General features: G+C 67.9%; 55 protein-coding genes and 2 pseudogenes (2 of these 57 running past the window's edge). 33 read left to right on the forward strand and 24 right to left on the reverse strand.

Annotated features, from left to right (window positions below; all coding sequences use genetic code 11):
• The 4 genes in view from BA899_RS02095 to metH are tightly spaced (at most 59 nt apart) and all read right to left on the reverse strand, a layout consistent with a single transcriptional unit that may run on beyond the window.
• Positions 1-226: the start of a sulfotransferase gene (locus BA899_RS02095; protein ID WP_159299579.1), read on the reverse strand. The gene continues 2,030 nt to the left of window position 1, outside the view; the window shows 226 of its 2,256 coding nt (coding positions 1-226); its start codon is at positions 224-226; its stop codon lies beyond the left edge, outside the window.
• Positions 227-550, reverse strand: coding sequence for an HPF/RaiA family ribosome-associated protein (locus tag BA899_RS02100; RefSeq protein WP_110882544.1), 324 nt, complete (start codon positions 548-550; stop codon positions 227-229).
• A gap of 40 nt (positions 551-590) precedes the next feature.
• Positions 591-1,175, reverse strand: coding sequence for an invasion associated locus B family protein (locus BA899_RS02105; protein ID WP_159299580.1), 585 nt, complete (start codon positions 1,173-1,175; stop codon positions 591-593).
• A 59-nt stretch (positions 1,176-1,234) separates the two neighbouring features.
• Positions 1,235-4,936 (reverse strand): methionine synthase, encoded by a 3,702-nt coding sequence (gene metH, locus BA899_RS02110; protein WP_159299581.1) that lies wholly within the window; start codon positions 4,934-4,936, stop codon positions 1,235-1,237.
• A gap of 86 nt (positions 4,937-5,022) precedes the next feature.
• Between metH and BA899_RS02115 the strand changes: the two genes are divergently transcribed.
• Both BA899_RS02115 and BA899_RS02120 read left to right on the forward strand, forming a co-directional pair.
• On the forward strand, positions 5,023-5,370 hold the full coding sequence (locus BA899_RS02115; protein ID WP_144347817.1) for a hypothetical protein: 348 nt from the start codon (positions 5,023-5,025) through the stop codon (positions 5,368-5,370).
• On the forward strand, positions 5,360-6,163 hold the full coding sequence (locus BA899_RS02120) for a M48 family metallopeptidase (protein ID WP_159299582.1): 804 nt from the start codon (positions 5,360-5,362) through the stop codon (positions 6,161-6,163). The genes BA899_RS02115 and BA899_RS02120 overlap by 11 nt, the downstream gene beginning before the upstream one ends.
• Here BA899_RS02120 and purU read toward each other — a convergent pair.
• Together purU and ettA are read right to left on the reverse strand one after the other, a co-directional pair.
• Positions 6,156-7,025, reverse strand: coding sequence for a formyltetrahydrofolate deformylase (gene purU, locus BA899_RS02125; RefSeq protein WP_159299583.1), 870 nt, complete (start codon positions 7,023-7,025; stop codon positions 6,156-6,158). The two genes, BA899_RS02120 and purU, sit on opposite strands and share 8 nt — an antisense overlap.
• Entirely contained in the window at positions 7,025-8,692 is a 1,668-nt protein-coding gene (gene ettA, locus BA899_RS02130) for an energy-dependent translational throttle protein EttA (RefSeq protein WP_159299584.1), read from the reverse strand. Before ettA ends, purU begins: the two co-directional genes overlap by 1 nt.
• Before the next feature lie 116 nt (positions 8,693-8,808).
• Here ettA and glyA point away from each other — a divergent pair, with 116 nt between their 5' ends.
• From glyA to fnr, 9 genes are read left to right on the forward strand one after another with little or no spacing between them, the layout of a single operon-like run.
• Entirely contained in the window at positions 8,809-10,074 is a 1,266-nt protein-coding gene (gene glyA / locus BA899_RS02135; RefSeq protein ID WP_159299585.1) for a serine hydroxymethyltransferase, read from the forward strand.
• A 9-nt stretch (positions 10,075-10,083) separates the two neighbouring features.
• A complete protein-coding gene (gene nrdR / locus BA899_RS02140) occupies positions 10,084-10,569 on the forward strand; it encodes a transcriptional regulator NrdR (protein ID WP_110883236.1) in 486 nt (161 codons plus the stop codon).
• On the forward strand, positions 10,566-11,684 hold the full coding sequence (gene ribD / locus BA899_RS02145) for a bifunctional diaminohydroxyphosphoribosylaminopyrimidine deaminase/5-amino-6-(5-phosphoribosylamino)uracil reductase RibD (RefSeq protein ID WP_370456297.1): 1,119 nt from the start codon (positions 10,566-10,568) through the stop codon (positions 11,682-11,684). Before nrdR ends, ribD begins: the two co-directional genes overlap by 4 nt.
• Entirely contained in the window at positions 11,685-12,341 is a 657-nt protein-coding gene (locus BA899_RS02150; RefSeq protein WP_148121704.1) for a riboflavin synthase, read from the forward strand. It abuts the gene before it with no gap.
• A gap of 2 nt (positions 12,342-12,343) precedes the next feature.
• On the forward strand, positions 12,344-13,498 hold the full coding sequence (gene ribB, locus BA899_RS02155; RefSeq protein WP_144347812.1) for a 3,4-dihydroxy-2-butanone-4-phosphate synthase: 1,155 nt from the start codon (positions 12,344-12,346) through the stop codon (positions 13,496-13,498).
• A 47-nt stretch (positions 13,499-13,545) separates the two neighbouring features.
• Entirely contained in the window at positions 13,546-14,031 is a 486-nt protein-coding gene (gene ribE / locus BA899_RS02160) for a 6,7-dimethyl-8-ribityllumazine synthase (protein WP_159299586.1), read from the forward strand.
• Entirely contained in the window at positions 14,028-14,480 is a 453-nt protein-coding gene (gene nusB / locus BA899_RS02165) for a transcription antitermination factor NusB (RefSeq protein ID WP_110883232.1), read from the forward strand. Before ribE ends, nusB begins: the two co-directional genes overlap by 4 nt.
• Positions 14,481-14,491: 11 nt before the next feature.
• Complete coding sequence (thiL, locus tag BA899_RS02170) at positions 14,492-15,451, forward strand: thiamine-phosphate kinase (protein ID WP_159299587.1); 960 nt, start codon at positions 14,492-14,494, stop codon at positions 15,449-15,451.
• A 42-nt stretch (positions 15,452-15,493) separates the two neighbouring features.
• Positions 15,494-16,222, forward strand: coding sequence for a fumarate/nitrate reduction transcriptional regulator Fnr (fnr, locus tag BA899_RS02175; protein ID WP_304625079.1), 729 nt, complete (start codon positions 15,494-15,496; stop codon positions 16,220-16,222).
• 40 nt (positions 16,223-16,262) lie between these two features.
• On the opposite strand, the gene sufT is transcribed toward fnr, so the two are convergent.
• The gene (gene sufT, locus BA899_RS02180; protein ID WP_200833043.1) at positions 16,263-16,808 is read right to left on the reverse strand and encodes a putative Fe-S cluster assembly protein SufT; all 546 of its coding nucleotides are present in this window, start codon (positions 16,806-16,808) and stop codon (positions 16,263-16,265) included.
• Positions 16,809-16,942: 134 nt separating this feature from the next.
• Between sufT and BA899_RS02185 the strand changes: the two genes are divergently transcribed.
• Both BA899_RS02185 and BA899_RS02190 read left to right on the forward strand, forming a co-directional pair.
• Positions 16,943-18,244, forward strand: a complete 1,302-nt coding sequence (locus BA899_RS02185; protein ID WP_110883228.1) for an aspartate aminotransferase family protein — start codon at positions 16,943-16,945, stop codon at positions 18,242-18,244.
• Positions 18,245-18,319: 75 nt separating this feature from the next.
• On the forward strand, positions 18,320-19,588 hold the full coding sequence (locus BA899_RS02190) for an MFS transporter (protein WP_159299589.1): 1,269 nt from the start codon (positions 18,320-18,322) through the stop codon (positions 19,586-19,588).
• Here BA899_RS02190 and BA899_RS02195 read toward each other — a convergent pair.
• Positions 19,557-20,996: an NAD-dependent succinate-semialdehyde dehydrogenase gene (locus BA899_RS02195; protein WP_159299590.1), complete on the reverse strand. Its 1,440-nt coding sequence runs from the start codon at positions 20,994-20,996 to the stop codon at positions 19,557-19,559. The genes BA899_RS02190 and BA899_RS02195 overlap by 32 nt on opposite strands.
• A 33-nt stretch (positions 20,997-21,029) precedes the next feature.
• The gene (locus BA899_RS02200; protein ID WP_159299591.1) at positions 21,030-22,010 is read right to left on the reverse strand and encodes a D-2-hydroxyacid dehydrogenase; all 981 of its coding nucleotides are present in this window, start codon (positions 22,008-22,010) and stop codon (positions 21,030-21,032) included.
• A 170-nt stretch (positions 22,011-22,180) separates the two neighbouring features.
• Between BA899_RS02200 and BA899_RS02205 the strand changes: the two genes are divergently transcribed.
• The gene (locus tag BA899_RS02205; RefSeq protein ID WP_144347806.1) at positions 22,181-23,386 is read left to right on the forward strand and encodes a pyridoxal phosphate-dependent aminotransferase; all 1,206 of its coding nucleotides are present in this window, start codon (positions 22,181-22,183) and stop codon (positions 23,384-23,386) included.
• Here the strand turns inward: BA899_RS02205 and BA899_RS02210 are convergent, their stop codons facing one another.
• Positions 23,387-24,931: a bifunctional GNAT family N-acetyltransferase/carbon-nitrogen hydrolase family protein gene (locus BA899_RS02210; protein ID WP_110883223.1), complete on the reverse strand. Its 1,545-nt coding sequence runs from the start codon at positions 24,929-24,931 to the stop codon at positions 23,387-23,389.
• A 43-nt stretch (positions 24,932-24,974) separates the two neighbouring features.
• Between BA899_RS02210 and BA899_RS02215 the strand changes: the two genes are divergently transcribed.
• Genes BA899_RS02215 through BA899_RS02225 form a run of 3 tightly spaced genes read left to right on the forward strand, consistent with a single transcriptional unit; the run spans position 24,975 to position 30,105 of the window.
• Positions 24,975-25,370, forward strand: coding sequence for a TraR/DksA family transcriptional regulator (locus BA899_RS02215; protein WP_110883222.1), 396 nt, complete (start codon positions 24,975-24,977; stop codon positions 25,368-25,370).
• A 20-nt stretch (positions 25,371-25,390) separates the two neighbouring features.
• A complete protein-coding gene (locus tag BA899_RS02220; protein WP_159299592.1) occupies positions 25,391-27,091 on the forward strand; it encodes an autotransporter assembly complex family protein in 1,701 nt (566 codons plus the stop codon).
• A 32-nt stretch (positions 27,092-27,123) separates the two neighbouring features.
• A complete protein-coding gene (locus BA899_RS02225; RefSeq protein ID WP_159299593.1) occupies positions 27,124-30,105 on the forward strand; it encodes a translocation/assembly module TamB domain-containing protein in 2,982 nt (993 codons plus the stop codon).
• On the opposite strand, the gene BA899_RS02230 is transcribed toward BA899_RS02225, so the two are convergent.
• Positions 30,096-31,373, reverse strand: coding sequence for a DEAD/DEAH box helicase (locus tag BA899_RS02230; protein WP_148121715.1), 1,278 nt, complete (start codon positions 31,371-31,373; stop codon positions 30,096-30,098). The genes BA899_RS02225 and BA899_RS02230 overlap by 10 nt on opposite strands.
• Positions 31,374-31,468: 95 nt before the next feature.
• On the opposite strand from BA899_RS02230, the gene grxD reads away from it, so the two are divergent.
• Positions 31,469-31,792: a Grx4 family monothiol glutaredoxin gene (grxD, locus tag BA899_RS02235; protein ID WP_110883218.1), complete on the forward strand. Its 324-nt coding sequence runs from the start codon at positions 31,469-31,471 to the stop codon at positions 31,790-31,792.
• Here the strand turns inward: grxD and rnt are convergent.
• The gene (gene rnt / locus BA899_RS02240) at positions 31,789-32,421 is read right to left on the reverse strand and encodes a ribonuclease T (RefSeq protein ID WP_148121716.1); all 633 of its coding nucleotides are present in this window, start codon (positions 32,419-32,421) and stop codon (positions 31,789-31,791) included. The genes grxD and rnt overlap by 4 nt on opposite strands.
• Positions 32,418-33,473 (reverse strand): dihydroorotase, encoded by a 1,056-nt coding sequence (pyrC, locus tag BA899_RS02245; RefSeq protein WP_159299594.1) that lies wholly within the window; start codon positions 33,471-33,473, stop codon positions 32,418-32,420. The genes rnt and pyrC overlap by 4 nt, the downstream gene beginning before the upstream one ends.
• Positions 33,474-33,581: 108 nt before the next feature.
• Between pyrC and BA899_RS02250 the strand changes: the two genes are divergently transcribed.
• From BA899_RS02250 to BA899_RS02270, 5 genes are all read left to right on the forward strand, one after another.
• Positions 33,582-34,796 carry an argininosuccinate synthase gene (locus BA899_RS02250; protein ID WP_159299595.1) on the forward strand — a complete coding sequence of 405 codons (1,215 nt, stop codon included), beginning with the start codon at positions 33,582-33,584 and terminating at the stop codon, positions 34,794-34,796.
• Between the two features lie 74 nt (positions 34,797-34,870).
• Entirely contained in the window at positions 34,871-35,863 is a 993-nt protein-coding gene (locus BA899_RS02255) for a metal ABC transporter solute-binding protein, Zn/Mn family (protein WP_200833030.1), read from the forward strand.
• Complete coding sequence (locus BA899_RS02260; protein ID WP_235012034.1) at positions 35,863-36,675, forward strand: metal ABC transporter ATP-binding protein; 813 nt, start codon at positions 35,863-35,865, stop codon at positions 36,673-36,675. Before BA899_RS02255 ends, BA899_RS02260 begins: the two co-directional genes overlap by 1 nt.
• The gene (locus tag BA899_RS02265; protein ID WP_110883213.1) at positions 36,656-37,795 is read left to right on the forward strand and encodes a metal ABC transporter permease; all 1,140 of its coding nucleotides are present in this window, start codon (positions 36,656-36,658) and stop codon (positions 37,793-37,795) included. Before BA899_RS02260 ends, BA899_RS02265 begins: the two co-directional genes overlap by 20 nt.
• The gene (locus BA899_RS02270) at positions 37,792-38,691 is read left to right on the forward strand and encodes a metal ABC transporter permease (RefSeq protein WP_144347796.1); all 900 of its coding nucleotides are present in this window, start codon (positions 37,792-37,794) and stop codon (positions 38,689-38,691) included. Before BA899_RS02265 ends, BA899_RS02270 begins: the two co-directional genes overlap by 4 nt.
• Here the strand turns inward: BA899_RS02270 and nth are convergent.
• The 4 genes and pseudogenes from nth to BA899_RS02290 form a co-directional block, all read right to left on the reverse strand.
• Positions 38,667-39,320, reverse strand: coding sequence for an endonuclease III (gene nth / locus BA899_RS02275; protein ID WP_159299596.1), 654 nt, complete (start codon positions 39,318-39,320; stop codon positions 38,667-38,669). The two genes, BA899_RS02270 and nth, sit on opposite strands and share 25 nt — an antisense overlap.
• Positions 39,321-39,538: 218 nt before the next feature.
• A pseudogene (rsxB, locus tag BA899_RS09995) lies at positions 39,539-39,970 on the reverse strand (electron transport complex subunit RsxB); the annotation flags it as partial.
• Positions 39,971-39,996: 26 nt separating this feature from the next.
• A pseudogene (gene metG, locus BA899_RS02285) lies at positions 39,997-41,637 on the reverse strand (methionine--tRNA ligase); the annotation flags it as partial.
• 33 nt (positions 41,638-41,670) lie between these two features.
• Positions 41,671-42,213 carry a shikimate kinase gene (locus BA899_RS02290; RefSeq protein ID WP_159299599.1) on the reverse strand — a complete coding sequence of 181 codons (543 nt, stop codon included), beginning with the start codon at positions 42,211-42,213 and terminating at the stop codon, positions 41,671-41,673.
• Between the two features lie 131 nt (positions 42,214-42,344).
• Here BA899_RS02290 and apbC point away from each other — a divergent pair, with 131 nt between their 5' ends.
• Positions 42,345-43,439, forward strand: coding sequence for an iron-sulfur cluster carrier protein ApbC (apbC, locus tag BA899_RS02295; RefSeq protein ID WP_159299600.1), 1,095 nt, complete (start codon positions 42,345-42,347; stop codon positions 43,437-43,439).
• A gap of 19 nt (positions 43,440-43,458) precedes the next feature.
• Entirely contained in the window at positions 43,459-44,025 is a 567-nt protein-coding gene (gene dcd, locus BA899_RS02300) for a dCTP deaminase (protein ID WP_144347790.1), read from the forward strand.
• On the opposite strand, the gene BA899_RS02305 is transcribed toward dcd, so the two are convergent.
• From BA899_RS02305 to purM, 3 genes are read right to left on the reverse strand one after another with little or no spacing between them, the layout of a single operon-like run.
• Complete coding sequence (locus BA899_RS02305) at positions 44,022-44,771, reverse strand: DUF3108 domain-containing protein (protein WP_159299601.1); 750 nt, start codon at positions 44,769-44,771, stop codon at positions 44,022-44,024. The genes dcd and BA899_RS02305 overlap by 4 nt on opposite strands.
• Positions 44,771-45,442, reverse strand: a complete 672-nt coding sequence (gene purN, locus BA899_RS02310; RefSeq protein WP_159299602.1) for a phosphoribosylglycinamide formyltransferase — start codon at positions 45,440-45,442, stop codon at positions 44,771-44,773. Before purN ends, BA899_RS02305 begins: the two co-directional genes overlap by 1 nt.
• On the reverse strand, positions 45,439-46,500 hold the full coding sequence (purM, locus tag BA899_RS02315; protein ID WP_159299747.1) for a phosphoribosylformylglycinamidine cyclo-ligase: 1,062 nt from the start codon (positions 46,498-46,500) through the stop codon (positions 45,439-45,441). Before purM ends, purN begins: the two co-directional genes overlap by 4 nt.
• Positions 46,501-46,588: 88 nt before the next feature.
• Between purM and BA899_RS02320 the strand changes: the two genes are divergently transcribed.
• A complete protein-coding gene (locus BA899_RS02320) occupies positions 46,589-47,641 on the forward strand; it encodes a DUF2066 domain-containing protein (RefSeq protein WP_159299603.1) in 1,053 nt (350 codons plus the stop codon).
• Positions 47,638-48,354, forward strand: a complete 717-nt coding sequence (gene hda / locus BA899_RS02325) for a DnaA regulatory inactivator Hda (protein ID WP_148121728.1) — start codon at positions 47,638-47,640, stop codon at positions 48,352-48,354. Before BA899_RS02320 ends, hda begins: the two co-directional genes overlap by 4 nt.
• Here hda and BA899_RS02330 read toward each other — a convergent pair.
• Both BA899_RS02330 and wrbA read right to left on the reverse strand, forming a co-directional pair.
• Positions 48,339-48,761 (reverse strand): DUF2069 domain-containing protein, encoded by a 423-nt coding sequence (locus BA899_RS02330; protein WP_144347784.1) that lies wholly within the window; start codon positions 48,759-48,761, stop codon positions 48,339-48,341. The genes hda and BA899_RS02330 overlap by 16 nt on opposite strands.
• Positions 48,758-49,375 carry an NAD(P)H:quinone oxidoreductase gene (wrbA, locus tag BA899_RS02335; protein ID WP_110883199.1) on the reverse strand — a complete coding sequence of 206 codons (618 nt, stop codon included), beginning with the start codon at positions 49,373-49,375 and terminating at the stop codon, positions 48,758-48,760. The genes BA899_RS02330 and wrbA overlap by 4 nt, the downstream gene beginning before the upstream one ends.
• A 52-nt stretch (positions 49,376-49,427) precedes the next feature.
• On the opposite strand from wrbA, the gene BA899_RS02340 reads away from it, so the two are divergent.
• The 3 genes from BA899_RS02340 (at position 49,428) to BA899_RS02350 (ending at position 50,489) form a co-directional block, all read left to right on the forward strand.
• Complete coding sequence (locus tag BA899_RS02340) at positions 49,428-49,709, forward strand: acylphosphatase (RefSeq protein WP_144347783.1); 282 nt, start codon at positions 49,428-49,430, stop codon at positions 49,707-49,709.
• Between the two features lie 70 nt (positions 49,710-49,779).
• The gene (locus tag BA899_RS02345) at positions 49,780-50,133 is read left to right on the forward strand and encodes a cytochrome c (RefSeq protein WP_159299604.1); all 354 of its coding nucleotides are present in this window, start codon (positions 49,780-49,782) and stop codon (positions 50,131-50,133) included.
• Positions 50,133-50,489: a cytochrome c gene (locus tag BA899_RS02350; protein ID WP_148121731.1), complete on the forward strand. Its 357-nt coding sequence runs from the start codon at positions 50,133-50,135 to the stop codon at positions 50,487-50,489. The genes BA899_RS02345 and BA899_RS02350 overlap by 1 nt, the downstream gene beginning before the upstream one ends.
• On the opposite strand, the gene BA899_RS02355 is transcribed toward BA899_RS02350, so the two are convergent.
• Both BA899_RS02355 and BA899_RS02360 read right to left on the reverse strand, forming a co-directional pair.
• Entirely contained in the window at positions 50,450-51,316 is an 867-nt protein-coding gene (locus BA899_RS02355) for an SDR family oxidoreductase (protein WP_159299605.1), read from the reverse strand. The genes BA899_RS02350 and BA899_RS02355 overlap by 40 nt on opposite strands.
• A 3-nt stretch (positions 51,317-51,319) precedes the next feature.
• A complete protein-coding gene (locus BA899_RS02360) occupies positions 51,320-53,035 on the reverse strand; it encodes a proline--tRNA ligase (RefSeq protein WP_159299606.1) in 1,716 nt (571 codons plus the stop codon).
• Between the two features lie 152 nt (positions 53,036-53,187).
• Here BA899_RS02360 and ilvN point away from each other — a divergent pair, with 152 nt between their 5' ends.
• The 3 genes in view from ilvN to pssA are tightly spaced (at most 29 nt apart) and all read left to right on the forward strand, a layout consistent with a single transcriptional unit that may run on beyond the window.
• Positions 53,188-53,682, forward strand: a complete 495-nt coding sequence (ilvN, locus tag BA899_RS02365) for an acetolactate synthase small subunit (RefSeq protein WP_110883194.1) — start codon at positions 53,188-53,190, stop codon at positions 53,680-53,682.
• Between the two features lie 20 nt (positions 53,683-53,702).
• Positions 53,703-54,719, forward strand: coding sequence for a ketol-acid reductoisomerase (ilvC, locus tag BA899_RS02370; RefSeq protein WP_159299607.1), 1,017 nt, complete (start codon positions 53,703-53,705; stop codon positions 54,717-54,719).
• A gap of 29 nt (positions 54,720-54,748) precedes the next feature.
• On the forward strand, positions 54,749-55,021 hold the beginning of the coding sequence (pssA, locus tag BA899_RS02375; RefSeq protein WP_144347779.1) for a CDP-diacylglycerol--serine O-phosphatidyltransferase. It continues 498 nt past the right edge of the window; the window shows 273 of its 771 coding nt (coding positions 1-273); it begins with the start codon at positions 54,749-54,751; the stop codon falls past the right edge of the window.

Below are 55,021 nucleotides of genomic sequence, written 5' to 3' on the forward strand. Positions count from 1 at the left end.
CCCCCAGAATGAAAACCGGACGCCGGACGGGCTGGCGCCGGTAGCGTCGGAAGAGCACTTCGTCGAGGCCCAAGCCCAGGGCGTAGTAGGCGAGGGCGAAGGGCAGGCCTCCTCCCAGCAACAGGGTGACCGCCCAGCGCCGCGGCCCGTTGCGCAACACGCCGTCGCGAACGGGGATCAGGCCCGAGCCGATCAGCCCGAGCCAGTCGGTGATGACGCGGATCACTCAGTGCCGCCGGACGCGATCATCCTTGCCGAAGTGGTGCGCCAGACTGCGGTCCAGCTTGCCGGCGGCCTGGTGGGCGGCGGTGTAGGCATCCTCGGCGACGGCTTCGGCCACCAGCGGGTCGCGGCCGCGCGGGTGGGCTTCGAGCAGGCAGTGCACATCATCGGCGCCGCCCTTGCCGGCGTTGTCGTCCTTGAAGTGCACCTCGATGCGCGTCAGGCGCTCGCCGTGCTTGCGCTCAACCGGCTCGAGCTTGTGCTGGACGTGGTCGCGGAGGGCATCCGAGAGATGCACCCCGTCGCCCGGGTTGATGATCAGTTCCATTGGAATCAGACCCTCCTCGTGCGTGAATGACAGGCCGGCTTCAGGGCCGGTTCTCGCGCAGCGTGTCGAGTGACGCACTGAAGCCAAGCAGCGACAGCGGGATCTCGACCTCGCGGTTCTGCGGATCAGCGATGGTCAGGGTGGCGCGCTCGCCGGCGCGCATGCGGCTGAGCAGGTCATCGCCGAGTTCGATGCTCGTGCGGCAGCCGGCCTGCAGGCAGATCTGCACCGCAAACCGCTCGGCCTCGCCGCCGTCAATACTCAGCGCGACGCCCGGCGGCAGCAGCATGCCCAGGGGCAGGTTGAACAGGGCCACCGGCCGGTCGGAATCCGGCGGGAAGCCGATCACCGCCTCGAGGACGGTCTGGTCGTTTTCCTGCTCGCTCACCTGCTGGTACATCTCGCAGAACTCGCCGGCGCCGAAGGCATCTTCGGGGGCCGGCTGGCAGCGCACGATCCAGTCCTGATTGCGCTCGCGGACTTCGGCCTGGGGCCGCTCCGCCTGTGGCTCGAGGGCGGAATCGGTCCCCTCGCTCTGGGCCCCTGTGGTGCCGGCGGTAAGCACCAGCAGCATCAGGCCGGACAGGGTGGCAAACAGGGCCGCGCGGGCAGTCACTCGGTTCATGATGTCTCTCGATTACCTTTTAGTGCCCCCAGTCTGCCGGACTGGTGCGTGCATGCAAATCAGCCTTCGTCCGGCTCGTAGCCGAGGTTGGGGGCGAGCCAGCGCTCGACCTCGGTGACCGGCATGGCCTTGCGCCGGGCATAGTCCTCGACCTGGTCGCGATAGATGCGCCCGACGCCGAAGTAGCGGCTGTCCGGATGGCCGAAATACCAGCCCGATACCGCGGCGGTGGGGAACATGGCGCGGCTTTCGGTCAGGCGCAGGCCGATCCGGTTCTCAACATCCAGCAGTGACCAGAGCCGGTCCTTTTCGGTGTGGTCGGGGCAGGCGGGATACCCCGGCGCGGGCCGGATGCCGCGATACTTCTCGGCGATGAGCGCGGCGTTGTCGAGGCTTTCGTCGGGCTGATAGCCCCAGAACTCGCGGCGTACCCGCTGGTGCAGCATCTCGGTGAAGGCCTCGGCCAGCCGGTCGGCGAGGGCCTTGACCATGATCGAGTTGTAATCGTCGTGGTCGGCCTCGAACCGGGCCACCGGTGCGTCGATGCCCAGTCCCGTGGTCACTGCAAAGGCCCCCATCCAGTCGGCGTGACCGGTCTCGCGCGGGGCGACGTAATCGGCCAGTGACTGGTTGGGTCGGCCGTCGGGCTTTTCATTCTGCTGGCGCAGATGATGCAACGTGGTCAGCACCTCGGTGCGGTCCTCGCCGGTGTAGAGCTCGGTGTCATCGCCGACGGCGTTGGCGGGGAACAGACCGAACACGCCCCGGGCGGTGAGCCACTTTTCGGCCACCAGCTGCTCGAGCATGGCGACGGCGTCGGCATGCAGCTTGCGCGCCTCCTCGCCGACGATCTCGTCGTCGAGGATCTTCGGGTACGAGCCGGCCAGTTCCCAGGCATGGAAAAACGGCGTCCAGTCGATGTAGTCGACCAGTTCATCGAGGGCGGGCTCGATTTCGTGGATGCCGGGCGCGACGGGCTGCACCGGGGTATAGGCCTGCCAGTCGATGGGCGTGCGATTGGCGCGGGCGGTCTCGATGTCCAGCCACTTATGGCGCCGCTGCCGGCCCTCGTGCTGTTTGCGCACGCGTTCGTATTCCTCGCGCAGGTCGGCGGCAAAGGCCTCGTAGCGGGTCTCGCTGACCAGGTTGCTGGCGACTCCGACGGCACGCGAGGCGTCCTTGACGTAGATGACGTCCTGGTCATACCGCGGGTCGATCTTGACCGCGGTGTGCACCCGCGAGGTGGTGGCCCCGCCGATCAGCAGGGGGGTGGACATGCCCCGGCGCTGCATCTCCTTGGCGACGTTGACCATCTCATCCAGCGACGGCGTGATCAGCCCGGACAGGCCGATGACATCGGCGTTGTGCTCGACGGCGGCATCCAGGATCCGCTCGGCGGGCACCATCACGCCCAGGTCGGTGACCTCGAAGTTGTTGCACTGCAGGACCACGCCGACGATGTTCTTGCCGATGTCGTGGACATCGCCCTTCACCGTGGCCAGCAGGATGCGCCCGGCGGGCTCGTCGTCGCCGCCACCATTCGCGGCCTTTTCCTCTTCGATGTAGGGCAGCAGATAGGCGACGGCCTTTTTCATGACCCGCGCCGACTTCACCACCTGGGGCAGGAACATCTTGCCCTCGCCAAAAAGGTCGCCGACCACGTTCATGCCGTCCATCAGCGGACCTTCGATGACCTCGATGGGGCGGTTGAACTGCTGGCGCGCCTCCTCGACGTCGTCATCGGTGTAATCGGCGATGCCCTTGACCAGCGCGTGCTCCAGACGCTTGGCCACGGGCTGCTCGCGCCAGGCCAGGTCCTCTTCCTTTTTCCGGCCGCCCTGGCCCTTGTAGCGCTCGGCCAGATCCAGCAGCCGCTCGGTGGCATCGTCACGCCGCGCCAGCACGACGTCTTCGACATGGTCGCGCAGCTCGGGATCGATGTCGTCGTAGACTTCGAGCTGGCCGGCGTTGACGATCGCCATGTCCAGCCCGGCGCGGATCGAGTGGTAGAGGAACACCGAGTGCATGGCCTCGCGCACGGCGTTGTTGCCGCGGAACGAGAACGACAGGTTCGACAGCCCGCCGCTGACCTTGGCGTGGGGCAGGTTGTTCTTGATCCAGCGCGTCGCCTCGATGAAGTCCACGGCGTAGCGGTCGTGCTCGGCGATGCCCGTGGCCACCGGGAAGATATTCGGATCAAAGATGATGTCTTCGGCCGGAAAACCGATCCGCCCGGTGAGCAGTTCATAGGCGCGCTGGCAGATCTGGATGCGCCGCTCGTAGGTGTCGGCCTGGCCCTGCTCGTCGAAGGCCATCACCACCACGGCGGCGCCATGGCGTTTGAGATCGGTGGCCTGGGCGAGGAACGGGGCCTCGCCTTCCTTGAGCGAGATCGAGTTGACCACGGACTTGCCCTGGATCCACTTGAGCCCGGCGATCATGGCGTCCCATTTGGAGGAGTCGACCATGATCGGCACCCGGGCGATCTCGGGCTCGGTGGCGATCAGCTTAAGGTAGCTCTCCATCGCCTCGGTGGCGTCGAGCATGCCCTCGTCCATGTTGACGTCGATGATCTGGGCGCCGCCGTCGACCTGGTCGCGTGCCACCTCGAGCGCGGTGTCGTAATCGCCTTCCATGATCAGGCGCTTGAAGCGTGCCGAGCCGGTCACGTTGGTGCGCTCGCCGATGTTCACGAACAGCGCGTCGTCGCCGATGTTGCAGGGTTCGAGCCCGGACAGGCGCATGGCCGGTTCGGGCGAGGGCACGGGCCGTGGCGGGATGCCGTCGACGGCCCGCGCCAGGGCGCGGATGTGCTCGGGCGTGGTCCCGCAGCAGCCGCCGATGATGTTGACGAAGCCGCTCTCGGCGAACTCCTTCATGATCCCGGCCATGAACTCCGCGGAGTGGTCGTACTCGCCGAATTCGTTGGGCAGCCCGGCGTTCGGGTAGATGGTCACGAACGTGTCGGCGACGCGGCTGATTTCCTGGACGAACGGGCGCATCAGATCGGCGCCCAGCGCGCAGTTGAGCCCTACCGTGAAGGGCTGGGCGTGGCGCACCGAGTTCCAGAATGCCTCGGTGGTCTGGCCCGACAGGGTGCGCCCGGAGGCGTCGGTGATGGTGCCCGAGATCATCACCGGCCAGCGCTCGCCCCGCTCGGCGAACAGCGCCTCGAGGGCGTAGATCACGGCCTTGGCGTTGAGGGTGTCGAAGATCGTCTCGATGAGCAGCAGATCGGCGCCGCCCTCGATCAGGCCCTCCGCGGCCTCGCGGTAGGCGACGGTGAGCTCGTCGAAGGTGACGTTGCGCTTGCCCGGGTCGTTGACGTCGGGCGAGATCGAGGCGGTGCGGTTGGTCGGGCCGATGGCGCCGGCCACCAGGCGCGGTCGATCCGGGGTTCGGGCCTCGGCTTCATCGCAGGCGCGGCGGGCGATCCGCGCCGCCTCGACATTGATCTCGCGGGCGAGGTGCTCGAGCCCGTAGTCGGCCTGGGCGATGGTGGTGGCCGAGAATGTGTTGGTCTCGACGATATCCGAACCGGCCGCCAGATTGTCGCGGTGGATCTGCTCGATGATATCCGGGCGGGTCAGCACGAGCAGATCGTTATTGCCGTTCAGGTCCCGGGGATGGTCGGCGAACCGTTCGCCCCTGAAGTCGGGTTCGGCCAGTTCGCAGGCCTGGATCATGGTGCCCATGGCACAGTCGAGCAGGTGGATGCGCTGGTTGAGCGCTTCCCGCAGTCGCTGGACGCGATCCGCCATCAAGTCGTCTCCGCATAGAAGGGTTGACCGGGCAGTATACGCCATCCGGCGCTTTACCCCAGCCAGTGGCGATGCATAATGCGGTCATGAACCACTGGATCGCACGCCTGCTGGCCTTCTGGTCGCTGACCTGGCATCTGCGCCGGCCGCCGCTGGCCCATGCGGATGCCGATGAGCGGGCGCGCTGGTGCCGGGATCATGCGGGGACGTTCGCCGGGCGCTGGCTGGGCCTGGGGGCAGTGCTGTGGCTGCTGTTCATGACGCCGTTCGTGGCGTTCGTGCCGCTCGGCATTGCCGGGGTGCTGGCGCTGGCGGTGGGCATGGCCACGCTGACCCGCCAGATCCTCGCCCAGCGCCGCGCGGGCCCGCCCCCCATCGAGCCGCCGGCGGACTTCCCGCGCCGCGACCACCACGACGACGCCGATGATCGCTAGCGGTTCACGGGCGCTGGCGGCCCTGGTGCTGGTGGCGTTGCTGAGCGCCTGCGCGACATCGCCCACCGGCCGGCCGCAGCTGCAGTTCATGCCCGATGCGCAGATCCGCAGCATGGGGGTCGAGGCCTACCGCGAGATGCAGGACGCCGAGCCCGTCCTCGAGGCGGGGCCGCGCGTGGCCCGGGTCGAGTGCGTGGCCGAGGCCATCATCCCCCAGGTGCCCGATGAGTACGCCGGCAATGGCTGGGAAGTCACGGTGTTCGAGAGCGATCAGGTCAACGCCTTTGCCCTGCCCGGCGGCAAGATCGGCGTCTACACCGGTCTGCTGGAGGTCACCGAAAACCCCGATCAGCTGGCCGCGGTGATCGCCCACGAAATCGCGCACGTCATGGCGGAACATGCCAATGAGCGGATGTCCACCGAGATGGCCACCGCGCTGGGGCTGGGAGCGCTGCAGGTGGCGGCTGGCGACGATCCGCAGCGCCGGCGCCTGATGGCGGTGCTGGGCGTGGGCGCGCAGGTGGGGATCATCCTGCCGTTCAGCCGCACCCATGAGTCGGAGGCGGACGAAATCGGCCTGGGGCTGATGGCGGATGCCGGGTTCGATCCGCGCGCCAGTGTCGCACTGTGGCGGAACATGGCCGATGCCGGGGATGAGGCGCCACCGGAGTTCCTCTCCACCCATCCCTCGGGCGAGACGCGCATCGCTGACCTGCGCGCCGAACTGCCCACCGCCATCTACCGCTACGAGCAGGCCCGTGCGGCGGGCCGCCGGCCGGATTGCGCTAGCTGAACACGATGGTGCGGTTGCGGTAGACCAGGGTCTGGCGTTGCAGGTGCGCCCAGACGCCGCGCGCCAGCACCAGCTTTTCAAGATCCTGACCCTTGCGCACCAGCGCCTTGATGGAATCGCGATGGGTGATGCGGGTGACGTCCTGGTCGATGATCGGCCCGGCGTCCAGGTCTTCGGTCACGTAGTGACTGGTGGCGCCGATGATCTTCACACCCCGGGCGTGCGCGGCGTGGTAGGGCCGGGCGCCGGCGAAGGCGGGCAGGAACGAGTGATGGATGTTGATGATCCGCTGCGGGAAGGCGTTGATCAGCGCCGGGCCGACGATCTGCATGTAGCGCGCCAGCACCACCAGGTCGATGCCGTGCCGCTCGAGCAGCTCGATTTCAGCGGCCTCCTGCTCGGCCTTGTTTTCGGGGCTGATCGCAAAGCAGTGAAACGGGATCCCGAACTGCTGCGCGACGGGGCGCAGGGTTTCGTGATTGCTGATGATCAGCGGGATCTCGACCCGCCACTCCCCGGACTGCCAGCGCGACAGCAGGTCATAGAGGCAGTGCGACATCTTTGAGACGAACAGCGCCAGGCGCAGCGGCCGATCCTGGTGATGGAGCTGCCAGACGGCGTCAAAGTGATCGGCGATGCCGCTGCGGAACGCCGCCTCAAACGCCTCGGCGTCCAGGGCGAATCCCTCGAGCTCCCAGCGCACGCGCATGAAAAACACGCCCTCGGCGCGGTCGACATGCTGGTCCAGGTCGACGATGTTGGCGCCGTGGGTGGCCAGAAACCGCGTGACCGCCGCGACGACCCCGGGGCGGTCGGGGCAGTGCATCAGCAGGGTGGCGGTACGCGCCCGGCGTTCGGCCATCAGCCGGCGAGCCTGCGGTACTTGATGCGGTGCGGATTCATGGCCTCGTCGCCGAGGCGCCGGCGCCGGTCCGCCTCGTATTCCTGGTAGTTGCCCTTGAAGAAGTTGACCTGGCTGTCGCCCTCGAAGGCGAGGATGTGGGTGGCGATGCGGTCGAGGAACCAGCGGTCATGGGAGATCACCATAGCCGAGCCGGGGAACACCAGCAGCGCCTCTTCCAAGGCACGCAGTGTCTCGACGTCGAGGTCGTTGGTCGGCTCGTCGAGCAGCAGCAGGTTGCCGCCACGCTGCAGCAGCTTGGCCAGATGCACGCGGTTGCGCTCGCCGCCGGAGAGTTCGCCGATGCGCTTCTGCTGATCCTGGCCCTTGAAGTTGAAACGCCCGACGTAGGCGCGCGAGTTGACCTCGTAGTGGCCCACCTGAAGCAGATCGTGGCCGTCGGAGATTTCCTCCCAGACGGTGCGCGTGTCGTCGAGGTGGTCGCGGCTCTGATCGACATAGGCCAGATCGACGGTGTCGCCCAGGCGCAGCTGGCCGGCATCGGGTGCTTCCTGGCCGACGATCATGCGGAACATCGTGGTCTTGCCCGCACCGTTGGGGCCGATGATCCCGCAGATCCCGCCCGCGGGCAGGGTGAACGAGAGGTCGTCGACCAGCAGCTGATCGCCGAACGCCTTGCGCACGCCATCGGCCTCGACCACGACGTTGCCCAGACGCGGCCCCGGCGGGATGTAGATCTCGTTGGTCTCGTTGCGGGCCTGGAATTCCTTTGACTGGAGCTCGTCGAACTGCTTGAGACGCGCCTTGTTCTTGGACTGCCGACCCTTGGGGTTGGAGCGGACCCACTCGAGCTCGGCCTGCATGGCCTTGCGGTGCGCGGCCTGTTCGCGGGCCTCCTGGGCAAGGCGCTTTTCCTTCTGCTCGAGCCAAGATGAGTAGTTGCCCTGCCAGGGGATGCCGTGACCGCGGTCCAGCTCCAGGATCCAGCCGGCGACATTGTCGAGGAAGTAGCGGTCATGGGTGACCGCCACCACGGTGCCCTCGAATTCGGCCAGAAAGCGCTCAAGCCAGGCCACCGACTCGGCGTCGAGGTGGTTGGTGGGCTCGTCGAGCAGCAGCATGTCGGGGTTGGACAGCAGCAGCCGGCACAGCGCCACGCGGCGGCGCTCGCCGCCCGACAGGGTGTCGACCGCGGCTTCCCACGGCGGCAGGCGCAGGGCCTCGGCGGCCTGGTCGAGCTTGCGCTCGAGATCCCAGGCATCGGCGGCGTCGATTTGGTCCTGGAGCTTGCCCTGTTCCGCCATCAGCGCCTCGAAATCGGCATCTGGGTCGGCGAACTGGGCGGAGACGGCGTTGAACCGGTCGATCAGGGCCTTGGTGTCGGCGACGCCGTCTTCAACGTTGCCGCGCACGTCTTTGGCCGGGTCCAGCTCAGGCTCCTGGGGCAGGTAGCCGATGCGGGTGCCGGCCTGGGCGCGGGCCTCGCCCTCGATCTCGGTATCCAGTCCGGCCATGATCCGCAGCAGCGTCGATTTGCCCGAGCCGTTCAGGCCGAGCACGCCGATCTTGGCGCCGGGGAAAAACGACAGCGAGATGTCGCGCAGGATGGGCTTTTTCGGCGGGACGACCTTGCCCACCTGATTCATCGTATAGATATATTGTGCCATCCCCTTAGTCTACGAACTCTCGGCCGCCGAGAGAAGCACCCAGTCAATGCACGCGAAAGGGAATTTCGCTAGACTGGCGGACTCACACCGGTTACCCCCACACGACGAGGACAGGCATGTATTCCACCGACATGAGTGTTGCCGGATTCGACCCGGAGCTGGCCGCCGCGATCGATCAGGAGCGCGACCGTCAGGAGACGCACATCGAGCTGATCGCCTCGGAAAACTACGCCAGCCCGCGGGTGCTCGAGATGCAGGGCAGCGTGCTGACCAACAAGTACGCCGAGGGCTATCCGGGCAAGCGCTATTACGGCGGCTGCCAGTACGTGGACATTGCCGAAAATCTGGCCATCGAGCGCGCCAAGACGCTGTTCGGGGCGGCCTACGCCAACGTCCAGCCGCACTCGGGCTCGAGCGCCAACCTGGCGGTGTTCATGGCGCTGGCCAAGCCCGGCGACACCCTGCTGGGGCTGAGCCTCGACCATGGCGGGCACCTGACCCACGGCGCCAAGCCGAATTTCTCGGGCAAGATCTACAACCCGGTGCAGTACGGCGTGACCTCGGACACCGGCGAGATCGACTACGAGCAGGTCGAGCGGCTGGCCCGGGAGCACCGCCCGACGATCATCGTGGCGGGCTTTTCGGCCTACTCGCGGGTTATTGACTGGGCGCGCTTCCGGGCGATCGCCGACGCGGTGGGCGCCTGGCTGGTGGCCGATATGGCGCATATCGCGGGGCTGGTGGCCACCGGAGTCTATCCCAGCCCGGTGCCCCATGCCGACGTCGTCACCACCACCACGCACAAGAGCCTGCGCGGGCCGCGCGGCGGGCTGATCCTGGCGCGGGAGAACCCCGACGTCACCAAAAAGCTGCAGTCGCTGATCTTCCCGGGCACCCAGGGCGGGCCGCTGATGCACGCCATTGCCGGTAAGGCCGTGGCCTTTCTCGAGGCGCAGGATCCGGGCTTCCGCGATTATCAGGAGCAGGTGGTCGCCAACGCCCGGGCCATGGCCGAGACGGTGATGGCCCGTGGCTACGATGTGGTCTCCGGCGGTACCGACAACCACCTGCTGCTGATGGACCTGGTCAACAAGGGGCTGACCGGCAAGGAAGCGGATGCGGCGCTGGAAGACGCGCACATCACCGTCAACAAGAACACGGTGCCCAACGACCCGCAGTCGCCGTTCGTGACCTCGGGCCTGCGCATCGGCACGCCGGCGATCACCACCCGGGGCTTCCGCGAGGCGGAGAGCCGCGAGCTGGCCGGCTGGATCTGCGATGTCCTCGATCACATCAATGACGAGTCGGTGCGCCGGCGCGTCCGCGAACAGGTGACCGACATCTGCAACCGCTTTCCGGTCTACGAAGCCCTGCAGGGCTGATCGGGCCCCATGCGCTGTCCCTTCTGCCACACGCAGGACACCCGGGTCATCGACTCGCGGCTCGCCAGCGAGGGTGATCAGGTCCGGCGCCGGCGCGAGTGCGCCGGCTGCAACGAGCGGTTCACCACCTATGAGTCGGCCGAACTGCTGATGCCCCGGGTGGTCAAGCGCGATGGCACACGGGTGCAGTTCGATGACCAGCGGCTGCGCAACGGCATGCTGCGGGCCCTCGAGAAGCGCCCGGTGGCCACCGAGGCGGTGGAGGCCGCACTCAGCCGCATCCGCCAGCGGGTGCAGGCGCTGGGTGACGGCGAGGTGAATGCCAGCACGCTGGGCGACTGGGTGATGGAGGAGCTGCGTGAGCTTGATCAGGTGGCCTATGTGCGGTTTGCCTCGGTGTATCGCAGCTTTCAGGACGTGAGTGCGTTCCGCGAAGTCATCGAGGGCCTGGAGGAGCACGATCGGCAGCCGACGGATGACGGACCCCGCTCTTGAGTGATTTCAGTACCGCCGACCATGCCTGGATGGCCCGCGCCCTGCAGCTCGCCGAGCGCGGCCGCTGGACGGCGGATCCCAACCCGCGGGTGGGCTGCGTGCTGGTGCGCGATGAGGTCTGCATCGGCGAGGCATGGCACGAACGGGCCGGCGAGCCGCATGCCGAGGTGCTCGCGCTGCGGGCCGCCGGCGGCGATGCCGCGGGCGCGACGGCCTACCTGACCCTCGAGCCCTGCAGTCACTACGGCCGTACGCCGCCCTGCGCCGATGCGCTGATCGAAGCCGGCGTAGCGCGGGTGGTGGCCGCGGCCAGCGACCCCAATCCGCGGGTGGCGGGGCAGGGGCTCGAGCGCCTGCGGGACGCCGGTGTCGCGGTGGCGGCAGGCCTGATGGCCGCGCAGAGCGAGGCCCTCAATCCGGGGTTTTTCCGGCGCATGCGCGACGGCCGGCCCTATGTGCGCGCCAAGCTCGCGGCGAGCGTGGATGGGCGTACCGCCATGGCCGCCGGCGAGAGCCGCTGGATCACCAGCGCCGCGGCCCGCCGCGATGTGCACCGCTGGCGGGCGGCGAGCAGCGCCATCGTCACCGGGGTGGATACCGTCATCGCCGATGATCCGGCGCTGACCGTGCGCGATGTGGACGGCGACTGGCTGGCGCCGCGGCGGGTGGTGATTGACACCGACCTGCGCACCCCGCCGGACGCCGGGCTGCTGGCGGACGAGCGCGGGGTGGTGCTGATCCACGGCGGCACCATGCCCGCCCGCGAGGCCGAGCGGGTGCACGCCGGCGCCGAGCTCTGGCAGGTGGCGCCGGGCGAGGATGGCCATGTCTCACCACTGGCGGCCCTCGACGCCCTGGGCGCGGCGGACATCAACGAGGTGTGGCTGGAAGCCGGCTCGCGGCTGACCGGGGCATGGCTGCAGGCGGGCTGGGTCGATGAGCTGATCGTCTATCTGGCGCCGCATCTGATGGGGCATGACGGTCAGCCCCTGCTGACCCTGCCGGGTCTCGAGGCGATGAGCGATCGGATTGCCCTGCGCTGGCGGGACGTTCGCCGCGTGGGCGACGATCTTCGGCTGACGATGACAATGCGGGATGACGCGGAGGACGGTTGAATGTTCACGGGCATTATTCAGGCAATGGGCGTGCTGCAGGAAAGCCGCGAGACCGGCTCGGACCGGCGGATGCGCTTTACGGTGGATGGGCTGGACACGGAGCGGCTGCAGATCGGTGACAGCATGGCGGTCAATGGCTGCTGTCTGACCGCCGTCGAAATCGATGCCGACGGGTTCGCCGCCGATGTGTCGCTGGAATCCCTCGAGCGCACGACGCTGGGTCGGCTCACGCCCGGTGACGGCGTCAACCTCGAGCCGGCCCTGACCCTGTCGACGCCGCTTGGCGGGCATTTGGTCAGTGGCCACATCGACGGCGTCGGCGAGGTGGTCGCTCGGACGCCGGCGGGCCGCTCCGAGCGCTGGCGGTTCCGCGCCCCGCAGGCGCTGGCGCATTACATCGCCGAGAAGGGGTCGATCGCCATCGAGGGCATCAGCCTCACGGTCAATCGCGTCGAGGGCAGTGAATTCGAGGTCAACATCGTGCCGCATACCTCGGCGGTGACCACCCTGGGTCGCTATCAGGCCGGCCATCCGGTCAATCTGGAAGTGGATCTGGTCGCGCGCTATCTCGAGCGCCTCCTGCAGGGTGACACGGCGGGCTCCAAGGGCGGGGTGAGCGAGGCCCTGCTGCGGCGCAACGGCTTTCTGAAGGACTGATCATGGCGTTCAACAGCATCGACGAGATCGTCGACGACATCAGCGCCGGGCGCATGGTGCTGATGCTCGACGACGAGGACCGGGAAAACGAGGGCGATCTGCTCATGGCAGCCTCCATGGTGCGGCCGGACGACGTCAATTTCATGGCCCGCTATGGCCGCGGTCTGATCTGCCTGACCTTGAGCCGCGAGCGCTGCGAGCAGCTGCGCCTGCCGTTGATGGTCTCCGGCTCGAGTGATCACCAGGGCACCCAGTTCACCCTGAGCATCGAGGCGGCGCAGGGCGTGACCACGGGGATCTCCGCGGCCGACCGCGCCCGCACCATCCAGGCCGCCGTCGCCCCGCAGGCCCGTCCCGAGGACATCATCCAGCCCGGGCATGTGTTTCCGCTGATGGCGCAGCCGGGCGGCGTGCTGACCCGGGCCGGCCACACCGAGGCCGGTTGCGACCTGGCCCGTTTGGCCGGCTTTGAACCGGCGGCGGTGATCGTCGAGGTGCTCAACGAGGATGGCACCATGGCCCGGCGGGATGATCTGCTGGCGTTCGCCCGGGCGCACGACATCAAGATCGGCACGGTGGCGGATCTGATCGCCTATCGGGTCCGCAACGAGCGCACCGTCGAGCGGATCGCCGACTGCGAGCTGCCCACCGAGCATGGCCCCTTCCACCTGTATGCCTATCAGGACGTGGTGGACGGCGCTCTGCATTTCGCCCTGCTGCGCGGCCGGCCCGAGCCGGAGCAGCCGGCGCTGGTGCGCGTGCAGGTCGAAAACACCCTGTCGGATCTGTTCGGTGCCATCGCCCCCGATCAGACCTGGTCGCTGCGACAGTCACTGGACGAGATTGCCGGTAGCAATGCCGGCGCGGCCTGTCTGCTGATGCTGCGCACCGCCGATGACCGCTCCGAGGTGCTGACGCGCATGCGCGAGTTCCAGGCCCTGGCCCAGAGCGGTGAGATTCAGCCCGAGCCGCGCCCGGTCACCGATCAGAGCGAGTCGCTGCGCACCTATGGCGTGGGGGCGCAGATCCTCACCGATCTGGGCATTCGGCGCATGCGCGTCCTCTCGTCGCCGAAGATCATGTACGGCCTGTCGGGATTCGGCATGGAAGTCGTCGATTACGTCCAGACCGGTGACGACCGGGGCGTTGGCGGCTAGACAGGCGGTTTGCAGGCAGCCCGCGGCGATATACGCTTGCGGCCCACATGGATAACAACAACGGTAGCAGCATGAAGACCCTTGAAGGTGATTTTATGGCCGCCAATGCGCGGATCGCGCTGGTGGCCACCCGATTCAATGATTTTATCGTCGACTCACTCATCGGCGGGGCCCGCGACACGCTGGTCCGCCACGGGGTAGAGGACGCCTCGCTGACGCTGGTGCGGGTGCCCGGCTCATGGGAGCTGCCGCTAGTCGCCGACCGGCTGGCGCGATCGGGCGACTACGACGGCATTCTCGCCCTCGGCTGTGTCATCCGCGGTGGAACGCCGCACTTCGAGTATGTCGCCGGCGAATGTGCCAAGGGCCTGGGGCAGGTCAGTCAGCAGCGCGACGTACCGGTGTCGTTTGGCGTGCTCACCACCGATACCATCGAGCAGGCCATCGAGCGGGCCGGGACCAAGGCCGGCAACAAGGGCGCCGAATCCGCCATGGCACTGCTCGAGATGATCAGCCTGCTGCGTCGACTGTGAGTGCGGCGGGCGCCAATCGTTCGCGGGCCCGGGCCCGTCGGCGCATCCTCCAGGCCCTCTATCAGTGGCAGATGACCGGCGGCGACGTCGGCGACATCCAGCGTCAGTTCTTCAGCGACCATCGTCTGGGGCACATGGATCTGGATTACTTCAGCGAGGTGTTCCGCGGCGTGACCGAACGCGTCGAGTCACTGGATGCCGCCTATGACCGCTATCTGGACCGGCCCGCCGTCAACCTCGATCCGGTGGAACGCGCCCTGCTGCGGCTCGGCAGCTACGAGCTCGAAGAACGCCTCGAGGTGCCCTACCGGGTGTGCATCGATCAGGCGGTGGAGCTGGCGAAGGCGTTCGGCGCCGAGCAGAGTCACAAGTACATCAATGGCGTGCTGGATCGCGTGGCCCGCGACCAGCCACTGCGGGCCGAGGAGCGGAAGCGCCGCCGGCGCTGAGCGGCAAGACGATGGCCGGGGCCTCGGAGTTTGATCTGATCGGCCGCTATCTGGCGGACCGCGGCGCCCGGCGCAGCGATGTGGTTCTGGGTGTCGGGGACGACGCCGCGATATTGGCCGGCGACGACCGGCCGCTGCTGATGGCCCTGGACACCCTGGTCGAGGGGGTGCATTTCCCCGCGGATCTGCCAGCCGGATGGGTCGGTCACCGGGCCCTGGCGGTCAACCTGAGTGACATCGCCGCCATGGGGGGCGAGCCCTGCTGGGCGCTGCTGGGGCTGACCCTGCCCGAGGCCGACGAGGCCTGGGTCAGGGCTTTTGCTGATGGCCTTGATGCGCTGGCCCGACGCCACGCGGTGGCCCTGGTGGGGGGTGATGTGACCCGCGGGCCGCTCAGTATCAGTGTACAGGTCGCCGGCCACGCCAACGGGCCGGTGCTGCGTCGGGCGGGCGCCGCTGTAGGCGACCGGGTCTGGGTATCGGGTCGGCCCGGCGATGCCATGGGCGGTCTGGCGGTCTGGCAGGATCAGACGCAGCGTGATCGGCGCCAGTGGCGGGGGCTGCAGCAGGCGTTCATCGCCCCGCGGCCGCGCGTCGCACTGGGTCAGGCGCTGGCCGGCATCGCCAGCGCCGCGATTGATATATCCGACGGGCTGGTGGCGGATGCCGGGCACATCGCCCGCGGCAGCGGCGTGGCCATCGCGCTGCAGGCGGCGGCCTGCCGGCCTTCGGCACGGCTGCGTCACTGGCTGGGCGATACCGCCGCGCGTCAGACCCTGCTTGCCGGTGGTGACGACTACGAGCTGTGTTTTACCGCCCCGGCGGCCGCCGATGCGGCCGTCCTGCAGGCGGCACGGGCCAGTCGCACGCCGGTCCGCTGCATTGGCGCGGTGAGCGCGGGTGCCGGCGTGTGGCTTGATGGCGAGGCGTTGACCGCCGACACCGCCGGCTACCGCCATTTCAGTGACTGATCCCGGTGGCGGGGCCCCGGGCCGCGGTGTAATATTTCGCTTATGCAAATGCGTGATCGGGTGGATCCTTCCGGATCCTGTCAGACAAAGACCTGCAGCCGCTGCAGCCTGAGCCGGATCTGTCTGCCGGTGTCGCTGGACGAGGCGGATATCGGCACGCTGGGGCGGCTGATCGAGCATCAGCCGACGCTGCGCCGGGGCGAGGCGCTGTTCGACGAGGGCGACGGGTTTCGGGCGCTGTATGCCGTGCGGGCCGGGTCGCTTAAATCCTTCACCACCACGGCGAGCGGCGAGCAGCAGGTGACCGGTTTCCATCTGCCGGGCGAGCTGGTGGCGTTGAATGCCATCAACCGCTGGGAGCATCCGGGATCGGCGGTGGCGCTGGAGACCACCAGCGTCTGCGAGCTGCCCTTTGAAAAGCTCGAGGATCTCGCCGCCGACATCCCCGATCTGCAGCGCCAGCTGCTGCGGCTGATGTCGCAGGAGATCGCCGACGATCAGGACATGCTCTTCACCATGGCCCGGCGCAACGCCGACGAGCGGCTGGCCATCCTGTTGCTGAGCTTCTCCGAGCGCTTCCGGCAACGCGGCCTGTCCGGCACGCGCTTTCGCCTGTCCATGGCGCGCAGCGATCTGGGCAATTATCTGGGACTGGCACCGGAGACCATGAGCCGGGTGTTCCGGCGCTTTCAGGATCAGGGCTGGATCCGCGCCGAAGGGCGCGAGGTGGAGCTGCTCTCGGTGGAAGCCCTCGCCGAGCTGGCGGAGTAGACCGCCAGCACCGCCCGGCCAGGGCCTGCCGCCCCGGGAGCTACATCATCCCGGTCTGAAGCTTGGCCGCCTCGGACATCATCTCGAAGCTCCACGGCGGGTCGAAAACGATCTCCACGCTGACGTCTTCGATGGTGGGGATCTGCTTGACCTTCTCGCGCACGTCATAGGCCAGGATGTCGCCCATCCCACAGCCCGGTGCCGTGAGCGTCATATCGATTTCCACCGTCCGCGTGCCATCGTCACGCAGGCTGACGTCGCAGCGGTACACCAGCCCCAGCTCAACCACGTTGATGGGGATTTCCGGGTCGAAGCAGCGCCGCATCTGATCCCAGACCAGCTGTTCGACCTCCTCGGGCGTGGCGTTCTCGGGCAGCTCGGGCGCCGGCTCGGGATCCTTGCCGATGGCATCGGCATCCTTGCCATCCACCCGGAACAGGTTGCCCTGGATGTAGACCGTATAGCTGCCGCCCAGGGCCTGGGTGATCATGCCCTCCGCCCCCTGGGGGATGATGCCGGTATCGCCCGCCGGAATCAGGGCCGCCTCGCAGTCGCGCTCGAAAATGACCGGCTCGTTACTCTGCATCATCGTCTCCCGGATTGATTGCCCGTCGTGGGAAATCAGGATACCACTGCGCGATCCGCTGTCCGACCCGGGGAGAAATCGTTTTTCAGTTCGCGTATCGTGAACCATGAATCAACAAGCCAGGAGGCTGTGTCATGAATGACAATGTCCACCATCTCTCCCCGCTGCTGCGCCAGTCCAGCGACATTCTGGTCGAGAGCGCGCAAGGGATGTACGTCTATTCCGAGGATGGCGGCAAGTACATGGACTTTGCGTCGGGCATCGGTGTGCTCAGCACCGGTCACTGCCACCCGCGGGTGGTCGAGGCGGCGAAGGATCAGATCGATCGGGTCGTGCACGCCCAGTACGCGATCATGAAGCATCAGCCGATCCTGGATCTCTCGGATCGCATCGTCGAGCTGATGCCTGACGCCATCGACAGCGTGTTCTTCTCCAACGCCGGGACCGAAGCGGTGGAGGCGTCGATCCGACTGGCCCGCCAGGCCACCGGCAAGCCCAACATCATCGCCTTCCGCGGCTGCTTCCATGGCCGCACCATGGGGTCGCTGGCCACCACCAGTTCCAGTGCCGCCGTGCGTCAGGGCGTGCAGCCGCTGATGGGCGGGGTCGTGACGGCACCGTTCCCGGACACGAACTGGTACAACATGAGCGAGGACGAGGCGGCGGATTTCGCGCTGCGCGAGCTCGACTACATCCTCCAGGTGCAGAGCGTGCCCATGGAGACCGCTGCCATGCTGATCGAGCCCATCCAGGGTGAGGCGGGCTACATCCCCGGCAACACCCGGTTCATGCAGGGCCTGCAGGAACGCTGTAACAAGCACGGCATCCTCCTGATCATGGACGAGGTCCAGTCGGGCAATGGCCGTACCGGCCTGATGTGGGGCTACGAGCACTTCGGGGTCGAGCCCGACGTGGTCGTCTCGGCCAAGGGGGTCGCCAGCGGCTTTCAGCTGTCGTTCATGGCCGCCCCGGCGGAGCTCATGAGCCGGGCCCTGCCGGGCTCGCAGGGTGGCACCTACGGCGGCAACGCCGTGGCCTGCGCCGCCGGACTGGCCACGCTCGACGTGATCCGCGATGAAAAGCTGGTCGAGAATGCGGCGGACCGCGGTGCGCAGCTGCGGGCACGCCTGGAAGACGTGCAGTCGCGGCATCCCGAGATCGGCAACATCACCGGCCGCGGCCTGATGATCGGCACGCATCTCGTCGATGCCCACGGCAAACCGGATGGTGACCGCGGCGCGAAGATGCTCAAGGCCTGCGAGCACCGCGGTCTGTTGATGATCCGTTGTGGCCCCTGGGGTGGCAACGTGGTGCGCTGGATCCCGCCGCTGATCGTCTCCGCCGAGGAGATCGACTGGGCGGTGGAGCAGTTCGAGGCGGCACTGGTGGAGACCGGCGGCGGCGAGCAGCCGGCGGCGATCCGCAACACCGGCTAGACACCTCCGGGCTTATTCCGGCCCACGAACCCAGGCCCGGGCTTTTGCCCGGGCTTTTTTATTGGGAGTCTGCGCATGATTTCGGCCGTTCGGGGGCTTGGAGCCCACCGATACCTGCTGTTGTTCGGCTTTTTAATGGTTTTCCTCTCGGGGCAGGGTCAGACGTTTCTGATCTCGCTTTACGGCGGTGAACTGCGCGCGGCCTTCGATCTCAGCAATGCCGAGTTTGGTGGGCTCTACTCGCTCGCTACCCTCATGAGCGGGCTTCTGGTGATCAGTGTTGGCCGGGGGGTCGACCGGTTGCCGCTGCCGGTGTTTACCGCTGGGGTCATCCTGGGGGCAGCCGCGGGCGGTCTGCTGCTTGCGCTGGCGCCGATGGCCTGGCTGCTGGTGCCGGCTTTTCTGCTGCTCCGCCTATGCGGGCAGGGGCTGATGGTGCATGTCGCGCAGACCACGGTGGGCCGCCGTATCGAGACGGGCCGGGGCACGGCGATCAGCATGGTGACGGTTGGTTTCCCGACCGCTGAAGCAGTGATGCCCATGGTGGTGGTGGCGCTGATCGCTGCCTTTGGCTGGCGCGGGAGCTGGCTGCTGCTGGCGTTGTTTCTCGTCATCGTTGCCTTGCCCCTCGCGCTCACGCTGCTCCGGATGGAGAGGCGTTCGATCCAGTCGTCCCGCGATCGGGGATCCGGGGATGGGCTGGCCGGTGAGGAGGAGTCCCTCGGGGCGGCGCCAGGGCGGCGGGACTGGACTCGGGCCGAGGTCCTGCGCGATAGCCGCTTCTATCGTATTCTGCCCGCGCTGCTGGCACCGCCTATCCTGATCACGGCGTTGTTTTTCCATCAGGTACCGATCGCCGAGGCCAAGGGGTGGAGCCTGGAGCTGGTTTCAACGGCGTTTACGGCATTCGCCAGTACGCACGTCCTCTCCCTGCTGCTGAGTGGCCCGTTGGTCGACCGAATCGGTGCACAGCGCTTGCTTGGCTTTTATCTATTGCCGCTGCTTTTTGCCCTGGCGGTGGTGGGGTTCGTCCCCGGTGGCTGGGCGGCACCGCTGTATCTGGGGCTCGCCGGGTTGTGCATCGGCACGGCCGGGACGCTGATGGGCGCCCTGTGGCCGGAGCTCTATGGCCTCCGGCATCTGGGCGGGATCCGCGCAATGGCGCACGGGGCGATGGTGCTTGGCACCGCCGCTGGCCCCGTGCTGATCGGTTTTCTACTGGATATCGGTATGAACGTTCCAACCCTTGCGCTGATCATGATGGCCTATCTATCCATCGCGATCCTGCTGGTGCGGCCGGTGGCTGTGGCCGCTAACCCACCGGCACGGTCTGTACCTCGGTGAACTCGAACAGGCCCTCGAGCCCGCCCTCACGGCCAAAGCCGGACTGCTTCATGCCGCCGAACGGGGCCTCGGGGGTCGGGCCGCTGCCGGTGTTGAGGGCGGCATGGCCGAAGCGCAGCCGGGCGATGACCTGATGGCCCCGCGCCTGATCGGCGGTGAACACATAGGCGGCCAGGCCGAAGTCGGTGTCGTTGGCCATGGCCACGGCCTGGTCCTCGTCGTCGAAGCTGATCAGCGGGACCAGCGGGCCGAAGGTCTCTTCGCGGTAGCAGGCCGCGTCGCTGGGCACATCCAGCAACACCGTCGGCGGATAGAATGTGCCGGGCAGGCCGCTGGCATCGCCCTGGAAGATCTGCCGGGCACCGCGGTCGAGGGCGTCGCTGACATGCCGCTCGACCTTGGCGACGGCGTTTTCATCAATCAGCGGGCCCAGTTTGGTGCCGGCCGCCATGCCGTCGCCCACGGTCAGGGCCTTGACGCGCACGGCAAGCTTTTCGGCGAACGCCGCGGCGACGTCACGCTGGACGAAGATCCGGTTGGCGCAGACACAGGTCTGCCCGCCCCCCCGAAACTTGTTGCCGATCAACTGATCCGCGGCGTGATCCAGATCGGCATCGGCGAAGACGATGTAGGGGGCATTGCCACCGAGCTCCAGGGTGAGGCGCTTGATCCCCGGCGCTGACTGCTCGATCAGCGTGCGCCCCACCTCGGTGGAACCGGTGAAGCTGATCACCCGCACCGAGGGGGTATCGAACAGCGCATCGGTGATCGGCCCGGCCGAGCCGAGCACCAGGTTGGCCTTGCCCGCCGGCAGTCCCACCTCGCGGTCGAGCAGCGTGAACAGCGCGATCATGGTCAGGGGCGTCTTCGACGAGGGCTTGACCACGCTCGCGCAGTCGGCGGCGATCGCCGAGGAGAGCTTTTTCGCGATCATGCCGATGGGGAAGTTCCACGGGGTGATCAGCCCCACCACGCCGGCCGGGCGGTAGTGGATATGCCATTCGCAGTCGCGCGGCCGCTCGTCCAGGGTGTGTGAGGCGAGTGCGTCGATGTGGGTCGCGGCATAGCGGAAGAACCCGGCGGCGTAGTCGGCTTCGCCCTGCGCTTCGGCCAGCGGCTTGCCATGCTCGAGGCAGAGGATGCGACCGATCTCCTCGCGATGCCGCGACAGCGCATCGGCGATGGCATTCAGCCACTCGCGGCGCTGCTCGAGCGTCGCGGGCCGCTCGAGGGCCTGCTCGGCGGCGGCCGTCGCGCGTCGGGTTTCATCGGCGCCCATCGCCGCCACCGCCGCCAGCGGGGCATTGTCGACGGGGTTGGTCACGGTCAGGGTATGGCCCTTGTCCGCCATCAGCCATTCGCCATTGATGTAACCGCCCAGCGACGGGAGAAGGGGAGAGTCGATCATCAGCTGCCTCGCTTGTGGGTTCGTGCGTTGTGATCAGGACGAAGCGGCAAAGCCCTGGGCCTTGTCCACGGGGTTGTTGAGGGCCTCGCCGCGCTGCCAGCGCCGGAAGTTGTCGATGAACTGCTCGGACAGGGCGGTCTTCCAGCCAATGAAATCGCCGGCCATATGCGCCGAGAGGTGCACATTGGGTAGATCCCAGAGGGGATGATCGGCGGGCAGCGGCTCGTGCTCGAACACATCCAGCGCAGCGCCGTCGATGGCGCCGTCCTCAAGGGCCGCCACCAGGGCGTCGGTCTGCACGATCGGCCCGCGGCCGATATTGATCAGCCGGGCATGTTCGGCCATGGCCTTGAATTCGGCGGCGCCGAACAGTCCGCGGGTGGCCTCGGTGAGCGGTGCGGCGATGACCACGAAGTCATAGTCGGGCAACAGCGAGAGCAGATCGGCCTGGGCATAGATCGCCCCGAAGTCATCATCCCCACCGCGCGCGCGGCGCCCCACGCCATCGCACTCGACGCCGATGGCGCTACAGGTGCGCGCGATGCGCCGGCCGATGGCGCCACTGCCCACCACCAGCAGACGCTGCCCGGCCACCGGCTCGGTCTCGCGGTGCCGCCACTCGTGGGCCTGCTGGAGCTGCCAGTTACCGGCAAAGTCCTTGCAGAAGGCGATGATCTGGCCCAGTACGTATTCGGCGATGCACTGATCGAAAATGCCCCGGGCGTTGGTGACCGGGATGTCGCTGTCGCGCACCGCAGGGATCATGAGTGCGTCGACGCCGGCGCTGGTGGCGTGGATCCATTCCAACGAATCCGCCGCCGGCCAGGCCTCGGCCAGGGCGTCGGTGCGAAAGTCGGTCACGCAGAGCACGCTCGCGCCGGGCAGCGCGGCCTCGAGACCGGCGGTGTCTTCGGCCACCCGCAGATCGGCGTCATCCTGCAGGGTCTCCATGCCCTGGGGAAGCCCTTCGCCGGGGGCGGTCAGAACAACGATTCGTGGCGGCGCGCCGGCCATATGAAACCCCTTTTCTACGCCTGATGCTGCAGTGACGGTATACACCCGCCATGGGTGGGTCAACTGGCCTGCAGAGCGCGTCGCGAGGGGCTTGACCGACTTCCCGCCGAGGTCTAGCTTCGCCGTGTTGGGCACTGTTTTTCCACACCGCAGCAAAAGAGGATTGGGCCATGGTGAATCCGGTCGAGATGGAGCAGGGCGACCAGGCCGAGGCGCCGCTTTTCAGTCCGTCTCTGCAGGCGATTCCAATGCCGGGTATCCGGCGGATGATCAACACCGCTGCGGGCATGGAAGATGTGATCCATCTGTCCATCGGCCAGCCCGACTTCCCCACGCCCCCGCACATCGTCGAGGCGCATATCGATGCCCTGCGCGAGGGGTATACGGGCTACACCATGGATGCCGGTCTGCCGGAGCTGCTGAGCGAGCTGGCGCGTTACTACTCGAAGCGCTATGACCGCGAGCTGACCGAGGACAACTTCCTGGTGACCACCGGCGCCACCGAGGCCATGTATCTGGCGCTGACGGCCACCGCGGCGCCCGGTCGGCAGTTCATCGTCACCGACCCGACCTTTCTGCTCTACGCCCCGCTGATCCGTATGAACGGCGGCGAGGTCAAGGTCATCCCGACGCGGCCCGAGCATGGTCACCAGGTCGACCCGCAGGAGGTGATCGACGCCATCGGCATGCGCACCTTCGCGATCGTGCTCAACTCGCCGAGTAACCCCAGCGGGGCGGTCTACCCGCGCGAGACCATCGAGGCCATTGTCCAGGAGGCGGCCTACCGCGGCGTCTATGTGTTCGCAGACGAGGTCTACGACCACATCCTGCTGGATGAGGGGATGGAGTTCCCCAGTGTGATCAACTGCGCGTCGGATCTCGATCACGTGATGTCGGTCTCAAGCTTCTCCAAGACCTTCAGCATGGCCGGCATGCGGATCGGCTGGATGATCTCCAGCCAGGGCGCCATTAAAAAGCTGCGGCGCTATCACATGTTCACCACCACCGTGGCCAGCACGCCGGCGCAGTGGGCCGGGGTGGCCGCGCTCAAGGGCGACATGGCCTGCGTCGACGACATGAACGCCGAGTACCGGCGGCGCCGCGACCGGGTGGTGGAGCTGGTCAGTGAGACCCCGCACCTGACCGGCTATGTCCCCCAGGGGGCGTTCTACATCTTCCCGTCGCTGCCGCCACGCACCGATGCCACGGATCTGGCCCTGCGCATGCTCGAGGAGACCGGCGTGTGCGTGATCCCCGGCGATGCCTTTGGTGATACCTGCAGCAACGCCGTGCGGATCAGCTTTTCCAACTCGATGGAGAACATCGAGGAGGCGTTCGCCCGCATGCAGCCGTGGCTGGCCCGACAGAACTTCTGATCAGTCGTCGAGCCACTGCACGCGGTAGAGGTCCAGACGCCGGTCGCGGGCGTTCTGGACCGAGCCCTCGGCCCGGAGCTGGGTGAGCTTGTCCATATCGAGGTCCACCACCAGGGTCATTTCGGTGTTGGGCGTCGATTCGCTGACGATGCCGTCGTGGGGGAAGGCGAAGTCCGAGGGTGAGAACACCGCGGCCTGGGAGTACTGGATCTCGATGTTCTCCACCCGCGGCAGGTTGCCGACACTGCCGGTGATGGCCACGTAGCACTCGTTTTCGATGGCGCGCGCCTGGGCACAGCGGCGCACCCGCAGGTAGGCGTTCTTGGTGTCGGTCCAGAACGGCACGAACAGGATCTCCATGCCCTGGTCGGCCAGCAGGCGGCAGGCCTCGGGGAACTCGACGTCGTAGCAGACCAGGATGCCGATGCGACCGACGTCGGTGTCGAAGGCCTTCAGCGCATCGCCGCCCTGTACACCCCAGTAGAAACGCTCGTCCGGGGTGGCATGCAGCTTGAAATGGTTGTCCATGGTGCCATCGCGGCGGCACAGATAGGCGACGTTGTAGAGGGCGTTGTCCTCGTACACCGGCATCGAGCCGGCAATGATGTTGATGTTGTAGGACACCGCCATGCGGCTCATGGCATCGGCGATCTCGGTGGTGTACTGGGCGAGCCCGCGCATCGCCTCAGCCGGGTCTTCCTGGTTGAACTGCGCGAGCAGCGGGGCGTTGAACAGCTCCGGAAAGAGGATGAAGTCGCAGTTGTAACCGGCCATGGCGTCGACGAAGAACTCGATGTTCGACATCAGGTCCTCGAAGTTGGTCACCCGGCGCATCTGCCACTGGACCGTGCCCACCCGCACGGTGGACTTACGCCCGCCGATCAGCGAGGTGCGCTCGTTTTCATAGAAGATGTTGTCCCACTGCAGCAGCGTGGCGAACGCGCCCGAGTCCTGATCCTCGGGCAGATAGGCGGTGATCACCCGACGCACATGGAAGTCGTTGGCGAACTGGAACGACAGGATGGGATCGTAGAGTTCGCGTCGCCGGACCCGGTCGATGTACTCCTCGGGTTTCATGGCCTCGGCGTGTTCGCGATAGCCGGGCATGCGCCCGCCGGCGACGATGGCGCGCAGGTTGAGGCTGCGGCACAGCTCCTTGCGTGCATCATAAAGCCGCCGGCCCAGGCGGATACCGCGGTACTCGGGGTCGACGAAAATATCGACGCCATAGAGCACATCGCCGTTGGGATCGTGATTGGTCAGGTAGCCGTTGCCGATGATGTCGTCGTATTTGTGGCGGTCGCCATAGCGGTCGTAATCGACGATCATGGAGATGGCGCCGGCCACCACACGGCCGTTATCCTCGATGCAGATCTGGCCTTCGGCGAAGCGGCTGATCTGCGCGGAGAACTGCTTGCGCGTCCAGGCGCCGCCCAGGTCGGGGTAGACGGCGTCCATGATGTGCTTGATGTCGGGATAATCCGACGGCCGCAGATGACGCAGCCGCAGGTGGTGTTCTTCGGTGGTCGTATCCTGTTCACTCATGCGCCAAGGATATCATTGCCCATCACGGAAAAAGGAGTGCGCGATGACTGACGAGCTTTCCCACGAACAGCGGCAGGCCCTTCGCGAGGCCCTGGAAAACGAGCAGGCGGCGCTGCGCGAGGAGATCCGCGCGGAGGTGCTGGCCGCCGACCTGCATCGCTCCGAGGAGGTGGCGGATCGCGTGCGCGATGCCGGCGACGAGTCGTTGGTGGATCTGCTCGCCGACATCGAGTATGCCGATATCGATCGTCACATCGCCGCGCTGCGGGCCAATGAGGCGGCCCTGCGGGCCTGGCATGAGGGGGGTTACGGGCGCTGTGTCGATTGCGGCGAGCCCATCCCCTTCGAGCGGCTGCAGGCCCTGCCGTCGGCGGCACGCTGCATTGACTGTGAGACCCGCCGCGAGCAGCAGGCAGGAGGCCGGCCGCCACGTCTCTAGCGCGGTGTCTGATGGCCAGCGTGGCGCTGGCGCTAATGGTGGTCAGTGCCCCCGGGCGGGCGGCGGTGGATCTGACACTGACCGGCGCCGATGGGGCGCTGGCGGATAATCTGCGTGCCCACGTCGACACCGATGTCTCACTGGAGTCGGATCTGGCCGGGCGTTTCTACCGCGATCAGGTGCGCGAGTCATTGCGCGATGGCGCCGAGGCATTGGGCTATTACGAGGCGCGATTCGACATCACGCTGACCGCCTCGCCGGAGGACTGGCGACTGGACGTGGTCGTCTCGCCGGGTCCGCGGGTCCGGGTGCGCGACGTCGAGGTGCGCATCACCGGCGATGGCGCCGATGACCGCGTCCTCGCGGCCCTGAGTGAGCGGCTGCCACTGCGTGCCGGTGAACCCCTCAATCATGCCGACTACGAGCGCAGTAAACGCGCCCTGATCAACGAGGCGCTGCAGCGGGGCTATTTCGATTACCGCTTTACCACCGCCGAACTGGCGGTGAACGTCGATGGGGGCTGGGCCGAGGCCATACTGGTGATGGACGCCGGAGCCCGTTATGCCCTGGGGGAGGTCACATTCTCGCCGTCGCCGTTCCGCCAGCGCTTCCTGAGCCGGCTGGTCCCGTTCGAGCCGGGCACCCCCTACACCGCTGAGGCGGTGGCGGATCTCAATCAGCGCCTGCTCGACAGTGGCTACTTCACCGACGCCCGGGTCGAGACCCGGCGCGATGCCGGGCCGCCCGCCCGGATACCGGTGCAGGCCGATGTGGTGACCCGTGAACGCAACACCGTCACCACCGGCGCCGGTTACTCCACCGACGAGGGGCCGCGTCTGCAGCTGGGCTATCAGCGCCATTACGTCAACAACCGCGGCCATCAGCTGAGCAGTCAGCTGCGCGTCTCGACGGTGCGCCAGAGCATCGACGCCCGCTACGAGATTCCGCTGGCCGACCCCATCAACGACCATCTCACCCTGAGCACCGCCTGGGAGAACGCCGACATTGAGGACACCCGCAGCGAGCGCTACAGCGTGCGGCTGGCTCGGCGGCAGACATTCACCTCGGGCTGGACGCGCACGCAGTCGCTGCGCTGGCTTGAGGAGCGCTTCACGGTGGGCGTCGACAGCGGCCGCAGTCGATTGGTGCTGCCCGGGATCAGTTTCTCGCGCACCCGGTCGCGCGGTGGGCTCGATCCCGACTGGGGTGATCAGCAGCGCTACTCCCTTGAGGGGGCGAGCGAGGCACTGCTCTCGGATGTGGACATCGCCCGCCTGCGCCTGGACAACACCTGGCTGCGCAGTGTCGGCGAGGCCCACCGCTTCAAGCTCAGTGCCCATCTGGGCGGCGTTGCGACCAGCGACTTCGAGCAGACGCCCACCTCGCTGCGGTTTTTCGCCGGCGGCGATCAGAGCGTGCGCGGGTTCGCCTATCGCAGCCTGGGACCGAAGGACGACAATGGCGACGTGATCGGCGGCCGTTACCTGACAACCGGCAGCGCTGAGTACAGCTATGGTCTGACCGATGACTGGCGGCTGGCCACTTTTGTCGACGCCGGCAATGCCTACCGCGAACCCAGCGCCTTCGACCCGGCGGTGGGGACGGGTTTTGGCGTGCGCTGGACGTCGCCGGTGGGGCCGCTGCGGCTCGACCTGGCCTGGGGCGTGAGTCGCGAGGACGTACCGTTTCGCCTGCATTTCTCCATCGGGCCGCCGTTCTGATGCCGGGTCTGCGCAGTCTTCTGATCACTCTGATGTTGGCCGTGCCGCTGGCCGGTGCCTGGCTGATCAGCACCACCGAGGGCGCGCGCTGGCTGGCCGCCCGGGCCCAGGCGTTCGAGCCGGCACTCGCCCTCGAGATCACGGACGGCAGTCTCTGGCACGGCCTGCAGGCCAGGGATCTGCGCTGGCGCGATGGAGACCGCGGCCTGGCGGCGGAGGCCGTGGCGATCGACTGGTCGCCGCGCTGCCTGTTGCGCGGGCAGGTCTGCGTCGATGCGCTGCGCGTCACCGGTCTGCGGCTTGATCTGCCGGCCGGCGAGGCGACCGCCGCGTCGTCAGCGCCGGCGACCGACCCGCTCGAGGCGTTGCCGCGCCGCCTGTCACTGCCCACCCTGGAATCCCCCGTGCCGGTGCGTCTGGAGCAGCTGCGCATCGACGGACTGAGTGTGCAGCGCGCCGACCGGGCGCTGGCGGCGGGCATCGACGCGCTGCGACTGAGCGCGCACGTGACGGGCCGGCAGCTGGACATCACCGCGCTGTCGGTGGCGGGAACGGCCGGCCGCGCCCGGCTGGAGGCCCGGGTCGACATGGACGGCGACTGGCCGCTCGAGGCCGACTGGCGCGTTGAGCCGGCCGCCGCGCTGACGGCCGGCGAGTCGCTGACGCTGCAGGGCCGGGGCGAGGGATCCCTGGCCGATCTGCGTCTCACCGGCTCGGTGAGGGGGGCACGGACCGTGGAGTTTTCCGTCGGCGTCGCAGCGCTTGACGCCCCGCGACGGCTGGAGGCCCGCATCGCCGCTGGCGACGGCGTCCTCAATCTCCGGGGCCGGGCGGATGAGCGGATTGAGCTGGAGGGGGATCTGCAGGCGCCCTCGCTCGCGCCTTTCTGGCCGGGGCTCGAGGGGCAGCTGCAGGGCGATTTCCGGGTGGCCGGCCGGCTGCTGCAACCGTCCCTGAGTGCGGCGCTGACCGCCACGGACCTTCGCGTGGGCGATCTGGCCCTTGAGAACGCCCGGCTCAGTGCCGACTGGAACGGCGCAGAGGGCGGGCGCGCCCGCCTTGAGGTCACGGGGCTGCGGCAGGGCACGGCACTGCGCGGCTCAGGTCAGCTCACGCTGAGCGGGCAACCCGATGATCACCGCATTGACCTGCAGTTCGAGGGCCAGTCCGGGGCGCTGCCGGTGGGGCTGGAGGCCCGACTGATCGGCGGACGCTCGGCGGGAGCGCGGGAGTGGACCGGTCGGCTGCAGCAGGCTTCGCTGACCGTCGACGGGCGGACCGGTCGCCTGCTGGGCACACCGGGACTGACGGTCGGGCCCCAGCGACTGCGCCTCGACGGCCACTGCTGGGCGTGGCGGTCGGTCCGCGCCTGCAGTCAGCCATTGCAGGCCACACCCCGCTCGGCGCAGTGGCGGATCAGTCTGTCCGCCGTGCCGCTGGCGCTGTTGCAGCCGCAGTTGCCGGCAGGGGTCAGTCTGCCCGGCTCGGTCACCGGCACCGCCCGCCTTGAATGGCAGGCCGATACCGGCGCCTCGGCGCGGCTGACACTGGTCAGCCCCGCAAGCCGGATCGAACTGCCCCAGCCTGATCGCGAGCAGCCGCTGGTGCTCGACTACGATCGGATTGTCGTGGACGCCGATCTGACGCCGGCGCGGGCGCAGCTGCGCCTGGGACTGGCCTCGCCTGACATCGGACAGGGCGGTTTTGCCGTGCAGACCGATCCGGGTGATGCCAGCCGTCCGCTCACCGGCCGGGTCTGGCTCGACGGTGTGGGGCTGGCCCCCCTCGCCGGCGCGCTGCCGCAGCTGCGGCGCGCCGAGGGCCGCGTCAGTGCCCGCGGCGAACTGGCGGGCACTCTGGCCGCGCCGCGGTTCCGCGGCACGCTGCGCCTGCGGGACGGGGTGCTGCTGCCCTCGGCCCTGGTCGAGCCATTGACGGCGGTTGATCTGAGCGCCGAGGTGGCCGGTGAGACCGCGCGCCTCAGTGGCGGGTTCGCGGCCGGCGACGGCGAGGCCAGCCTGGACGGTCAGCTGGACTGGGCCGGGGGCACCCTTGAAGGCGCGGTCAACCTTGTGGGCGAAGCGCTGGATGTGCAGGTCGGTAATCTGGCGCAGCTCACGGTCAGTCCGGATATCCGCCTGGGCGTGGGCGCCGAGACCCTGCAACTGACCGGTCGCATCGATGTGCCCCGCGCCCGGATCGAGCCCACCGGCGGGTCGGCCGGGGCGATCCGCCCCTCACCGGATGCGGTGCGCGTCGATGCCCGGGGCCGGCCGCTGGCACCCGCGGATGAGGCGGATACCGGGCGTACGCTGGAAAGCGATCTGCGGCTGCGGCTGGGTGACTCGGTGCGGTTCGCCGCCCGCGGCGCCAGCGGTCGGCTGGCCGGCGGGCTGCGGTTGCGTCAGGTGGGCAGCGAGGGGGCCGAGGCCGAAGGGGTGCTGACCCTGGAGGAGGCCGGCTACGAGGCGTATGGCCAGTCACTGACGGTCCAGCGCGGCCGTCTGGTGTTCAGCGGTCCACTGACCCGGCCGCAGCTTGATATCGAGGCGGTGCGCGAAACCCCCGGGATTACCGCGGGACTGCGCATCACCGGGCCGGCCGATCAGCCCCGGGTGCGGCTGTTCTCGGATCCGGCCATGGCGCAGGCGGATATCCTCGCGGTGCTGCTCACCGGTCGGCCTCCGGGGCAGGCGAGCCCCGGCGAAGAGGCACTGCTGAGCCGGGCGGCGCTGTCACTGGGCGTGTTCGGTGGCGGGCAGCTGGGCGAGTCGCTGGCCAGCGAGCTGGGGGTGGAGGACTTCCAGATCGCCGCCGACGGCCAGGGCGAGGACGCCCAGGTGGCGGTCAGCGGTTATCTCTCCCCCAATCTGATGGTGCGCTATGGCGTCGGGGTGTTCGAACCCACGACCACGCTCAGCCTGCGCTACTACCTGACCCGCCAGTTCTACCTCGAGGCGGTCAGCGGTGCGGAAAGCGCCTTCGACGTATTCTATTCGTTCGACTACGACTGATCGCCGCCGCCCGCGGATGACCCGCTCTGGCGACGGTTGCCGCCGCTGCGCCGGCTGTTGCCACTGCGGCGGTTGTTCATGCGCGCCGCGGGCTTGAGGTCGTCGACGATCAGCTCGGCGGGCGCCATTTCCGCCGGGATCTTCTGATCGATGTAGCGCTCGATGTCGGGCAGCGAATAGACGTAGGTCTCGCAGGCGAAGCTGATCGCATCACCGGCGGCGCCGGCCCGGGCCGTACGCCCGATGCGGTGCACATAATCCTCGGCATCCTGGGGCAGGTCGTAGTTGATGACGTGACTGACCTCCGGGATATGCAGCCCGCGCGCGGCCACATCGGTGGCGACGAGGATCGGCAGGTCGCCCCCCTGGAATTTCTCCAGCAGCTGCTCGCGCTTGTTCTGCGGGATGTCGCCGGAGATGACGGCGGCCTTGATGTCGTTGCCGATCAGATAGGCGGCCACCCGGTCGGCGTCGCGCTTGGTGTTGACAAACAGCAGGGTGCGCGTGGGCGCCTGCTGGCGCAGTACACCGATGAGCAGGCCGATCTTCTGGTTGTTCTCGACATGGTAGAGGGTCTGGCGGACGCGGTCGGCGGTGATCGTGTCCGACTCGATCTGCACCGACTCGGGCTCGTTCATGTGCTCGTAGGCAAGCTCGCGGACGCGCTCGGACAGCGTCGCCGAGAACAGCATGTTGAGGCGCTGGTCCGGCGCCGGCATGCGCCGCAGCAGATAGCGGATGTCGGCGATGAAGCCCATGTCGAACATGCGGTCGGCCTCGTCGAGCACGCAGACCTCGATATTGTCGAGGCTGAACACCCCCTGCTTGAAAAAGTCGATGATCCGCCCCGGTGTGCCGATCAGCACGTCGGTGCCGCGCTCCAGGGCCTTGCGCTGGCTTTCGTAGCCGGTGCCGCCGTAGATGCAGGCAAAGTCCATGCCGGTGAACCAGCCGAGCCGTTCGGCATCCTTGTGAATCTGCAGGGCGAGCTCGCGGGTGGGCGCCAGGATGATGGCCCAGGGGCCTTTCTTGTCGGCGGCCACCGGGCGCGACATCAGCCAGTGCATGGTGGCCAGCAGAAAGGCCGCCGACTTGCCGGTGCCGGTCTGGGCCTGGCCGGCCACGTCGCGGCCCTCGAGGGCGATGGGCAGGGCCGCGGCCTGGATCGGCATGCACTGCTCGAAGCCGGCCTCGCGCAGGCCTGTGTGAAGGGATTCGTGAAGTCCGAGGGACTCGAAAGCGGTGTCAGAGAGATGATTTTGTTCCATGACCGCCGAGGATACCGTATTGATCGCTTTTATGCCCCTCGTCGATGTCGTCCGCAATCCGTACACTAATGGTACGCATTCAATGAGGAGCCAAAATGAGCGACGTACAGGAAAGCATCCGCGAGCAGGTCGAAGGCAATCCGGTGATTCTCTACATGAAAGGCTCACCGCAGTTCCCGCAGTGCGGGTTCTCGATGCGCGCCGCCCAGGCCCTGGCGGGCTGCGGTGTGGAGTTCGCCTATGTCAACGTGCTCGAGGACGAAGGCATCCGTCAGGGCATCAAGGAATACGGCAACTGGCCGACCATCCCGCAGCTGTATGTGAACGGCGAGCTGCTCGGTGGCTGTGACATCATCATGGAGATGCACGAGTCCGGCGAGCTGCAGGAGGCGGTCAAGGCCGCCACGCCCGACGCTTAGGCGCCGGGTGCGTCGAGGGGATGCCCGTGGGCGGCATCCCAGCGATTGACGATGGTGCAGAACAGCTCGGCGGTCTTCTCGGCATCGTAGATCGCCGAGTGGGCCTCACGCGCGTCCCAGTGAATCCCCGCCGCCGCAATGCCCCGCGCCAGTACCGTCTGGCCGTAGGCAAGCCCGGACAGAGTGGCGGTGTCAAAGCATGAGAATGGGTGAAACGGATTGCGCTTGATGCCGCACCGCTTCACCGCCGCGTTCAGAAACCCCAGATCAAACCAGGCGTTATGTCCCACCAGCACGGCACGGCTGCAGTCGTTGGCGCGGATCGCCTCACGCACGGGCTGAAAGACATAGCGCAGGGCCTCGTCCTCGGGCACCGCCATGCGCAGCGGGTGATCGGGGTCGATGCCGTTGAACTCCAGCGACTTCGGGTCGAGGTGGGCACCTTCGAAGGCCTCGACGTGGGTGGTGAAGGTCTCGCCGTTATAAAGCCGACCGGCGTCATCCATTTTCACGATCACCGCGGCGATCTGCAGCATGGCGTCGGTGGCGGCATTGACGCCGCCGGTTTCGATGTCGACGACCACGGGCAGAAAGCCGCGGAATCGCTGGTTGATGGGGCGGGCGTTCATGCGGACTCCGTCTGCGGGTCGCTGGCCAGCGACCAGTCAATGGTGCCACCGGCGCGCAGCGGTACGATGCGTGCGTCGCCATAGGGCAGGGTATCCGGCAGGCGGCGTGCCTGCCGGGCCAGTGTCAGGGTGTCAGTGGCACGCGGCAGGCCGTAGAAGTCGGCGCCGAAATGGCTGGCAAAGCCCTCCAGCCGATCCAGCGCACCGGCCTGCTCGAAGGCCTCGGCATAGAGTTCGATGGCGAGCGGGGCTGTGAAGATGCCGGCGCAGCCGCAGGCGTTTTCCTTGGCCGACTGGGCATGGGGCGCGCTGTCGGTGCCGAGGAAGAATCGCGGATGCCCACTGGTGGCGGCCTCGAGCAGGGCGGCGCGATCCCCCTCGCGCTTGAGGATGGGCAGGCAGTAGTGGTGGGGACGGATCCCGCCGGCGAGCAGATCATTGCGGTTCATCAGCAGGTGCTGCGGAGTGATGGTGGCGCCGAGCCGTTCGGGCCCCTGGCGCACGAAATCCACCGCGGTCGCCGTGGTGAGATGCTCGAGCACGACGCGCAGGTGGCGGTGGCGGTCGAGCAGGGGCGCAAGGCGCTCGTCGAGGAAAACCGCCTCACGATCAAAGATATCCGTTTCGGGATGGGTGACTTCGCCATGCAGGCAGAGCGTGAGGTCGTGCTCGGCGATGGCGGCGAGCGCCTCGTCGCAGCGCCGCAGATCGGTCACGCCCGAGTCGCTGTTGGTGGTCGCCCCGGCGGGGTAGAGCTTGACCGCGTGGATGAACCCGGTGGCCGCCGCGCGCTCGATCTCGCGCGCCGGCGTGTTGTCGGTCAGATACAGCGTCATCAGGGGCTCGAACCGGCTTTCCGCGGGGCGGGCCGCAAGGATCCGCTCGCGATAGGCGGCGACCGCGTCGGTGGTGGTCAGCGGCGGTGTCAGGTTGGGCATGATGATGGCGCGGCCAAAGCGCGCCGCGCTCCAGTGCACGACATCCGCCAGCGCGGCGCCGTCGCGCAGGTGCAGGTGCCAGTCGTCGGGTCGGGCGATGGTCAGCGTTTCCATGGCGCGAGTATATCAGGGCCACTGGCCGGCGCCTTGATTCTCCGCGCCGGCGCGCCGATCATTGCGGCACGAACCCGCTCCCAACCCCGCAATTCGAGAGAGCAATCCATGAGCACAATCAAAAAGGTGGTTCTGGCCTACTCCGGTGGCCTGGATACCTCGGTCATCCTGCAGTGGCTGCGCGATCACTACCAATGCGAGGTCGTGACCTTCACTGCCGACCTGGGGCAGGGTGAAGAGCTCGAGCCCGCCCGCGCCAAGGCGAAGGATCTGGGCGTCGAGGAGATCTATATCGATGACCTGCGCGAGGAGTTCGTGCGCGATTTCGTCTTTCCGATGTTCCGCGCCAACGCCCTCTACGAGGGTGAATACCTGCTCGGCACCTCCATCGCACGGCCGCTGATCGCCAAGCGCCAGATCGAGATCGCCCGCGAGACCGGCGCCGACGCCGTCTGCCATGGCGCCACCGGCAAGGGCAACGATCAGGTGCGCTTCGAGCTCGGCTATTACGGCCTCGAGCCCGGCATTCATGTCATCGCGCCGTGGCGTGAGTGGGACCTCAACTCCCGCGAGCGTCTGCTGGCCTACGCCGAGGATCGCGGCATTCCCATCGAGGGCAGGACCGAGGGCGGCGGATCGCCCTATTCCATGGATGCCAACCTGTTGCATATCTCCTACGAGGGCGGCGTGCTGGAGGATACCTGGACCCCGGCCGAGGAGAATATGTGGCGCTGGAGCGTCGCGCCCGAGGCGGCGCCGGATACGCCCACCGAGATCGAGCTGACCTTCGAGGGCGGTGATCCGGTGGCCATCAACGGCGAGTCGCTGGCGCCGCACGAAATGCTCTCGCGACTCAATCAGCTGGGCAATGACAACGGCATCGGGCGGATCGACATTGTCGAGAACCGCTATGTCGGCATGAAGTCCCGCGGCTGTTACGAAACCCCCGGTGGCACGATCCTGCTGCGGGCCCATCGCGCCATCGAGTCGATCACCCTCGACCGCGAATCGGCGCATCTCAAAGACGAGCTCATGCCGCGCTACGCCGAGCTGATCTACAACGGCTACTGGTGGAGTCCTGAGCGCGAGGCGCTGCAGGCGCTGATCAACCAGACCCAGACCCGGGTGAATGGCGTGGTCCGGCTTAAGCTCTACAAGGGCAATGTCACCGTGCTGGGCCGGCGCTCGGCCACCGACAGCCTGTTCGATGACAGCATCGCAACCTTCGAGGACGATGCCGGCGCCTACGACCAGAAGGACGCTGAAGGCTTCATCAAGCTCAACGCCCTGCGGCTGCGGGTGGCTGCCCGGCGCGGTGAATAGGCCGGTGCGTTGACCCACCGCGGGTCGCGGTTTAGATTGGAATTATTCCAATTTCTGATCGACAGGGGGTCCTGATGCAGCGCAGACGCGACGGCTGGATGGCGCGGGCGGCAGTGATGGCCGTCGGCCTTGCGCTGACTTCGGTCGCCCCGGCGGCGCCCAGCGTGCTGGCCACCACCGGCATGGTCGCGGATCTGGTGGATCGCATCGGCGGCGAGTGCATCGAGACCGAGGCACTGATGGGCCCGGGCATCGACCCCCATCTCTATCGCGCCGCCGCCTCCGATGTGCAGGCGTTTCAGTCGGCGTCGCTGATCGCCTACAACGGCCTGGGGCTGGAAGGTCAGCTCGATAGCGTCCTGCGGCGGTTCGGCGAGCGCCGGCCGACGCTGGCGGTGGCCGAGGCGGCGGCCGCGGCGGGGCCGGTTGATCTGATTCAGACGGACGGCGACAGCGCACCCGATCCGCATGTCTGGATGGATGCCGCGCTCTGGTCGCAGGCGATCACGCCCACGGTGGAGGCGCTTCGTCAGGTGGCGCCGGACTGCACGGCCGGGCTGCGTGAGCGGGCCTCCGCCCTGAGGGGACAGCTCAGCGCGCTGGATGCGTGGATGCGCGCCAGCATCGCCAGTATTCCGGCGGGTCAGCGCGTGCTGCTGACCGCGCACGATGCCTTTGGCTATTACGGTCGGGCTTACGATATCGAGGTGCGCGGCATCCAGGGCATCAGCACCACCGCGGAGGCGAGCGTGGCCGATATCCAGGCCAACGCCCGCCTGATCGCCGAGCGGGGACTGCCGGCCCTGTTCGTCGAGAGCACGATCAACCCGCGCACGGTGGACGCGGTGGTGGCGGCGGCCCGCGAGCGGGGGGCCGAGGTGGTCATTGGCGATACCCTCTATGGCGATGCCCTGGGCGAATCCGGGACCCTCGCCGACAGCCTGCCGGGCCTGCTCATTCACAACACCGCGGCCATCACCCGCGAGCTGGGTGGTGAGCGCGCACCGTTGCCGGCGGCGCTGAGCGACTGGCGGGCGCCGCTGCGCGCGCGCCACGGAGGCGAGTGATGGCCGCCATGGATCCGCCGGCCGGAGAACGCCCGTCGGCGCGCTGGGCCCTGCATACCGAGGATCTGACCGTCAGCTACGGTGATCGTCCGGCGCTCTGGGACATCGACCTGAACATCCCGCCGGGTGTCCTCGCCGGCGTCATCGGCCCCAACGGCGCGGGCAAGAGCACCCTGCTCAAGGCAGTGCTGGGTCTGGTGCCGCTGTCGGCGGGCCATGTCCGTCTGTTCGGCCGCCGCTATCGCGAGCAGCGCCAGCGGGTGGGCTATGTACCGCAGCGATCGTCGGTGGACTGGGACTTTCCCACCACCGCCGTCGATGTGGTGACCATGGGGTTATACGGCCAGCTCGGCTGGCTGCGCTGGCCGGGGCGCCGCGAGCGCGACCGGGCCCTGCGGGCGCTGGAGGAGGTGGGCATGGAAATGCTGGCCGACCGCCAGATCAGCGAGCTCTCGGGCGGTCAGCAGCAGCGCGTGTTCATTGCCCGGGCGCTGGTCCAGCAGCCCGACATCCTGCTGCTCGATGAGCCCATGGCCGGGGTCGATGCGACCACCGAGCGCAGCATCATCGAGATCCTCGGGCGACTGCGTGACGAGGGGCGCACCATCATCCTCGTGCATCACGATCTGCAGACCGTGGAGCGCTATTTCGACTGGCTGGTCTTTCTGAACGTGCGCGTCATTGCGGCGGGCCCCATCGGCTCGGTGTACACGGCGCGCAACCTGCGTCGGGCCTACGGCGGTCAGGTCGCGCTGCTGGACGAGGGCGGTCAGGCAACCGGGACGCGGGATGATGGCGACGCTGCTGACTGATTACACCCTGCAGAACGTCCTGCTCGGGGCGGTGCTGATCGGGGTGATCAGCGGTGTGCTCGGCTCGTTCGCGGTGCTGCGGCGCCAGAGCCTGCTGGGCGACACCCTCTCGCACGCGGCCCTGCCCGGGGTGTGTATCGGCTTCATGCTGGCGGGGGCCCGGGATCTTGGCAGCATCATGGGCGGTGCGCTGGTGACGGCCGTGGCGGCGGCGCTGATGACCGTGGCCATCACCCGGCATACCCGGCTCAAGATGGACGCGGCACTGGCCGCGACGCTCAGCCTCGGTTTTGCCCTGGGGGTGGTGCTGCTGACCTGGATCCAGTCCCGTGGCGGGGCGGCGCAGGCCGGTCTCGACAGCTTCCTGTTCGGTCAGGCGGCCGCCACCACGCGGGCCGACCTCTACCCGATGATGGCGCTGGTGGGCATCAGTCTGCTGGGGGTCGCGCTCCTGTGGAAGCCGCTCAAGGTGATGACCTTTGACCCGACCTTCGCGGCGGTGGTGGGCCTGCCGGTGCACCGGCTCGAGGCGCTGCTCACCGCGATGATCGCCCTTGCAGTGGTCACCGGGCTGCAGATGGTGGGCGTGGTGCTGATGACGGCCATGGTGATCGCCCCGGGTGCCGCGGCGCGTCAGTGGTGCGGCAGTCTGATGGGCATGGTCCTGCTCTCGGCGCTGCTCGGCGCCCTGGCGGGGGTCGTGGGCGGGCTTGGCAGCGCCCTCGCGCCAGGGCTTTCCACCGGGCCGCTGATTGTCCTCACCGCCACGCTCATCGCCCTGGTCTCGCTACTGGTGGCACCGCACCGGGGGCTGGTCCCGCAGTGGTGGCGGCAGCGCCGGCGGCGCCGCTCGACGTCCACCGACCGCATTCTGGGAACGCTCTACGAGCTCGCCCGCGAGCACGATGACTGGCGGTATCGGGTTGAACAGGGGGCCGTGGACGCCTACCACGGCATGGTCACCGAGCCGCAGCTGGTCACGCTGGCCGAGCGTGGGCTGGTCACGCCGGTTCAGCATCTCCCCGACGAAGGGCCGCACTGGCAGTTGACCGAGGCCGGGGTCGATCACGCCGCGGCCCGCGAAAGGCGTCAGCGCGGCGGCCGCCGGAGGCGATCATGACCCTGCTTGCCGAGCCCCTGGTCGCGATTCTGGTCACCGGGATGCTGGTGGGCACCAGTGCCGCACTGCTGGGCAGTTTCCTGGTGCTGCGCGGCAACAGCATGCTCGCCGATGCGATCAGCCATTCAATCCTGTTCGGCATTGCCGTGGCCTGGCTGCTGTCGGGGCAGACCAGTGGGCCGGTGCAGATCGCCGGTGCCGCGCTCAGTGGTGTGCTCGCGGTGTTTCTCATCGAGACGCTGACGCGCACGCGGCGGCTGCGCGATGATGCCGCCACCGGTCTGGTGTTTCCGGCGCTTTTCAGTGCCGGCGTTCTGCTGATCAATGTGACTGCGCGGGATGTGCATCTCGATGAGCACACCGTGCTGTTGGGGGAAGTGGGTTTCGTCTGGCTGGACACGGTGACCATCGCCGGTATCGAGCTGCCCCGGGCGATGCTGGCCACCGGCGTGATGCTGCTGCTGGATGCCGCATTCGTGCTGGCCTTCTACAAGGCGCTCAAGCTCGCCACGTTCGACCCCGATCTGGCGCGGGCGCTGGGCCTGGCCCCGGGGATCATTTTCTACGCCCATCTGGCGCTGGTCAGTGGCACGGCGGTGGCGGCCTTTGATGCCGTCGGCGTCGTGCTGTTCATTACCTTTGTGGTGGTGCCGCCGGCCACGGCCTATCTGCTGACCCGGCGCCTGCTGCCGATGATCGCCCTGGCCATGCTGATCGCCGCGCTGAGCGCGCCGCTCGGCTATGCGCTGGCGATCGCGCTGAATGTCTCGATCGGCGGGTCGATGGCGCTGGCCAACGGGCCGTTTCTGCTGGCCGCCTATGGCTGGCGGCGCTGGCGTGGCGGACGGCGCGCCGCGCCGGCGTCAGCGGCCTACTCCGACCCGCCGTCGGCGTAGCGGTGACGCTCGGGGAACTCGCAGAGGTCGTAGAGGGGGCAGGCCCCGCAGCGCGGCCGGCGAGCAAGGCAGGTATAGCGGCCGTGCAGGATCAGCCAGTGATGGGCGTCCTGCAGAAATTCCTTCGGTACCTGGCGCATTAATCTGTCTTCCACGGCGCGGACGGTTTTGCCTTTCGCAATGCCCGTGCGGTTGGCGACCCGGAAGATGTGGGTGTCGACGGCCATGGTGGGTTCGCCGAAGGCCGTGTTGAGCACCACGTTCGCCGTCTTGCGGCCGACGCCGGGCAGCGCCTCGAGGGCCTTGCGGTCGTGGGGCACCACGCCATTGTGAGACGCCACCAGGGCCTCGCAGGTGGCGATGATGTTCTTCGCCTTGCTGTTGAAAAGCCCGATGGTGCGGATGTAGTCCCGCAGGCCGTCTTCGCCCAGGGCGAGGATCGCGCCCGGGGTATTGGCATCGCGGAAGAGCGGCCCGGTGGCCTTGTTGACGCCGCGGTCGGTGGCCTGGGCCGACAGGATGACCGCGATGAGCAGCTCGAAGGGCGTCGAGTAGTTGAGCTCGGTGGTGGGCTGCGGGTTGGCCTCGCGCAACCGCTCGAAGATGGCCCGGCGCTTGTCGCGGTTCACGACCCGCGACCCCGTTGACGTCGTTTTGCCCGCACCCGGGCCAGGGCCGCCTTCGCGGTCTCGCGGCGGGCCTCGCGATCGGGCAGCGCCGGCGCCGCCGGCGTGGTGGGCGAGGCGCGTTGGGTCTCACGCCGCTGGCGGAGCTTTTCCTCACGCCGGGCCTGGCGCTGCAGCAGGCGTTGCTGGCGGGCGTTAAAGCGCCGCCGGGCACGATCCCGGCGCTGTTGCTGCTGATCGACGGGCTCGGCCTCGCGCTCGGTGGGCAGCATATGAATGCAATCCACCGGGCAGGGGGCCAGGCACAGATCGCAGCCTGTGCACTCCTCGGCGATGACCGTGTGCATGCGCTGACGGGCGCCGACGATGGCATCCACCGGGCAGGCCTGAATGCATTTGGTACAGCCAATGCATACCGACTCGTCGATCCAGGCCACCCGCGGCGGCCGGTAGTCGCCATGCTCGGGGTTGAGGGGCGGTGCCGGCCGGTCCAGCAGCTGCGCCAGCGCATCGATGGTGGCCTGACCGCCGGGCGGGCACTGGTTGATATCCGCCTCGCCCTGCGCGATGGCCTTGGCGTAGGGTCGGCACCCCGGATAACCGCACTGCTCGCACTGCGTCTGGGGCAGCAGGGCGTCGATGCGCTCGGTCACGGAGGCCCCGCCGCTCATGCCGGTTTCAGGTTATCCCGTGATTCTTCGATCATCGCCTCGATGGCGGCCGGATCCACCCGGGTCATCAGCGGCTTGAACGTGTCGATCCGGTGATCCAGCAGCGGCTGGCCGGCATCGGCCCACTCCATGGGCGGAATCTGCAGGAAGCGCTCCGCCGCGGCGGCGGTATCCGGCAGCACCGGTTTGAGGTAGAGCATCAGCACCCGGAACAGGTTGAGCCCGGTGGTGTTGATGGCCTGCACCGCCTCGGCCTGGTCGGGATCCTTCGCCAGCACCCAGGGTTTTTTCTCGTCGATATACTGGTTGGCCTCGTCGGCCAGGGCCATCACCTCGCGGACCACCCGGGCATAGGCGCGGTCCTCATAATGCCCGCCGATCACCTCGGCCCGGGCGCTCATGCGCCGGAACAGCTCCGGGGCGTCCAGACGCGGACCCAGCCATCCTTCGGAGCGCTTGTTGATGAAACCCGCGCAGCGGCTGGCGATGTTGACCAGCTTGCCCACCAGATCGGCATTCACCCGCTGGGTGAAATCCTCCAGGCTCAGATCGATGTCATGCACGCCGGCGCCCAGTTTGGCGGCGAAGTAGTAGCGCAGGTACTCGGCATTCAGATGCCGCCGATAGGTTTCCGCCATGATGAAGGTGCCGCGTGACTTCGACATCTTCTGCCCGTCCACGGTGAGAAAGCCGTGGGCGCAGACCCGAGTGGGCGGCCGGAACCCGGCGCCGTGCAGCATCGCCGGCCAGAACAGGGCGTGGAAGTAGACGATGTCCTTACCGATGAAGTGGTACAGCTCGGTGTCGGAATCGGCGTTCCACCATTCGTCAAAATCCAGGCCCTGGCGGTTGCACAGGTCTTGGAAACTGGCCATGTAGCCGATCGGGGCGTCCAGCCAGACGTAGAAATACTTGTCATCGGTATCCGGGATGCGGAAACCGAAGTAGGGCGCATCGCGGGAGATGTCCCAGGCGCGCAGGCCGGCGTCGAACCACTCCTGGAGTTTGTTCGAGACCTCGTCCTGCAGACCCTCACTCGAGGCCCATTCGCGCAGCATGGGCTCGAAGTCCTGGAGGCGGAAGAAGTAGTGCTCGGACTCGCGCTGGACCGGGGCCTCGCCCGAAATCACCGACACCGGGTTGCGCAGCTCGTCGGGGGAATAGCTCGCCCCGCAGGCCTCGCAGTTGTCGCCGTACTGGTCATCGGCGCCGCAGCGCGGGCAGGTGCCCTTGATGTAGCGGTCCGGCAGGAACATGCCCTCGTGCCCGTCATAGGCCTGGGTGATGGTCCGGCGGTCGATCCAGCCGCCATCACGCAGCCGCGTGTAGATGAGCTCGGCGTAGTGGCGGTTTTCCTCGGAGTGGGTGGTGTAGTAGTTGTCGAAGGCGATCCCGAAGCTGGCGAAGTCGCGCCGATGCTCGGCGCCGACCCGCTCGATCAGTGTCTCGGGTGTGATCCCCTGCTCGCGGGCCTTGAGCATGATGGGCGTGCCGTGGGCGTCGTCGGCGCAGACATACCAGCACTCGTTACCCTGCAGCTTCTGGAAGCGCACCCAGATGTCGGTCTGGATGTATTCGACGAGATGACCCAGATGGATCGGCCCATTGGCATAGGGTAGGGCGCTGGTGACCAGGATCTTGCGCGCCATGCACACTCCGCGTTGGCAGTCAGTAAACCCTCATTATGCCAGAGGCGAAGCCAGTCGCGGAGCCTGCGGCCGGTTGAGGGCGGCGATGATCGAGCGGGTGGCCGCGGCCGGCGACTGCGTGCCGACATCAACACTGATTTCGGCATAGTGGCGGTACAGCGCCTCGCGCTCGGCGTAGAGGTCTTCGAGGCTCTGGTCGGCGGCGCGGGCCAGGCCGCGGGTGTCGACGTCGGTGACCCGCTCGAGCAGGACCGCCAGATCGGCATGCAGGTGCACGAGGATGCCGTCGGCCTGCAGCGCGGCCATTGCCGCCGGGCTGTAGACGGCGCTGCCGCCGGTGGCGATGACATGGCCCCGGCGCTGGAGTGCGGCGAGGGTATCGGCCTCGAGGGTGCGCAGGGCGCGGTGGCCGTGGGTATCGACGATCGCCTGCAGGGTTTGCCCCTTGCGGGTCTCGATCAGGGCATCGGTGTCAGTGAACCCGAGCCCGAGGGCGGTGGCCAGGGACTGCCCCAGGGTGGACTTGCCGGCCCCCGGCATGCCGATGAGGACCAGGTTGTGGCGCGCGTCGGTCATGCCGTGAATCTGCCGCAACGCGACGCCGGCGGCAACCCGCGTGCCAACCCCGCCCCGGACGTGTTTAATGCGGGGGGCGGGCTGTTTACACTCGCGCCTAATCTATAGGGCGTCGTAACGACGGGGGATGAATGACTGAACTCAACCGCGAATCGGTGGAGCAGGCGCTGGGCGCGTGGACCGAGCCGGCGCTGGGGATGGATCTGATCACTGCCGGGGCGGTGAGCGATATCCGGCTGGATGGTGACGCGGTGGCCATCGATCTGAGCCTGGGGTTTCCCGCCGGGCGGTATCAGGACACCCTGCGCGGCACGCTGGAAGCCGCCGTGCGCGAGGCGACCGGCGCGCGGTCGGTGAGCGTGAGCGTGGACTGGTCGGTGGGGGCCCGTCAGGTGCAGGCGAGTCTCAAGCCGATGGACAACGTCCGCAACATCATTGCCGTGGCCTCGGCCAAGGGCGGTGTCGGCAAGTCCACCTGCGCCGTTAATCTGGCCCTCGCCCTCGCCGACGAGGGGGCCCGCGTGGGCATCCTGGATGCCGACATCTACGGCCCCAGCCAGCCGCGGATGATGGGCGTGGTCGGGCAGAAGCCCGACAGCCCCGAGGGCAAGACCATGTTCCCGCTGGAAAACCACGGCGTGCAGATCATGTCCATCGGGTTTCTGATTGAGGAGGATTCGCCGATGGTCTGGCGCGGGCCCATGGTGACCCAGGCGCTGACCCAGCTGCTCAACGATACGCGCTGGGATGCGCTCGATTACCTGATCATTGACCTGCCGCCGGGCACCGGTGACATCCAGCTGACGCTGTCGCAGAAGGTGCCGGTGGCCGGCGCGGTGGTGGTCACCACGCCGCAGGACATCGCCACCCTGGACGCCCGCAAGGGCGTGCGGATGTTCGAGAAGGTCAAGGTGCCGGTGCTTGGCATCCTCGAGAACATGAGCCTGCATATCTGCTCGAACTGCGGCCATGAGGAGGCACTGTTCGGCACTGGTGGTGGCCAGCAACTGGCCGACGACGAGGGGGTTGCGCTGCTTGGCGCGCTGCCGCTGGAGATCGGCATCCGCGAGCAGTCCGATCAGGGCGCGCCCACCGTCACGGCGGCACCGGCATCGGCGGCGGCGGAGCGCTTCCGCGAGGCGGCCCGGCGGACCGCGGCACTTCTTTCACGACAGGATCCGGCGGGCGCCAGCCGGTTCCCGAATATCGTCGTCGACGACGACTAGGGCAGGGGGAACAGACACAGTGAGCATCAAATCCGATCGCTGGATACGGTCCATGGCGGAGGACGGCATGATCGAGCCGTTCGAACCCGGGCAGGTACGGGGGGAGGCCGACGGCGAGCGGATGATCTCCTACGGCACGTCGAGCTACGGCTACGACGTGCGCTGCGCCGATCAGTTCAAGATCTTCACCAACATCAGCTCGGCGGTGGTCGATCCGAAGAACTTCGACGAATCGAGCTTCGTCGATCTGCAGTCGGACGTCTGCATCATCCCGCCCAACAGCTTCGCACTGGCAAGCACCGTTGAGTACTTCCGCATTCCGCGCAACATCCTCACGATCTGTCTGGGCAAATCGACCTATGCGCGCTGCGGCATCATCGTCAATGTCACGCCCCTCGAGCCCGAGTGGGAGGGCCATGTGACCCTGGAGTTTTCCAACACCACGACGCTGCCGGCGAAGATCTATGCCAACGAAGGTGTGGCGCAGATGCTGTTCCTGGAATCGGACGAGGTCTGCGAGGCGTCGTACAAAGACCGCTCGGGCAAGTACATGGGCCAGCGCGGGGTGACGCTGCCGCGGCCCTAGCGGCGGCGGTCAAGGCCGTCCAGACGGCTCAGGACCATGCGGAAGTTGCGATCACCGGCCTCGCGCTGCTCCACCTGCACGGCCAGATAGCGCAGAGCCGGCGCCACCCACAGCGTGGTCACCCGATCGCTGTCCGGGTCCGAGCGGTGGACGGTCAGTGCCTCGAAGCGGCCGGCGGGGGTATCCACCTGGGTGGTGTCGCCGATGCGCAGCTCATAGGTCTTGAGCTGGCCGCCGTCGGCGATGCGATAGACCAGGGTGTCATCGCCGTCATCCCGCTCGGCCAGGTCGTGCATCAGCTGCAGTGGACTGATCACCCGATCGATGGTGTCCGGCGTAATGGCCATGCGCCAGGGGCGGTCGGCCACATCGTTGACCACCCGCATCGCCTCCCAGTCGAAGCGCAGCTCGGCGCGCCGGTCGTCGTCACCGCCGCTGCGGGTGTAGCGGTAGACGTCGGGCCGGAAGCCGTCGGCCTGGATGTGGCCGATGCTCATCTCGCGCACGCTGCTCGAGTAGAAAAGCCCGGCCAGACGATTGGGCTGGACCGACAGCCGGTAGAGGTAGCGGTCCTGTGCCGGCCGGCGAAAGCGCAGCTCGGCGTGGCCCAGGGTCAATCCAGCCTTGCGGACGTCATAGCGGGCGCTGAACGCCGGTGGCGCCTCGACGGGTGTCGCCAGCGTCGCCGCGTTCGCCGCCAGCAGCAACAGCCCCAGGGCCATGGCGCAGAGCCAGGCGCCGCGCATCAGCCCGGGGTGGCCGCCGTCGGCGTCAGGCAGGGCGGATGCGGCGGGATCCGGCCATCGTGGCGGACGCCGCCGTCACCCAGCTGCACCCGGCCGTCGGCGATCCAGCCCACCACCTGGGGGTAGAGGACATGCTCCATGGCCTGCACGCGCCGGGCGAGTCGCGCGGCGTCATCGTCCGGGTAAATGGGGACCGCCGCCTGGGCGATCACCGGGCCGGCGTCCAGCTCGGGGATTACGTAGTGCACGCTGCAGCCATGCTGCCGTTCCCCCGCGGCGATGGCCCGCTCGTGGGTATGCAGGCCGCGGTAGGCGGGCAGCAGTGACGGGTGGATATTGATCAGCCGGCCGGTGAACCGGGCGACGAACGCCGCCCCCAGAATGCGCATGAACCCGGCCAGAACGATCAGATCGGGCCGGGCGGCCTCAAGCCGATCGGCCAGGGCCTGATCGTAGGCCTCGCGCCGCTCGAAGTCGCGGTGATCGATCACCTCGGTGGCGATCCCGGCCGCGGCGGCGCGCTCAAGCCCCCCGGCGTCGGGACGGTTGCTGATCACGCGGTCCACATGAGCGGCGATCCGCCCGGACTGGACGGCATCAATGATGGCCTGCAGGTTGGTCCCGCTGCCGGAGATCAGCACCGCGATGCGGAAACCGCCGGTATCGCTCAAACCCCCTCCTGGTAAATGACCGCGTTGGCGGATTCGCGGGCGGGCACCACGTCGCCCAGGCGCCAGGCCGTCTCGCCGGCTGCCCGCAGCTGATCGATGGCCAGGTCGGCCTGGTCCGGGGGAACGATCACCACCATACCGACGCCGCCATTGAAGGTCCGGCGCATATCGGCGATGTCCACCCCGCCGGTGGTCTGCAGCCAGTCGAACAGCGCCGGCCACTGCCAGCTGCCGGTGTCGACGCGCGCGCTCAGGCCCTCGGGCATGATGCGTGGCAGGTTGTCGGTGAGCCCGCCACCGGTGATGTGGCTGATGCCATGGATGGCCACCTCGCGCTGCAGCTGCTGGACGGTGCGTGCGTAGATCCGCGTGGGGGCCAGCAGCCACTCATCAATGCGGCGGCCGTCCAGCGATCGACTGAGGGCGTCGGGATCCCGCTCGAGGATGCGCCGGACCAGCGAGTAGCCATTGGCGTGCACCCCGCTGCTTGCCAGGGCGATCAGACAGTCGCCGGCGCGGATGCCCGAGCCGTCGATCAGCGCATCGCGCTCGACCACGCCCACGCAGAAGCCGGCCAGGTCATAGTCGCCCTCGCGGTACATCCCGGGCATTTCGGCCGTCTCGCCGCCGATCAGCCCGGCGCCCGCCTCGCGGCAGCCCGTGGCGATGCCGCGGATGACCCGCTCGGCGATGGCCGGCTCGAGCCGGCCGGTGGCGTAGTAGTCAAGAAAGAACAGCGGCTCGGCACCGCCGACGATGACATCGTTGACGCACATCGCGACCAGATCGATGCCGATGCCATCGTGCTGGCCGGTCTCGAGCGCGAGGCGCAGCTTGGTACCGACGCCGTCGGTGCCTGCCACCAGCAGCGGGTGGCGGTAGCGCTCCACCGGCAGTTCGAAGAGTCCGCCGAACCCGCCAAGGCTGCCGACCATGCCCGGGCGCCGGGTGGCGGCGACATCGCCCTTGATGCGCTCGACAAGATCGGCGCCGGCATCAATGTCGACGCCCGCGTCGCGGTAGGTCAGTCCGGGTCGGGAATCTGGGGAGTCCAAGATCTCGCTCCTGTCTGGGTCTGGTCGTGCCGGTGGATGGCGTCATGGTACCTTAAAACCTCTTGGGGTCACGGGCTCGCCACTCACTCGGATGTTGAACGTGCTGCGCATCAGTCTCGCTTTTGCCATGGGGATAACCGTGCTGGTCATGGCCCCGGTGGTGCCGGCTCAGGACAACCTCGGCGCCGTCGAGGTGCCGGTGGCCGACAACAGCGCCGCGGCCCGCGACGACGCGCTTGTCGAGGCCCTTGACGCGCTTCTGGTGCGCCTCACCGGCCAGCCCGATATTGTCCGGTCGGCGGTGGCCGAGCGCCTGCGCGGGCGGGTCAGTGACACGGTCAATGGCTTTTCCTATCGCTCGGTCGAGGTGGATGACGGCGACCGGGCGGAGCGCGAGACCCGCCTTCTGGTGCGTTTCTCGCGGACCGCCATCCGCAACGCCCTGGCCCGTGACGGGGTCGCCGTCTGGCCGCCGTCGCCGCCCACGGTGCTGGTCTGGCTGGGCGCCCAGCGCGATGGCGAGCGGTTCATTGCTGGCAGCGACCGGGGCGAGGCGCTGCTCGACGCGCTGGAGGCGGCGGCCCGTCCCCTCGGGATCCGCCCCGTCGCACCGCTGATGGATCTGCAGGATCGTCGTAACCTGGGCTTTGCCGACATCGCCGGCGGCTTTGTCGAGCCGGTGCGCGCCGCCTCCGAGCGATACGGCGCCGACGCCGTGCTGATGGGGCGTCTTCAGCAGGGTGCGGGCCGGGAGGATGAAGTGCGCTGGACACTGCTGCCCGGCGACGGCGAGCCGGTGCAGCGCTGGCGGACCCGTGCCGCAAGCCTCGAGGCGGTGATGGCCGCGGGCGCGCGCGGTTTGGCCGAGCGCCTTCGCCAGAGCCTCGCTTACGTCGCCGATCCCGATTCGCGCCGCCAGCTCACCGTCAGCGTCGACGGCATCGACTCGCTGGCCGCCCATCAGGCGGTGGCGGCGCGGCTTGGCGAACTGGTGGGTGTCACCCGCGTGATCCCCGCCGAGGTGGGCGGGGACCGGGTGCGCTGGCGGCTGGCCATCGGCGTCGACGCCGGGCGCGTCGAGCGGGCCCTGGCCGCCGATCCGCGCCTGCAACCCACGGGTGATGGCTACCGCTGGCGGCAATGATCGATCAGGGCCGCGGCGCGCAGCTGGCGCTGGATTTTCGCTGGAACGACGCCGCCGATCTCGAGGCGTTCGTGGCCACCGGCAACGAGCAGGCGGTGGCCGCCGTCGAGGGGCTGACCGGCTGGTTCGCCCAGTCGCTTTACCTGACCGGGCCCGCGGGCAGTGGCCGCAGCCACCTGCTGCAGGCCGCCTGCGGGCGCATGAGTGCCGCCGGCGGGACCGCGGTGTACATCCCCCTCGGCCAGCACATCGACGGCCCCACCGCGCCGCTGGACGGGCTTGAGTCCCTGTCGCTGGTCACGGTGGATGATCTCGAATTGCTGGCCGGGCGCGGGGACTGGCAGGAGGCCTTTTTCCACCTGTTCAATCGCCTGCGGGATGCTGGCGGGCTGCTGATGGTGGCCGCCGCGGGCGCGCCGGCCGGTCTGGGGATTGCCCTGCCGGATCTGGTCTCACGGCTTGAGTCGATGCTGCGCCTGCGCCTGACGCCCCCCGATGACGCTCGCCGCCGGGAGATACTGACCGGTGCGCTGGCCCGGCGTGGACTTCGCATGCCCGCCGCCGGCGTCGATTATCTGCTGCGCCACCAGGCCCGCGATCTGAACCATCTGCTGGGAGTGGTGGACCGGCTCGACAGTGCCTCGCTGCAGGCCGGCCGGCGGCTGACCGTGCCCTTCATCCAGTCGGTGCTACGCGGTCAGCCCGCGGACTGACCCGCTTTGTGGCGCTGCTTGCCGCGCCGCAGGATGAGCATGACGGCGCTGAAGTAGCCGAGCGTCAGCAGAATCTCCGCGGCGCCCAGCCAGCGTTGGGGCGCCGCACCGGTGGCCGCCAGCAGTCCGTGGATGAAGTACAGCAGGATGAGCATGCCCGTCCACTGCAGGGTGTAGCGTCGCCGATGCAGCACGCCGCGCAGGCCCAGCACCAGCGGCAGGAGGAAGATCAGCAGTACCGGGCTGCGCAGTGATTCCGGCGGGGGTGCCAGCCAGATCAGCCAGGCGAACAGCAGCGCGGTCAGTGCGACGTAACAGCCCGCGGCCATCCAGTAGAGCCGCGACGCGGCGACTTCACGCGCGGTCTCGCCGGCCGCCGCCGGGGGTTTGCCTTTGACCGCCTTCATGCCGGGCGCGGGTCGCCCGGGGCGCCCAGCCGCAGGGCCGCCTGCGCCACCCTTGATCCCAGCGCCTGACAGAGGGCCGCCTCGGTGTCATCCACCGGCCGGTCGGCCTCGGCCCCGGCCAGATGGCTGGGGCCATAGGGGGTGCCACCGGTGGTGGTCGCGGTCAGACCGGCCTCGGTGTAGGGCAGGCCGACCAGATACAGACCGTGATGCAGCAGCGGCAGCATCATCGACAGCAGGGTCGCCTCCTGACCGCCGTGGAGGCTGCCGGTGGATGTGAACACCGCGCCGGGCTTGCCGTTGAGCGCACCACTCAGCCACAGGCTGGTGGTCTGATCCAGGAAATGCTTGAGCGGTGCCGCCATGTTGCCAAACCGCGTCGGGCTGCCAAGGATCAGTCCATCGCACTCGGCCAGGTCATCCAGCGCGGCGTAGGGTGGGCCGGCATCGGGCACCGGTGGCGCGGTGGCCTCGGACACCTCCGAGACCGGTGGCACGGCGCGGACCCGCGCGCTCACGCCACTGACGGCCTCGACGCCGTGGGCGATCCGGCGCGCCATGGTCGCGGTGGCGCCGTGGCGGCTGTAGTACAGGATCAGGATTTCGCAGCTCATGGCGCAATATTGGGTGTTAGATTACCGACACGCAAGCAGCCAGGAGGTGACGATGGACGACACACAGGAAGCCTGCCACCAGTTCCGCGTACGCGGTCATGTGCAGGGGGTGTACTACCGGGCCGCCACCCGCGATGAGGCGATCGCGCTGGGACTGCGCGGCTGGGTCGAAAACCGCGCCGACGGCAGTGTCTCGGTGGTGGTCTGTGGCCCCGAGCCAGCGGTCGAGACGCTGCGCGAGTGGCTCTGGAGCGGCCCGCCCGCGGCACGGGTCGATTCGGTGGAGGCCGAGCCCGTGGCCGATCCGGGCAGCGAGGGCTTTGCCATCGTCTGACCCCACCGTCCGGGCGTCCCGCGCAAATTGACCGATATCAACTTTCCCGCGATACTTTGCGCAGTTATCAATGGCGAGACGAGAAACCATGATCTGCGGGCGATTGATTGGAGGAGTAGCGCTGAGTGCGGCGCTGTTGATGCCCGGGCTCAGCAGTGCCCAGGGCGATATCGAGGCGGGCCGCGCCAAGGCCTACACCTGTCTGGGCTGCCATGCCGTCGAGGGCTATCGCAACGCGTACCCCTCTTATCGGGTGCCCAAGCTGGGGGGCCAGCACGCCGGCTACCTCGTCTCGTCGCTCAAGGCCTATCGCAGCGGCGCGCGTCAGCACACGACCATGCAGGCGCTGGCATCGACGCTGAGTGATGAGGACATTCAGGACATCGCCGCGTACTTCGAATCGCGCGGACCGGAGGGGCAGTGATGATGCATTGCATTCGATGCCTGGGCGCGCTGCTGATCCTGGCCGCCGGAGTCGCCCAGGCCCAGTCCATCGGCGACATTGAGGCCGGCAAGGCCAAGTCCCAGACCTGCGCGGCCTGTCACGGCGCCAACGGCGCGTCGGATAACCCCGCCTTTCCGATGCTCGCCGGCCAGCATGCCGATTACCTTCTGCATGCGCTCAAGGCCTACAAAAGCGGGGACCGGCAGAACGCCATCATGAACGGCCAGGCGGCCGCGCTCAGCGAAGAGGATATGCGCGATCTGGCGGCCTACTACGCCGCCCAGGACAGCGCCATTCAGACGTTGGAGCGGCGCTCGGCCAACAGCGACGGATAGCCGCTGCGATAGTCCGGGTGCCGGAGTCGATAGCCGGCCGCCTTCAACCGCCGGTTGCTGCAACGCCGGCCCATCGCCTCGCCAGCGGTGCGCGCCGGCGTCGGCTGGCCCAGCTCGGCGGCCAGCCAGTCCATGATCTCGCACTGCGGACAGGGTCGATCGTCGACGCCGAGGTAAAGCGGCGCCGGATCCGGGTGGCCGCTCAGCCAGTCGAGGATCGCCACACAGTCGTCCTCGTGGATGCGGTTGGTATAACGCGGCGGCTCGGCCTGGCAGCCGGCACCCGATGCCACCCGCCGCAGCAGGGATTCCCGCCCCGGCCCGTAGATGCCGGCAAACCGCACCACCACACTGCCGCCCGGATGCCGGGCTGCCACCGTCTCGGCCTCAAGCAGGCGCTGTCCCGAGAATCGTGACGGCACCGGCGGTGTCGACTCATCCACCCAGGCGCCGCCGTTCTCGCCGTAGACACCGGTGCTCGAGACGAACACCAGTCGCGCCCCGGCGTTGCCCGAGGCCGCCAGTGCCGCGCAGAGGTGGCTGAGGGCTTCCACATAGCCGCGTCGATAGCCGGCATCGTCATAGCTCGGCGGCGTCAGGATGACCACCACGCGATCAAGCCCGCCGGGCAGGCGATCGGCTAGCCCGGCGGGCGCGTTGAGGTCGGCGGCGCAGGGGATGATCGGTGCCGGCAGGCCCTCGGGCCGGCGGCGCAGGCCGAATACGGAGTGGCCCTGGTCGGCGAGCCCCTGGCCGAGTCGGGTGCCGATCCGCCCGCAGCCGGCGATCAGCACCCGCGCCGGCTGCTGCGACCTCGCCGTGTCCACCGCTCAGGCCCAGTCCCGGATCCGGGCCACCAGCCGGTTGGCCGCATCATCCAGCGGCAGGGCCTCGCTGGCCGTGGCGTCACGCGCCCGGTATTCCAGCTCGCCGGCGTTGAGACCGCGCTCACCGATCACCACCCGATGGGGGATGCCGATCAGCTCCATGTCGGCGAACTTGACCCCCGGGCGGGCGTCGCGATCATCCCAGAGCGGATCAAGCCCCGCGGCCTGCAGATCGGCATAGAGGCGCTCGGCGGCCTCGGCTACGGCCGCTGAGCGCTCGGCACCGATGCTGACGATCGCCACATCAAAGGGCGCCAGCGGGGCAGGCCAGCGGATGCCGTGCGCGTCGTGGTTCTGCTCGATGGCCGCGGCGACCACCCGTGAGACACCGATGCCGTAACAGCCCATGATCAGTGGCCGGGCGTCGCCCGCCTCGTCGAGGACCCGGGCGTCCATGGCCTCGCTGTATTTGTTGCCGAGCTGAAAGATGTGGCCCACCTCGATGCCGCGGTGGATCTCGAGCCGGCCGTCCGCGCAGCGCGGACAGCCTTCGCCGGCCAGCGCGGTACGCAGATCCGCCGTCGGCGGCAGGGGCATGTCCCGGTCCCAATTGAGATTGATCCAGTGGCTGTCGGCCTGATTGGCACCGCTCGAGAAGTTGACCCGGGTGGCGGCGCGGTGATCGACAAGCTGGGTCAGGCCGGCGGGCAGGTCGCGCGGGCCGATGAACCCGCGCGGGACCCCGGTGGCGGCCAAGGCCTCGGCGGGTTCGGCCAGGCGCACCGTCTCAGCGCCCAGGGCATGGGCGGCCTTGACCTCGTTGAGTTCGTCATCGCCGGCGACGAACAGCACCGCCGGCGCCTCGTCGGCCATGACCACCACGCTTTTGATGACCTGTCCGGGGGTGAGCCCCAGCAGCGTGCATTGTTCCGCCACGCTCTCGATGCCCGGCGTCGAACGCCGCTCGGCGGGCAGCGGATCGGTGGCCGCCGGCGATGCCGGGCGACTGCGGGCCAGTTCGGTGTTGGCGGCGTAATCACACTGATCGCAGCTCGCGATCTCGTCCTCGCCGGAGTCGGCGAGCACCATGAACTCCTCCGAGACGCTGCCACCGATGGCGCCACTGTCGGCGCCGACCGAGCGGAAGCGCAGGCCGAGCCGCGAGAATATGGCGCTGTAGGCGGCGTGCATGTCCCGATAGGTGGTCTCGAGCGAGTCCTGATCGAGATGGAACGAATAGGCATCCTTCATCACGAACTCGCGGGCGCGCATCACCCCGAAGCGCGGGCGGATCTCGTCGCGGAACTTGGTCTGGATCTGATAGTAGGTCACCGGCAGCTGGCGATAGCTGCGCAGCTCCTGGCGCAGATAATCGGTGATCACCTCTTCGTGGGTCGGGCCGATGCAGTAGTCGCGTTCGTGGCGATCCTCGAGGCGCAGCAGTTCCGGGCCGTACAGCGACCAGCGACCCGACTCGCGCCACAGCTCGGCAGGCTGCACCGCCGGCATCAGCACCTCGAGACCGTTGATGCGGTCCATCTCCTCGCGCACGATGCGCTCGACCCGACGCATCACACGCAGGCCCAGCGGCTGCCAGGTATAGAGTCCGGCGCCCAGGCGCTTGATCAGGCCGGCCCGCAGCATCAGCTGGTGGCTGACGATCTCGGCATCGGCCGGTGTCTCCTTGCTGGTGAAAAGTGGAAAACGGCTGGTGCGCATGCTGGCCTGTCCTGTCATCGGTCGAAAACCCACAGGTTAGCCGACCGCCGCCGGGTCGCCCACCCCTGTCCTTGACGCCCCCATGCGCGCGCCGTAACTTGCACGGCTTACATTACGTCAATTGCGGATCACACGGCGCTGGTCGACAGGGTATGCGACACATCATCTCCATTCTGGTCGAGAACGAGTTCGGTGCGCTGGGGCGCATCGCCGGGCTGTTCACCGCCCGGGGCTACAACATCGACTCGCTCACGGTCGCGCCCACCGATGACTCGACCCTGTCGCGTATGACCCTGGTCACCCAGGGGGACGAGCAGACCGTCGAGCAGATCCGCAAACAGCTCAACAAGCTCCTCGACGTGGTCAAGGTGCTGGACATCACCGAGGCCCGCCACATCGAGCGCGAGCTCATGCTGGTCAAGGTCCAGGCCACGGCCAGCGAGTCCCGCGAGGAGTTCAAGCGACTGGCGGATATCTTCGACGCCTGCGTCGTCGATGTCACCGACAAGACCTACACCATCGAGGTCATCGGCCGCGGCAGCAAACTGGATGCGTTCCTCGAGCTGCTCAGCGACCAGACGCCGATGGAGGTGGTGCGCTCGGGGGTCATCGGGATCGCGCGCGGCGACAAACAAATGCGTGTCTGAAACCATCCATCGGGGGAGCCATGAAGGTCTATTACGATAAGGACGCCGATCTTTCCATCATCCAGGGCATGAAGGTGGCCATTCTCGGCTACGGCTCGCAGGGCCACGCCCATGCCAACAACCTTAAGGAATCGGGTGTCCCGGTCGTTGTGGGCCTGCGGGCCGGCTCGGCGAGTGCGGCCAAGGCCGAGGCCGCCGGTCTGGAGATCGCCGAGATGGCGGATGCCGTGGCGTCGGCCGACCTGGTCATGATGACCCTGCCGGACGAGCACCAGCCCGCGGTCTACGAGCAGATCGTGGCCCCGAACCTGCGCACCGGCGGTGCCATCGCCTTCGCTCACGGCTTCAATATCCACTACCAGCAGATCGAGCCGCGGGGCGATATGGACGTGGTCATGGTCGCCCCCAAGGGACCCGGTCATCTGGTGCGCTCGACCTATGTCGAGGGCAATGGCGTGCCCAGCCTGATCGCGGTCGAGCAGGATGCCAGTGGTCGGGCGCGTGAGATCGCGCTGGCCTATGCATCGGCCAACGGTGGCGGCCGCTCCGGCGTGATCGAGACCAGCTTCCAGGAAGAGACCGAAACGGACCTGTTCGGCGAGCAGGCCGTGCTGTGTGGCGGCATCACCTCGCTGATCGAGGCCGGCTTCGAGACCCTTACTGAGGCGGGTTATGCCCCGGAAATGGCCTACTTCGAAGTCCTCCACGAGACCAAGCTGATTGTCGATCTGCTCTACCAGGGTGGCATCGCCAACATGCGCTACTCGATCTCGAACACCGCCGAGTACGGTGACTTCACCCGCGGGCCGCGGGTGATCAATGAGCAGTCCCGCCAGGCCATGCGCGAGCTGCTCGAGGAGATCCAGAACGGCGAGTTCGCCAAGGAGTTCGTGCTCGAGAGCAAGGCCGGCGAGCCGCGGCTCAAGGCCATGCGCCGGCGGGCGGCCGAGCATCCCATCGAGGCCGTCGGCAGCAAGCTGCGCGGCATGATGCCGTGGATCCAGGCCAATCAGCTGGTGGACCGGGACCGCAACTAGGCGCGGATCCGCGCGATGCCGAGGTCGTCATGACCGACCCCCGGGAGATGCCGCGCCGTTCGGGCCGCGGCATCTATCTGCTGCCCAATCTGATCACCACGCTGGCGCTGCTGTTCGGCTTCTACGCCGTTGTGGCCGCCCAGTCGGGTGCCTATGAGGCCGCCGCGGTCGCCATTCTGCTGGCGATGGTCATGGATGGCCTCGACGGACGGGTGGCGCGCCTGACCAACACCCAGACCGAGTTCGGCGTGCAGTACGACAGCATCGCCGACATGGTCTCGTTCGGGATGGCGCCGGCGCTG

This window comes from Spiribacter sp. SSL99 (assembly GCF_009805925.1).
Classification (GTDB): Bacteria; Pseudomonadota; Gammaproteobacteria; order Nitrococcales; family Nitrococcaceae; genus Spiribacter; species Spiribacter roseus.

What these genes read in the sequence shown, in the direction of transcription:
- ilvC (WP_159299607.1), top strand. Translation starts at nt 53,703, where the DNA reads ATGAAGGTCTATTACGATAAGGACGCCGATCTTTCCATCATCCAGGGC.
- ribE (WP_159299586.1), top strand. Translation starts at nt 13,546, where the DNA reads ATGGATAACAACAACGGTAGCAGCATGAAGACCCTTGAAGGTGATTTT.
- glyA (WP_159299585.1), top strand. Translation starts at nt 8,809, where the DNA reads ATGTATTCCACCGACATGAGTGTTGCCGGATTCGACCCGGAGCTGGCC.
- BA899_RS02360 (WP_159299606.1), bottom strand. Translation starts at nt 53,035, where the DNA reads ATGCGCACCAGCCGTTTTCCACTTTTCACCAGCAAGGAGACACCGGCC.
- grxD (WP_110883218.1), top strand. Translation starts at nt 31,469, where the DNA reads ATGAGCGACGTACAGGAAAGCATCCGCGAGCAGGTCGAAGGCAATCCG.
- BA899_RS02225 (WP_159299593.1), top strand. Translation starts at nt 27,124, where the DNA reads ATGTTGGCCGTGCCGCTGGCCGGTGCCTGGCTGATCAGCACCACCGAG.
- BA899_RS02270 (WP_144347796.1), top strand. Translation starts at nt 37,792, where the DNA reads ATGACCCTGCTTGCCGAGCCCCTGGTCGCGATTCTGGTCACCGGGATG.
- BA899_RS02185 (WP_110883228.1), top strand. Translation starts at nt 16,943, where the DNA reads ATGAATGACAATGTCCACCATCTCTCCCCGCTGCTGCGCCAGTCCAGC.
- BA899_RS02345 (WP_159299604.1), top strand. Translation starts at nt 49,780, where the DNA reads ATGGCGAGACGAGAAACCATGATCTGCGGGCGATTGATTGGAGGAGTA.
- sufT (WP_200833043.1), bottom strand. Translation starts at nt 16,808, where the DNA reads ATGCAGAGTAACGAGCCGGTCATTTTCGAGCGCGACTGCGAGGCGGCC.
- metH (WP_159299581.1), bottom strand. Translation starts at nt 4,936, where the DNA reads ATGGCGGATCGCGTCCAGCGACTGCGGGAAGCGCTCAACCAGCGCATC.
- BA899_RS02120 (WP_159299582.1), top strand. Translation starts at nt 5,360, where the DNA reads ATGATCGCTAGCGGTTCACGGGCGCTGGCGGCCCTGGTGCTGGTGGCG.
- ettA (WP_159299584.1), bottom strand. Translation starts at nt 8,692, where the DNA reads ATGGCACAATATATCTATACGATGAATCAGGTGGGCAAGGTCGTCCCG.
- purU (WP_159299583.1), bottom strand. Translation starts at nt 7,025, where the DNA reads ATGGCCGAACGCCGGGCGCGTACCGCCACCCTGCTGATGCACTGCCCC.
- wrbA (WP_110883199.1), bottom strand. Translation starts at nt 49,375, where the DNA reads ATGAGCTGCGAAATCCTGATCCTGTACTACAGCCGCCACGGCGCCACC.
- BA899_RS02115 (WP_144347817.1), top strand. Translation starts at nt 5,023, where the DNA reads ATGAACCACTGGATCGCACGCCTGCTGGCCTTCTGGTCGCTGACCTGG.
- BA899_RS02290 (WP_159299599.1), bottom strand. Translation starts at nt 42,213, where the DNA reads ATGACCGACGCGCGCCACAACCTGGTCCTCATCGGCATGCCGGGGGCC.
- BA899_RS02100 (WP_110882544.1), bottom strand. Translation starts at nt 550, where the DNA reads ATGGAACTGATCATCAACCCGGGCGACGGGGTGCATCTCTCGGATGCC.
- rnt (WP_148121716.1), bottom strand. Translation starts at nt 32,421, where the DNA reads ATGAACGCCCGCCCCATCAACCAGCGATTCCGCGGCTTTCTGCCCGTG.
- thiL (WP_159299587.1), top strand. Translation starts at nt 14,492, where the DNA reads ATGGCCGGGGCCTCGGAGTTTGATCTGATCGGCCGCTATCTGGCGGAC.
- pyrC (WP_159299594.1), bottom strand. Translation starts at nt 33,473, where the DNA reads ATGGAAACGCTGACCATCGCCCGACCCGACGACTGGCACCTGCACCTG.
- BA899_RS02330 (WP_144347784.1), bottom strand. Translation starts at nt 48,761, where the DNA reads ATGAAGGCGGTCAAAGGCAAACCCCCGGCGGCGGCCGGCGAGACCGCG.
- BA899_RS02320 (WP_159299603.1), top strand. Translation starts at nt 46,589, where the DNA reads ATGTTGAACGTGCTGCGCATCAGTCTCGCTTTTGCCATGGGGATAACC.
- BA899_RS02250 (WP_159299595.1), top strand. Translation starts at nt 33,582, where the DNA reads ATGAGCACAATCAAAAAGGTGGTTCTGGCCTACTCCGGTGGCCTGGAT.
- BA899_RS02190 (WP_159299589.1), top strand. Translation starts at nt 18,320, where the DNA reads ATGATTTCGGCCGTTCGGGGGCTTGGAGCCCACCGATACCTGCTGTTG.
- BA899_RS02350 (WP_148121731.1), top strand. Translation starts at nt 50,133, where the DNA reads ATGATGCATTGCATTCGATGCCTGGGCGCGCTGCTGATCCTGGCCGCC.
- ribB (WP_144347812.1), top strand. Translation starts at nt 12,344, where the DNA reads ATGGCGTTCAACAGCATCGACGAGATCGTCGACGACATCAGCGCCGGG.
- ilvN (WP_110883194.1), top strand. Translation starts at nt 53,188, where the DNA reads ATGCGACACATCATCTCCATTCTGGTCGAGAACGAGTTCGGTGCGCTG.
- apbC (WP_159299600.1), top strand. Translation starts at nt 42,345, where the DNA reads ATGACTGAACTCAACCGCGAATCGGTGGAGCAGGCGCTGGGCGCGTGG.
- nrdR (WP_110883236.1), top strand. Translation starts at nt 10,084, where the DNA reads ATGCGCTGTCCCTTCTGCCACACGCAGGACACCCGGGTCATCGACTCG.
- BA899_RS02265 (WP_110883213.1), top strand. Translation starts at nt 36,656, where the DNA reads ATGGCGACGCTGCTGACTGATTACACCCTGCAGAACGTCCTGCTCGGG.
- BA899_RS02205 (WP_144347806.1), top strand. Translation starts at nt 22,181, where the DNA reads ATGGTGAATCCGGTCGAGATGGAGCAGGGCGACCAGGCCGAGGCGCCG.
- BA899_RS02260 (WP_235012034.1), top strand. Translation starts at nt 35,863, where the DNA reads ATGGCCGCCATGGATCCGCCGGCCGGAGAACGCCCGTCGGCGCGCTGG.
- BA899_RS02210 (WP_110883223.1), bottom strand. Translation starts at nt 24,931, where the DNA reads ATGAGTGAACAGGATACGACCACCGAAGAACACCACCTGCGGCTGCGT.
- fnr (WP_304625079.1), top strand. Translation starts at nt 15,494, where the DNA reads ATGCAAATGCGTGATCGGGTGGATCCTTCCGGATCCTGTCAGACAAAG.
- BA899_RS02215 (WP_110883222.1), top strand. Translation starts at nt 24,975, where the DNA reads ATGACTGACGAGCTTTCCCACGAACAGCGGCAGGCCCTTCGCGAGGCC.
- BA899_RS02195 (WP_159299590.1), bottom strand. Translation starts at nt 20,996, where the DNA reads ATGATCGACTCTCCCCTTCTCCCGTCGCTGGGCGGTTACATCAATGGC.
- BA899_RS02105 (WP_159299580.1), bottom strand. Translation starts at nt 1,175, where the DNA reads ATGAACCGAGTGACTGCCCGCGCGGCCCTGTTTGCCACCCTGTCCGGC.
- hda (WP_148121728.1), top strand. Translation starts at nt 47,638, where the DNA reads ATGATCGATCAGGGCCGCGGCGCGCAGCTGGCGCTGGATTTTCGCTGG.
- BA899_RS02200 (WP_159299591.1), bottom strand. Translation starts at nt 22,010, where the DNA reads ATGGCCGGCGCGCCGCCACGAATCGTTGTTCTGACCGCCCCCGGCGAA.
- BA899_RS02340 (WP_144347783.1), top strand. Translation starts at nt 49,428, where the DNA reads ATGGACGACACACAGGAAGCCTGCCACCAGTTCCGCGTACGCGGTCAT.
- BA899_RS02150 (WP_148121704.1), top strand. Translation starts at nt 11,685, where the DNA reads ATGTTCACGGGCATTATTCAGGCAATGGGCGTGCTGCAGGAAAGCCGC.
- BA899_RS02230 (WP_148121715.1), bottom strand. Translation starts at nt 31,373, where the DNA reads ATGGAACAAAATCATCTCTCTGACACCGCTTTCGAGTCCCTCGGACTT.
- BA899_RS02255 (WP_200833030.1), top strand. Translation starts at nt 34,871, where the DNA reads ATGCAGCGCAGACGCGACGGCTGGATGGCGCGGGCGGCAGTGATGGCC.
- BA899_RS02305 (WP_159299601.1), bottom strand. Translation starts at nt 44,771, where the DNA reads ATGCGCGGCGCCTGGCTCTGCGCCATGGCCCTGGGGCTGTTGCTGCTG.